The organism is Bradyrhizobium sp. SZCCHNRI3052 (assembly GCF_032484895.1).
In the GTDB taxonomy this organism is placed as follows: domain Bacteria; phylum Pseudomonadota; class Alphaproteobacteria; order Rhizobiales; family Xanthobacteraceae; genus Bradyrhizobium.
In genome coordinates, this window is record NZ_JAUETW010000005.1 from 171,079 (window position 1) to 227,200 (window position 56,122).

A 56,122-nucleotide genomic window follows, 5' to 3' on the forward strand; every position below is an offset into this window, starting at 1 on the left:
CGGCTGCAGTCGCGTCGCCAGGAGCTCGACGCGCGCGCTCGCGAGATCGACATCCGCGAGAGCCTGTTGCGCGCCGCCGAGCAGCGCATCCAGTCCAAGACCGAGGAGATGAAGGCGATCGAGGGCCGCATTTCCGGCGCGCAGGCCGCCAAGACCGAGGCCGACAACGCCCGCTTCAAGAGCATCGTCACGATGTACGAGGGCATGAAGCCGAAGGATGCCGCCAAGGTGTTCGACCGGCTCGAGATGTCGGTGCTGATCGAGATCGCCTCGCAGATCGCCCCGCGCAAGATGTCGGACATTCTCGGTCTGATGACGCCGGAGGCCGCCGAGCGGCTCACCGTCGAGCTCGCGCGCCGGGCCGGCGCCGACAGGCCCGAGACCAGCGCCGAGCTGCCGAAGATCGAGGGCAAGATCGTGCCTGTGAAGAGCAATTGAGCCGCATGTTTAATGCGCCCTTAAACGCCGGCACCTAGATTTCCGGCGTGGCGGGGCAGGCGTATCCGTCAAGTTGCGGATGTCGAACCGGAAGCTTGTGACCATGGCGCGCACGACTCCCATTGGATTGCGGTCGAAGGCCCGCGCACGGGCGCGCGCCGGCCTTGCCCTGCTGTCGGCCATCGTCATCGGTCTGGTGCTGTCCACGGTCGCGGCAGGCGCTGCGCCGGTGCCGGGCGAGGCGAGCCTGTCGGCTCAGGACGGCTATGCGCGGCTGGTGCTGAAATTCGCCGAGGACGTCAGCGCCGACGTCACCACCGCCGGCTCGATTCTGCTGATCAGGTTCGATCGCGCCGCCACCGTTCCGATCGACCGCTGGGTGGATGCTGCGCCCGACTATATCTCATCGGCCCGCGGCGACCCCGACGGCTCGGCGCTGCGGTTGTCGCTGTCGCGCAAGGTCCGCGTCAACACCATGACCGCGGGCGAACGCGTCTTCATCGACCTGTTGCCCGACAGCTGGACCGGCCCGCCGCCGCCGCTGCCGGCCGAGGTCGTGCGCGAGCTCGCCGAGCGCGCGCGCGCCGCCGAGAAGGCGCTGCGGCTGCAGCGCGCCGAGGCGGAATCGAAGAAGCGGCCGCCGATCCGCGTGCGCGCGCTGGTGCAGCCGACCTTCGTGCGCTTCGTGTTCGAGATCCCCGACGGCGTCGGTATCTCCTCGGTGCTCAACGACCAGAAGCTGTCGCTGTTCTTCACCGCGCCGCTGTCCTTCGATCTCGCCGACGCCAAGCTCGTCGCGCCGCCGAACGTCGCCGCGATCAACCAGCGCATCGACGGCAGCAGGACCGTCGTCGAGCTCGGCCTGGTCGGCGAGGTCGACGTTCGCGCCTTCCGCGAGGAGAAGAACTACAACATCGACGTCGCCTATCAGCAGCCGGACAAGAAGGTCTCCGCAGTCTCCTCGGACACGCTGCCGGGCGCCAAGGCGGCCGCGGCCGAGAAACCCAACGGCAGCAAGCCCAATGGCGACAAGCCGAAGCAGGCTGCGCAGCCCGAGATCGTGCCGCCGACCTCCGACACCATCGCCAAGGAGATGAAGGCGGAGACCAAGCCGGCGCCTGCGGTCGCGGCGCCGGCCACCGAGCCCGCAGCCCAGCCGACGCCGTCGGCCGCTGCTGCGAAGACCGAAGCCGCGCCCGAGGCCGCCAAGCCTGAAGCTGCTGCGCCCGAAGCCGCCAGATCCGAAGCTGCCAAGCCCGAGGCGATGAAGCCGGAGGCCGGCAAAGCCGAAGCCGCCAAGCCCGTCGAGAGCAAGTCGGTCGAAGCCAAGCCTACAGAGGCCAAGCCTGTAGAGGCCAAGCCTGCCGAAACCAAGCCGGCCGAGAAGGCAGCCAATGGAGCCGCCACCCTGGAGGCCCTGCGCGACAGTGAGGGCCTGCGGCTCACCTTCGGCTTCGGCCAGGTCACGCCGGCGGCGCTGTTCCGCCGCGGCGATACGGTATGGATGGTGTTCGATTCGACCAAGCCCGTCGACGTCGAACCCATCCGCGCCAAGGGCGGCGCCATCATCGGCGAGGTCAACAGGATGTCGCTCGAGAACGGGCAGGCCATCCGGATCCGGCTCAACCGCCCGCAGATGCATTCGCTCGGCAGCGATGACGGCGGGCGCAGCTGGATGCTGTCGTTCGCCGACAAGGGCCAGGCCAATCAGCAGCCGCTGATGGTGATGCGCAACGTCACCGATCCCGCGCTTGCCAATGTGATGGTGCCGCTCGCCAATCCCGGAGCCGGCATGCTGCACCGGGTGACCGACCCGGATGCCGGCGACACGCTGCTGGTCGTGACGGCGCCGCCGCCGATCCGCGGCTTCATCAAGCGCCAGGATTTCGTCGATCTGTCGCTGCTCGATTCCATCCACGGCATCGCGGTTCGTCCGAATTCGGATGACGTCGCCGTCGAGATCGCGCCCGACAAGGTGATCCTGGGCCGGCCGGGCGGGCTGACGCTGTCGTCGATCGGCTTCTCGCCGGAGCGGGCGCCGACCGCTGTCAGGCCGATGTTCGACATCGACGAATGGCAGCAGAACCAGACCCAGCCGTTCGTGCCGCGCGAGGATCTCCTGATCAAGGCCGCGGCCAACGCCGAGCCGGAGCGGCGGGCGCAGGCGCGGCTGGCGCTGGCGCGCTTCTACATGGCGCGAGCGATGTATCCGGAAGCGCGCGGTGTCACCAATCTGATGATCTCCGACGCCGACCCGCGCACCGACGAGACCGCCATGCTGATGATCCACGCGGTGGCGAGCATCCTGATGGGCCGGCCGGACCAGGGGCTCAAGGATCTCGCCACGCCGTCGATCGGGAACAATTTCGACTCCCAGATGTGGAAGGGCCTCGCCTTCGCCCGGCAAGGCAAGTTCGCGGACGCGCGCGAGAAGCTGAAGAACGTCGAGTTCGCCATCGCCTCGCTGCCGCTCGACCTGCAGCGCGTCGTGATCGCTGACGCGATGAAGTCGGCGCTCGAGATCAAGGATTTCGCCGGCGCCGCGAAGCGGCGCGCCGAACTCGACGTGATCGGCGTGCCCGCGGACATGAAGCCCGACATCGCCGTGCTGCGCGGCCGGCTCGCCGAGGCGATGGCGCAGGAGAAGGATGCGCTCGACGACTATCGCTTCGCCGTCAATTCCGACGACCGCATGGCGGCCGCGGAGGCCAAGCTGCTCGAGATCAAGCTTCTGCAGAAGCGCGGCGAGATCAAGCCGCCCGACGCGTTGAAGGAGCTGGAGACCTTGCAGGCGATCTGGCGCGGCGACGCCATCGAGGTGCAGACGTTGCAGATGATGGCGCAGCTCTACGAGGAGGCCGGGCGCTACGCGGACTCGCTCGAGGCCGCGCGCCAGGCCACCCGCCTGATGCCCAACTCCGACTTGGCGCGGCAGGCCCAGGATGCAGCCTCCCGCCTGTTCTCGCAGTTGTTCCTGAGCGGCAAGGCCGACGAGCTTCCGCCGGTCGATGCGCTCAGCATCTTCTACGGGTTTCGCGAGCTGACTCCGATCGGCCGCCGCGGCGACGAGATGATCCGCAAGCTCGCCGACCGCCTGGTCGGCATCGATCTGCTCGACCAGGCCGCCGAACTTCTGCAATACCAGGTCGACCACCGCCTCGAAGGTGCGGCGCGCGCCCAGGTCGCCGCGCGTCTCGCCATGGTCTACCTCACCAACCGCAAGCCGGACCGCGCCATCGAGGCGCTGCGCACCACCCGCATCGCCGATCTCGCGGGCGAGCTGCGCCAGCAGCGGCTGCTCTTGGAGGCGCGCGCCAACAGTGACATCGGTCGTTACGACCTCGGGCTGGACATCATCAGCAACATCGGCGGCCGCGAGGCGATCCGGCTGCGCTCCGACATCTACTGGGCGTCGCGGCGCTGGCGCGAGGCGTCCGAGCAGATCGAGCTCTACTACGGCGATCGCTGGCGCGATTTCCGCCCGCTCAATCCGGCGGAGCGCGGCGACATCCTGCGCGCCGTGGTCGGCTATGCGCTCGCCGACGACGCCATCGGCCTCGCCCGCTTCCGCGAGAAATATGCGCCGCTGATGACCGGCGAGGCGGACAAGATCGCGTTCGACGTCGCCAGCAAGCCGGCGAGCGGCTCCAGCGCCGAATTCGCGCAGATCGCGAAGATGGCCGCGAGCGTCGACACGCTCGACGGCTTCCTCCGCGACATGCGCGCGCGTTTCCCGGATGCCACCGGCAAAGGACCGGACGGCGGCAAGGACGCCGCGAAGGCCCCGTCGGAAGCGACCGGCGCCTTGCCGCGCATCCAGGGCGTCAAGCAGGCGATCGCCGGCCGTTGATTTCGGCGCCACACGCAGAGCCGGAGAGCCACCAGATGAGCCGACCAGGCCGAAGCCGAGCTCATCGCGATGCTGTCCGCAATCCGCCCGACGCGCGTCCAGACGAAAGGTCGAGACTGCCTTGCGACGCCATTGTCTCGTTCGCTCAGTCAGAGCGATGCGGCGCAAGCGCTTCGATGATGCGGCAGTCGGCAACGGTGCCGTGCTTGCAGCGCCCGATGACATCGGCAAGCTCGTCGCGCAGCGCCACGAGGTCCGCGATCTTGCGTTCGATCTCTGCCAGGTGTTGGCCGGCGATGACGTCGACCGCGTCGCACGAGCGGTCTCGCTGATCGGCGAGGTCCAGCAGGTCACGGACCTGGTCGATGGAGAAGCCCAAGTCGCGGGCACGCCGGATGAAGCTCAGTCGCCCCAGTTGGTCGTTGTCATAGGCTCGGTAATTGCCCTCGGTTCTCGCCGGAAGAGGTAGCAGACCGATCCGCTCATAATAGCGGATCGTTTCGACTTTGGTGCCGGTCCGCTTCGCGAGGTCGCCGATGGTCAGTCGTGACATGGCTTGACCCTATAGTGGCTACAGGGTCCATATAGGACGTCGCATCATCTTGTAAGAGGCGACGATATGCCTGGTTGTCATGACGACTGCTGTTCCTCTTCCCCTCCGAGGGAACTGGACAGCCCCCGCTGGCGTCGTGCGCTCTGGATTGCGTTGGCTATCAACGGAGCCATGTTTTTGACGGAGATCGCAGCAGGCGTGGCGGCCGGGTCGGCCTCGCTGCAGGCGGACGCGATCGACTTCCTCGGTGATACGGCCAACTATGCGATCAGCCTCGGAGTGGCGGGACTGGCGCTGAGCTGGCGAGCGCGCGCCGCCCTTCTGAAGGGCTGGTCGCTCGTCCTGCTTGGCGTCCTTGTCCTTGCCTCCACTGTCTGGCACGCAGTGACCGGCACCCTCCCGGAGGCGAAGGCGATGGGGATCGTCGGCATGCTCGCCCTTGTCGCCAATGCGGGCGTGGCCCTCATGCTCTACCGCTTCCGGATCGGCGACGCGAATATGAGGTCGGTCTGGATCTGCTCCCGGAACGATGCGATCGGCAACGTCGCCGTACTCGCGGCCGCAGCCGGTGTGTTCGGCACCGGCACGGCATGGCCGGATCTCATTGTGGCGGCGATCATGGCCGCGCTTGGTTCGAGCGGTGGCTGGCACATCATACAGCGAGCTCGCATCGAGTTGCGCGGCTCCCCCACATCGCGCCCCGTCGCAAGCCCAATCCGGGCGAACTGATCGAGGGCACGTGTCAATGGAAAGTCACGACCGACTGGCTTTCGCTCACACCGAGAGGTGAAACCTACCCGCCGTAGCTCTGCACCAGGCTGCCGGCCACCAGCGACCAGCCGTCGACCAGCACGAAGAAGATCAGCTTGAACGGCAGCGACACCACGACCGGCGGCAGCATCATCATGCCCATCGACATCAAGACCGACGCGACCACGAGGTCGATGATCAGGAAGGGCAGGAACAGCAGGAAACCGATCTCGAAGGCGCGCTTGAGCTCGGAGATCATGAAAGCCGGCACCAGGATGCGCAGCGACAGGTCGTCGGGCGTCGCCGGCGGCGGCTCGCCGGAGAGGTCCATGAACAGCTTCAGGTCCTTCTCGCGCACGTTCTTCTGCATGAAGCCGCGCAGCGGCACCGAGGCGCGCTGCAGCGCGTCCTCGACGCCGATCTGGTTCTCCACCAGGGGCCGGATGCCGTCATCATAGGATTTCTGCAGCACCGGGCCCATCACGAACGCCGTGAGGAACATCGCGAGCGCGATGATGACCGAGTTGGGCGGCGCGGTCGCTGTGCCCATCGCCGTGCGCAGCAGCGACAGCACGACGACGATGCGCGTGAACGACGTCATCATGATCAGGATCGACGGCGCGATCGACAACACCGTGAGCAGCGCGATCAGTTGGACCGCGCGTTCGGTGACGCCGCCACCGCCGGCGCCGAGATTGATGCTGATGTCCTGCGCAGCAGCACGTCCCGCCAGTAAACCGGCGGCAGTCAGAACAGCGGTGAAGACAACTCTACGCGGGGGAAGCAGCGATCTCACTGAGACGACTTCGGACGTCCGAGCAGCGAGGCCATCTCGTCCTCCAGATTCTCGAAGCTGGTCTTGACCGGCGCGGCCTGCGCCGCAGGCGGCTCGTTGCGCGCGGCCGCCCGGAGCGCCGGGGGACCCGAGGCCGGAGCAGCCGACGGATCGGCTGATGGACGCCGCAGCGCGGCCTCGAGCCGTTGCGCCATCTCGGCCAGATTGGCTTCGGCGCTCGAATCGGCCGCTGCGGGCGGCGGGGCAGCCGGGGGCGGGGGCGGCGGCATCTGGGCCACCGGCGGCAGCGGCGGCGCCGCCGCGCGCTCGACGCGCTCGGCTGCGCGCTCAGCGCTCCGCACCGGCGGCAGCCGTGGCCCCTCGGAAGGGCGCTGCGCCTCGGCCTGACGCTGCGGCTCGGCGGGGCGCAACGGGCGCGACATCACTGGTTCACCGCGGGCCACCCGCTCGGGGCGCGGCTCCAGGCGGGCTTCGTCTCCGCCGCGCGGTTCTCCACGGACGTCCGCCCGGAGGTCCTGGCGGGGGTCGGGACGGCGCGGAGGAAGCGGTGGTTCCGGCGGAAATGCCGGTGCTGGCTCACGCCGCTCTGCGGCAGTCGGCGCCGTGCGGCGAACCTCATCGATGAACGACGGCCGCATCGGGCGCTGCGGCGACTCCGGCATCTGCAACTCGGCATGCTCGGCGGCCTCGGTCTTCGGCTCGTTGTCGGCCCAGGATGGCGCATCCGGCAGCGGCGCGATGCGAGCCGCCGGCGGCTCGGCACTGATGCCCGGCCGCTGTGGCAATTGCTCGCGCGCCGGCATGGCCCGCACGATATTGGATTCGACCACGATGTCGGTCGGCCCGCCGATCATCAGAAGATGCTCTATGTTATCACGGCGCACGAGCACGAGACGGCGGCGGCCATCGACGGCGGCGGCATCGATCACGGCAAGCCGGGGCATGCGGCCGCGATTCGGGTTGGTCCCGAGACGATTGCCCGCGAATCGACGGACCAGCCAAGCGGCGAGGCCGATCAGCGCCAGCACCGCCACGAATGCAAAAAAGAACGTCAGTGCCTGCATCTCTGTCCCCGGCAAATACCGCGTCCTTTCGAAGTCTTTCGTCTGTCCAACGCATCGCCGGCAGCGAACGGAGCTTCAGAACCGGAACCAACCTGTTAACGCATGACGGCAGGAACTGCCGCTCCGCCTCTTAATAACCCATGAATCGGCCGGGCCAAAACGACTTCTTGGCGAGCCGCGCCGTCCCGGAATGATGCATCGGTCGGCTGGGACCCCGGCAGTTTCCTAAGAATTCGTCAAGACACCGGGATAGTCCCGGTGGGCATCGCACCCTTTCTTAACTCCCTGTTAACCATATGCACGGCAATTTCTACCTACCCAAACCGTCCGGTAGTCGGACACAACCGAGCAGCGCCATGTCCATCAACGATCTCCCCGTGTTGTCGGCGTTGCGGACCAAGATGCAATGGCATCAGGAGCGCCAGCGCGTGCTGTCCGAGAACGTGTCCAATTCGGATACGCCAAACTTCAAGCCGAAGGATCTGGTTGAGCCGAAGTTCGATTCAACCGGCCAGGCGGTCGGCGGCTTTGCGCCGCTGTCGCTGACCCGGACCAGCACCGCGCACATCGCCCCGTCGTCGGGCGAGAGCGCGAGCTTCGACCAGAACCGCAAGGTCGGATTTCAGACGAGGCCCGCCGGCAACGCGGTGAGCCTCGAAGAGGAGATGCTGAAGGTCTCCGCCAACCAGATGGACTACGCCGCGGCGACCTCGTTGTACGGCAAGAGCCTGCATCTGTTGAAGACAGCGATCGGCAAGGGCTGAGCTCGGGTTAAGGACAGAGACCGACAAGCATGGCAAACGACTCCAGCGATTTCCTCCGCTCGATGAGCATCGCGACCTCCGGCCTGCGTGCGCAGGCGGGACGTATGCGCGTCATTTCCGAGAACATCGCCAATGCCGATTCGACCGCTGCCAAGGCGGGCGGCGATCCGTATCGCCGCAAGGTCCCGACATTCACCTCGGCACTCGATCGTGCGCTCGACGCCAAGGTGGTGGCACTCGGCAAGGTGGTGCCCGATCAATCGTCGTTCCGCGTCAAATACGACCCCAGTAACCCGGCCGCGGACGCGTCCGGCAATGTCAAGTACCCCAACGTCAATCCGCTCATCGAGATGACCGACATGCGTGATGCGCAGCGGTCCTACGAGGCGAATTTGAACATCATCGGCGCCACGCGCCGCATGATCCAGCGCACGCTCGACATTCTGAAGACCTAGGACAGGAACGAAAGTCATGGCCTCCCCAATCTCCGCAGCGAATGCCTACGCGAATTCCGCGCGCGTGCTCGACACCGGCGGCTCGAGCGGTGCCTTCGGCAGCCTTGGGCGCGTGCGCGACGTGCTCGGTAGCGGCAACGGCGCCGACAAGGGTGGTCCGTCATTCAGCGCGGTGCTGAAGGACGCGATCGGCAGCGTGATGGAGGCCGGACGCAAGTCCGACAGTCAGGCGGTCGCGATGGCCGCGGGCAAGGCAAACGTCATGGATGTCGTCACGGCGGTCGCCGAAACCGACGTCGCGGTGTCGACGCTGGTGTCGGTGCGCGACCGCGTGATCCAGGCCTATGAAGACGTGATGAAGATGACGATCTAGGCGCAGCTCGTAACGCTTCAGGCCGCCACGTGCCTGATGCGCCCAGGGGATTTGCCGTCTGCCGCGACCGCGCGCGATGAGGCGGGTGCCGGACCGGAGCCGATCGACAGTGAGGAACGACAGGACATGACGGGAGCTGAAACGCTCGATGTGGCGCGCGATGCGATCTGGACCATCGTGCTGGTGTCGTCGCCGCTGATGGTGGTCGGCCTCGTGGTTGGCGTGGTCGTCTCGCTGTTCCAGGCGCTGACGCAGATCCAGGAGCAGACGCTGGTGTTCGTGCCGAAGATCATCGCGATCTTCGTGACGCTGCTGCTGGCGCTGCCGTTCATGGCCGATGCGCTGCATTCGCACATGATGCGGATCTCGTCGCGAATCATCGGCGGATGAGGCAATGTCCGGGGCGGCAGGGCAGGCCTGCGTGAGGGCGCTGCGAGCGGTCGTAAGGAGCAGTGCGGGGGGCGCTGCTGCTTTCAGGCGCGCGCGGGCAGCCTTTCGGGCAAGCTCTTCGCAGGCTGCCTCTTCGCAGGTTGCCTCGTCGGAGGCTGTCTCTTCGGAGGCTGTCTCTTCAAAGACCGTCGTGCCGCACCAGCATGCGGTCGAAAGGGCCGTGACGGCGGACGATGCGCATCGATATATCCTTCCTTCCGGCGCTGGCCGCCGTGTTCATGCTGGCCTTCGCGCGCGTCGGCGCCATGGTGATGCTGTTGCCGGGCCTCGGCGAGGTCAACATCCCCGTCCGCATCAAGCTCGCGACCGCGCTGCTGCTCACGATGATCGTGCTGCCGCTGCATCGTCAGGCCTATCAGGTCGACCTGCAGGCGTTGTCGCCGCTCTTGGTGATGATGGTGCACGAGATCGTGATCGGCATCGTGCTCGGCGCGACGGCGCGGGTGACGCTGTCGGCGCTGCAGGTCGCGGGCTCCGTGATCGCGCAGCAGATGGGACTCGGCTTCGTCACCGCGGTGGATCCGACGCAGGGACAGCAGGGCGTCCTGATCGGCAACTTCCTCACCATGCTCGGCGTGACCCTGCTGTTCTCGACCGACAGCCATCACCTGGTGATCGCCGCACTCAGCGACAGCTACAAGATCTTCGCGCCGGGCGAATTGATCCCGAGCGGCGACGTCGCCTCGCTGGCGACCAAGGCGTTTGCCGCGGCGTTCAAGATCGGCCTGCAATTGTCGGCGCCGTTCCTGGTGTTCGGCCTGGTCTTCAACATCGGGCTCGGCGTCTTGGCGCGGCTGATGCCGCAGATGCAGGTCTATTTCGTCGGCGCGCCGCTCTCGATCCTGATCGGCTTCCTGATCTTCGCGCTGGTCCTGACCGCGATGATGGGAACGTTTCTCGGCTATTTCGAAGGCGTCATGCACGAGATGATGCCGCGGTGAGGGGGCCGATCGATGTCCGATGAGGCCGATTCCGAAGACAAAACAGAAGACCCGACGCAAAAACGGCTGGACCAGGCGCTCGAACGCGGCGACGTCGTCAAGAGCCAGGAGCTCAACACCTGGTTCGTGATCGCCTCCGCGACCTTGGTGATGTCGACCTTCTCGGGCTCGATCGGCACCGCGGTGCTGGTGCCGATGCGCAACCTGATCGCCAATTCCTGGATGATCCACACCGACGGCGCCGGCCTGCTGGCGCTGGCGCGCAGCCTGTCGTTCGCCGTGATCGCGGCGATCGGCGTGCCGATCCTGATGGTGATGCTGGCGGCGATCGCCGGCAACATGATGCAGCATCGCCTGGTCTGGTCCGGCGAGCCGATGAAGCCGAGCCTGAGCAAGATCTCGCCCTTGGCCGGCGCCAAGCGCCTGTTCGGCAAGCAGGCCGCGGCCAATTTCGCCAAGGGCCTCTTCAAGCTCGTGCTGCTCGGCACGGTCATGGTCATGATCCTGTGGCCGGAGCGGCTGCGCCTCGAATCGCTGCTGCATATGGACGTCAGCGAGCTGCTCGGCGTCACGATCTCGCTGACGACGCATCTGATGGGCTCGGTGGTCGCGCTGCTCGCCCTGGTCGCGATCGGCGACTACCTGTTCCAGTATCGGCAATGGTACGAGCGCCAGAAGATGTCGGTGCAGGAGATGAAGGAGGAGTTCAAGCAGTCGGAAGGCGACCCGCACGTCAAGGGACGCATCCGGCAGATCCGCCAGCAGCGCATGAAGAAGCGCATGATGGCCGCGGTTCCCAAGGCCTCCGTGATCATCACCAACCCGACCCACTACTCGGTCGCGCTGTCCTACGAGCGCGGCATGTCGGCGCCGGTCTGCGTCGCCAAGGGCGTCGACAACATCGCCTTCAAGATCCGGGAGGTCGCCAAGGCGCACGACATCCCGATCGTCGAGAACGTGCCGCTGGCGCGCGCGCTCTATGCCACCGTCGAGATCGACGAGGAGATCCCGGTGGAACATTATCATGCCGTCGCTGAGATCATCGGCTACGTGATGGGGCTGCGGCGCAACCTCTCGGGGCGCCCGCGATGACAACCGATTCGGTCCATGGACGGACCGCAAAATACGGATAAATCATGGAATATCGGCTTGACGGGCTTGCGCTTGACCCGTCGATTCAGGCAGGTGGAAGGGGGAGCCGCGCGAACGGGCTGGGGCTCCCAGCCGACAGGTCGCGTCCCCGAGCCATGAGCGCCGATTCCGACAACGATGGGTTACAGGATCAGGTGGGCCTGCCGGAGCGGCCGCGCCGCAGCGGCAGCATTCTGCTGATCCTGCTGGTGGCGTTCGGTCTCGTCGCGGTCGCGATCGCGTTGATGACGATCGGCCGCGCCCAGGCGCAGCCCTATATTCTCGGCCTGCTGTCGCTGCTCGCCACCGTCGGCCTGTTCAATCTGTTCGCGTTCGCCGCCGGCATCGTCCGCTTCGCCGACAAGGCGACCGACGATCCGGTGTTGGGCGCGATCGCCGATCACGCCTTCGATGGCCTCGCAGTGACCGATCCGCGCGGCCATGTCGTCTACGCCAACGCCGCCTATCTCAACATGACGGGAGCGGCGACCGCGCAGGAGGCGCGTCCCGTCGAGCGTGTCTTCATCGGCAATCCCGATGTCTCCGAAGCGGTGTTCCGCCTGCTCAAGGCGGCGCGCGAGGGCAAGCGGCAGCAGGAGGAGGTGCGCATCACCGCGGCCGAAGGCGCGCAGGGGCGCTGGCTGCGGATGCGCGTGCGCCCGCTCGGCCAGACCAAGCGCCACGCCCGCTACGCGGTGTGGTCGATCGCCGACATCACGCGGGATCGCGAGCGCCAGGAGGACGTGTTCCAGGAGCTGCAGCATGCGATCGAATATCTCGACCATGCGCCGTGCGGCTTCTTCTCGGTCAATCCGGAAGGCAGCCTCGTCTACGTCAATGCCACGCTCGCCAACTGGCTCGACTACGATCTCGCCGAGATCGGCTCGGGCGGCCTGAAGCTCGCCGACGTCGTCTCCGGCGACGGCGCGTCGCTGCTGACCTCGATCGTGGCGGTGCCCGGCGAGGTCCGCACCGAGGTGTTCGACATCGACCTGAAGATGCGCGGCGGCAAGACCATGCCGGCGCGGCTCTACCACAAGCTCGCCTTCGGCGCCGACGGCAAGCCGGGCGCCTCGCGCACCCTGGTCATCAGCCGCGCCCGCGACGAGCGCTCCGATCCGGAGCGCGCCGCCGAGGTGCGCTTCATGCGCTTCTTCGACCATACGCCGATGGCAATCGCCACCGTCGACCGCGGCGGCGCCGTGGTCAGGGCCAATGCGCGCTACGCCAAGCTGGCGCAGAGCGTCAGCGGCGACGTGGCCGCGGCGAAATCGATCTTCCGCACCGTCAGCCAGCGCGACCGGCACCTCCTGATCGCCGCGATCAACCAGGCCTCGGAAGGGCAGGCGGACATTCCGCCGGTCGAGGTGATGCTGGAGGGCGCGAAGGAGCGCTTCGGCCAGTTCTTCGTCACCGCCGTCGACGAGGACGAGCGCGAGACCGAGGCCGCGATCGTCTATCTGCTCGAGACCACCGAGCGCCGCGCGCTGGAGAACCAGATCAACCAGTCGCAGAAGATGGAGATGGTCGGCCAGCTCGCCGGCGGCATCGCCCACGACTTCAACAACGTGCTCTCGGCCATCATGATGGCCAACGACTTCCTGCTGAACGCGCACAAGCCGACCGACCCGTCGTTCCAGGACATCATGCAGATCAAGCAGAACGCGACCCGCGCCGCGACGCTGGTGCGGCAGCTGCTCGCGTTCTCGCGCCGCCAGACCCTGCGGCCCCAGGTGCTCGATCTCGGCGACGCACTGTCCGACCTGACGATGCTGTTGCGTCGGCTGATCGGCGAGAAGGTCAAGCTCGACCTGGTTCACGGCCGCGACCTGTGGCCGGTCAAGGTCGACGTCTCGCAGTTCGAGCAGGTGGTCGTGAATCTCGCGGTCAACGCCCGCGATGCGATGCCCGATGGCGGCAAGCTGTCGGTGCGCACCGCCAACGTCTCGGCCGACGAGGTCGCGCAGGCCGCCTACAAGGGCATGCCGGTGGCCGACTACGTCCGCATCGAGATCAGTGACACCGGAACCGGCATTCCGGCCGAGATCCGCGAGAAGATCTTCGAGCCGTTCTTCTCGACCAAGGAGGTCGGCAAGGGCACCGGTCTGGGACTGTCGACCGTCTACGGCATCATCAAGCAGACCGGCGGCTTCATCTACGTCGACAGCGAGGTCGGCAAGGGGACTTCGTTCCAGATCTTCCTGCCGCGGCACATCGTCGTGCCGGAGGTCCAGGCCGAGCCGCACGCGGCCAACGGCGCCGTCAAGGAGCCGGCCGTCGCGGAAGCGTCGAAGCCGCGCGCCGACCTGACCGGGCAGGGCACCATCCTGCTGGTCGAGGACGAGGAGGGCCTGCGGGCGCTGAACGCGCGCGGCCTGCGCTCGCGCGGCTACAGCGTCATCGAGGCGTCGAACGGCGTCGAGGCGATGGAGGCGCTGGACGAGTGCGACGGCGTGCTCGATCTCGTGGTGTCCGACGTCGTGATGCCGGAGATGGACGGGCCGACGCTGCTGAAGGTGATGCGCGAGAAGAATCCGGACATCAAGATCATCTTCGTCTCGGGCTATGCCGAGGATGCGTTCGAGAAGAGCCTGCCCGAGAACCAGCAGTTCGCGTTCCTGCCCAAGCCCTTCACGCTCAGCCAGCTCGTGGCGGCGGTCAAGGAAACCATGGCGCCGCAATAGGTTACCGGAGTTCCTTGGCAAATTGCTGGCAAGCCGGCCGTGCGCGTTTCATCCCGCGACCCCGCGCCGCAGCTGCGCGGCCTCGTGCCGCCTTCCCTTTTCGCGGGTTGTGCCCATCTTACAGGCATCCCCATTCCGGGGAGTTATGGGAAACACAGATGAGCTTCATGCAGCGCAAAAGCGGCCTCCTCAAGGCGATGGCCGTGGCCCTTTCACTGGCGCTGCCGACGGTGCTCGCCGTCTCGGCGGCCGACGCCCGGATCGGCGGCGGCTCCAGCTCGGGCTCCCGCGGCACGCGCACCTTCTCCGCGCCGCCTCCGACCACGACCGCGCCGGGATCGGCGTCGCAGTTCAACCGCACCATCACCCAGCCGGGCCAGCCCGGCGGCTTCAACACGGCTGCGCCCGCCCGTGGCGGGCTGTTCGGCGGCCGCGCGGGTGGCCTTCTGGGCGGCCTCGCTGCCGGCTTCCTCGGCGCCGGCCTGTTCGGCATGCTGTTCGGCGGCGGGCTGTTCTCGGGGCTCGGCGGCTTCGCGTCGATCATCGGCCTGATCCTCCAGGTCCTGCTGGTGGTGTTCCTGGTGCGCATGGGGATGGCCTGGTGGCAGCGCCGCAACCAGCCGGCCTATGCCGCCGGCCCGGCGCCATCGCCCACCGACGGCCAGCCGAGCTCGCGCTCGGGCCTGAGCGGCCTTGGTGGTTTCGGTGGCTTCGGCGGTGGTGGCAGCAACACGCCGCCGCTGCAGATCCTGCCGGCCGACTACGAGGCGTTCGAGCGGCTGCTCGGCGAGATCCAGTCCGCCTGGTCGAACGAGGATGTCGGCCGCCTGCGGCTGCTGTCGACGCCCGAGATGGCCTCGTATTTCGAGCGCGATCTCGAGCAGAACCAGGCCCGCGGTGTGGTCAACAAGGTCAGCGCCGTGAAGCTGCTGCAGGGCGACCTCGCCGAAGCCTGGCGCGAGAATGGCGCCGACTACGCCACGGTCGCGATGCGCTTCACCTTGGCCGACAAGACCATCGAGCGCGCCTCGGGCCGCGTTGTCGACGGCTCCGACCAGCCGCAGGAGGTCACGGAGATATGGACCTTCCTGCGCCACGCCGGCGCCGATTGGCAGCTGTCGGGAATCCAGCAGGTCGGCTGACGCCATAGGTCGAACGATCATCGGGCGCCGCGGAGCAATCCGCGGCGCTTTTGTTTTGCGCGTGGTTATAGTGGCGTGCCGCGATGAACAGGCAACGAGGATGGGCCCATGCGTTACGAGCTGTATTACTGGCCGATGATCCAGGGCAGGGGCGAATATGTGCGGCTCGCGCTGGAGGAGGCGGGCGCCGCCTATCGCGATGTCGCGCGCGAGGACGGCATCGGTGCGATGACGGCGATGATGGACGCCGAAAGCGATACGCCGCCGTTCGCGCCGCCATTCCTGAAAGCGGGCCGCCGCATCATCGGCCAGACCGCCAACATCCTGCTGTTCCTCGGCCCCCGCCATGGCCTCGCCCCGAAGGCCGAGGCGGGGCAATCCTGGCTGCATCAGCTGCAACTGACGATCTCCGACTTCGTCGTCGAGATCCACGACACCCACCATCCGCTCGGGCCGACGCTGTACTACGAGGACCAGCGCGCGCCGGCCAGGAAGCGCGCCGCCGAGTTCTGGAACGAGCGGGTACCGAAATTCCTCGGCTATTTCGAACGGCTCCTGGCGAACAGCGGCGGCACCTATGTCACGGGGCGCCGGCTCACTTACGTCGACCTGTCGCTGTTCCAGATCGTCGCCGGACTGCGCTACGCGTTTCCCCACCGCATGACGGCATTCGAGCGCAACATTCCCGGCCTCGTCGCGCTGCACGACCGCGTCGCCGCCAGGCCGAACATCTCGGCCTATCTGGCCAGCGACCGCCGCATCCCCTTCAATGAAGACGGCATCTTCCGCCACTACAAGGCGCTGGATGCGTGAGGGCTGAGGGCGTGCAGTCGTGCTGGAGTGAGCGTGCTCATCTGAGAGCCTCGCCGGCGCCTCGTCGGCGCTGCGCTCCCTCTCCCCGTTCTTCACGGGGGGAGGGGCGGCCGCACGGGAAGTGGGTGTCGAGAGACCTGTAACGCCTCGCCCGAACGAGCCGCGCGTGAGCTGAAACCACGTGGATCGCCGCGCCGCCACGGCCCAGCTCACACGTATAGCGGCAGGCGCCTGAGGCGCCGCCGCTATACGAAGTTGGCCTGAGGGTGTGGGATCGTCAGGCGAGAATGTCGACGCGGGTGCCCTGGCCGGGCGGCAGCGGCGGACGCGAGGCCTGCTTCTCCGCGGCCGCCTCGTCGCCGGTCTTGGCGGGATTCACGGCCTGGCTCTGCTGCGTCTGGTTGCGCGCCTGCGTGTCTTGGGTCTGCGGCTTGGTCGTCTCGGTCGAGATCGGCGGCGGTGAGGGCGGCGGCGATGACGACGAAACGCTCGAAACGGACATGGTCCAGCTCCTCGCTTGGTGTTGCGACAAGCGTGGCCATCGCTCACGAAAACTTCGTCAAGCAGATCGTTCGAATTGTCTGCAACTGTCGGTGGCGCGGCGAATAGTGAACGGGTCGCTGCCGCCGGCGCAGAAACCGCAAGGCTGTCGCGTCACCCCCGGCCTATTGGTCCTTGCTGCGGCTGATCGTGATCGAGGACTCGGTCTTGGTTCGGGCGCAGCGCATGTCGAGCCGGCGGTAGCGGCTGGCGACGTCGTCGCCGCGGAAGATTCCGAGCCGGCGGTAACAGCGTGTGACGCCGCGCTGCATGTCGTCCTTCGGCAACGTGAAAACGATCGCCGCTGCGCTCGCCATCAGCTCGATGAAGGCCGGCGTCGGCTTGCGCTCGGATTTTCCGAACAATTGATTGCTGACATTCTTCGATGAGCAGCCGAGCGTGATCTCGCGCGCCTTGGGATGAGCGAGATAGACCGTGCCCGCCGCGGTCTGTCCGATCTTGATGCCGTCGATGCCGTTCTTCAGTTCCTTGGCAACGTCGTCGCAACGATCCGCCCGGGCCGCGTGCGGCAGCAGCGTGCTGCTCGACGCAACGAGAAAAACAAAACCGGCCAAGCGGCCAAATGAGCAAAGCGATGACTGCATTCCAAATACCCCCGCGCCATTGAAGCCTGCGCGCGGAGGTCATGCAAGCGCGATGCGCCGCGGCCGCACAAGATCGTCGGCCGACGTGACCGCGTGTTGACGGGCCGCGGTCATATGCCGGCGGCAGCGGCGCGATCGCTTCGTCAGAACCAGCAGCGGCCCGGATGCGACAGCGATACGCCCGCGGCGCGACGCTCGCAGTCGTTGCTGTAGGTCTGGAAGTTGCAGCCGCACACCGGCATGTAGATCCGCGGGCAGAGCGTCGGCTTTCGGCGGCAGACACCCATCATGTCGAACCGGCCGCACTGGCCGGCCGGGAACTCGCAATAAAGACCGGCATTGCAGGGGATGCCGGCAAATCCGCCGCACGCACGGCCGGGACCGACTGCGCCGGCGCTGCCGGGGAGCATGGTGATCAGGGCAAGAGCAAATGTGATGGCAACGAAGAGACCTCGTGTCATGACGCCTCCAGGAGGAAAATGAATATGTCAACAATCTAAGGTTACATAATTCGGCGACCGATCGCAATCGATCTCGCCGTACGACATTGCGCTGGTCGCGGCGTCATGTTGCGGCGACCTCGCGGGCCGTCTCGATCAGCAGGTCGAACGTCTCGTCGGGTGCGTGCTGCACGACATCGTGCCCGCACGCAAATGCGTGCACGCGCCACGCGGGATCGCTGCGCAGCCGCTCATATTGCGCGGTGAATGGCGTCGCGCTCCATCCGCTGGCGTAGACGAAGGTGCGCTGCAGAGCCGCCGGCGCCGGACCGTGGAGGTTCAGGGCCTGGATGAAGGTCCCGAGCGGATGCGGCCGGCGGCGCGGATCGGAGCCTTCGCGCGGCAGCGCCGTCAGCCCGTCATGCCCGGCGCGTTCGATCACGAACCGGCGATACGCGTCACCGGCGAGATCCCACCATGACTGACCGTTCTCGGGTGCGAAGGCATCGAGATAGACCAGTGCGGCGAGCCTTTCCGGCACGCGGTCGGCGACGCCGGTCGCGACCATGCCGCCATAGCTGTGCGCGCACAGGATGACCTCGGACAGGTCCTCTATCGCCAGGAGCTCGACGACGTCGGTGATATGGGTGTCGAGATTGATGGCATGGGCGCGGGCGGGCGTCTCCTCCAATCCGCTCAGGGTGGGGGCATAGGCCGCATGGCCGGCTTGCCGGAGCCTGGCGCAGAGCGAGTCGTACATCCAGCCACCGTGCCAACCTCCTGGAATCAGAACGAAAGTCGCCATGGTCCTCCTCCTCGACGGATGCACCGAGACATGTCTTGCAAGGCTTCAGACGGGTAGCGTATCAGACCTGTCAAGACCGCTTTGGGCGGCCATTTCTAGAACCCCACGAGCTCGCCATGAACGCGCCCACCGCCTTTCCCGACCAGTCCAAGCCCGTCCCGCCCTACAAGCACACGCCGCTGTTTCCGCTCGGGCCGGACACCACGCCCTACAGGAAGATCACCACCGACGGCGTGCGGGTCGAGAAGGTCTTGGGCCGCGACATGCTGGTGGTGTCGCGGGAGGCGCTGCGGACCTTGTCGGAAGCCGCGTTCGGCGAGATCAACCACTTTCTGCGTCCCGGCCATCTGAAGCAGCTGCGCAGCATCCTGGAGGATCCGGAGGCCAGCCCGAACGACAAGTTCGTCGCGCTCGACTTCCTGAAGAACGCCAACATCTCCGCCGGCGGCGTGCTGCCGATGTGCCAGGATACCGGCACCGCGATCATCATGGGCAAGAAGGGCTGCAACGTCATCACCGATGGCGACGACGAGGCGGCGCTGTCGCAAGGCGCGCGCGACGCCTACTTGCGCCGGAACCTGCGCTACTCACAAGTCGCTCCGCTGTCGATGTACGAGGAGAAGAACACCGCCAACAACATGCCGGCGCAGACCGAGATCTATGCCGAGGGCGAGGACGCCTACAAGTTCATGTTCATGGCCAAGGGCGGCGGCTCGGCCAACAAGAGTTTTCTGTTCCAGGCGACGCCCTCGGTGCTCACCAAGGACCGGCTGCTGGCGTTCCTGAAGGAGAAGATCCTGACGCTGGGCACCGCGGCGTGCCCGCCTTATCACCTCGCCATCGTGATCGGCGGCACCTCGGCCGAGCTGTGCATGAAGACGGTGAAGCTGGCGTCTGCGCGTTATCTCGACGCGCTGCCGACCCAGGGCTCCCCGGATGGCAATGCCTTCCGCGACGTGGAGATGGAGCAGGAAATCCACAAGATGACGCAGTCGCTCGGCGTCGGCGCGCAGTTCGGCGGCAAGTATTTCTGCCATGACGTCCGCGTCATCCGCATGCCGCGCCACGGCGCGTCGTTGCCGATCGGCCTCGGCGTGTCGTGCTCGGCCGACCGCCAGGTGCTCGGCAAGATCACCAGGGACGGCGTCTATCTCGAGGAGCTCGAGCATCATCCGGCGCAGTATCTGCCGGAGGTCGAGCAGGCGCTTGGCGGCGAGGTCGTGAAGATCGACTTGAACCAGCCGATGAAGGACATCCTCGCCACTCTGTCGAAGAATCCGATCAAGACCAGGCTATCGCTGACCGGCACCATGATCGTCGCGCGCGACGCGGCGCATGCCAAGCTGCGCGAGCGCCTCGATCGCGGCGAGCCCCTGCCGGACTACTTCAAGAACCATCCGGTGTACTACGCCGGCCCCGCCAAGACCCCCGAAGGCTACGCCTCCGGCGCGTTCGGCCCGACCACCGCGGGCCGCATGGATTCCTTCGTCGACCAGTTCCAGGCGGCCGGCGGCTCGATGGTGATGGTCGCCAAGGGCAACCGCGCGCCGGCGGTGCGCGAGGCTTGCAAGAAGCACGGCGGCTTCTATCTCGGCTCGATCGGCGGCGCCGCGGCCAACCTCGCCGAGCACTGCATCAAGAAGGTCGAGGTCGTCGAATATCCCGAGCTCGGCATGGAAGCCATCTGGCGCATCGAGGTAGTGGACTTCCCGGCCTTCATCATCATCGACGACAAGGGCAACGACTTCTTCAAGGAGCTGAACCTCGGCTGAGGTGAGCCGGGCGTGATGTTTGTTGCGGCGGCCGGGAGCGATCCCGGCCGTTGGCGTATGGGGGAGGCCCATCTCGCCTGAGCGCGTAGCGTGGCAACCGAATTCGCACGCCGACGGTGCGCTCCCCTCCCCCTTGCGGGGAGGGGAGCTCACTGCTGTTGTGGGGCCAGCTCGGCTCCGACTACCGTGGGGCTCAGCGTGCGTTCGTGGCAAGAGGAGCACGATGCTGAACGAAGCAACTGGTAGTCGGATGTAATGCCCGCCAACCGCATCATCGGTCTCGACGGCTTCTCCCGCGGCTGGGTCGCGGTGTCGATTGCAGGCGACCGGCGCGACATCGCCTTTCCCGCCGACGTTTCGACGGCACTATCGGCTCCTTTTACCCGCGCCGCGATCGACATCCCGATCGGCATGACCGACGACGGCGAGCGCACCTGTGACCGGCTCGCGCGCGACAAGCTCGCGCCGCATCGCTCCCGCGTCTTCACCGGCGCGCGACGCTGGCTGTGGCAGGACTACACCGATCCAGACGAGGCGAACATCGAGGCGTCGCGGCGCGGGCAGACGCGCGCCTCGCGTCAGCTCTGGCATCTCGGCCGCAAGATCATGGAGGTCGACGCCTTCGTCCGTGCGCATCGCGACCGCGACATCCGCGAGGCCCATCCCGAACTGGTGTTCCTGCGCCTCCACGGCGCGCCGTTGCCGTCGAAGAAGACGGAACATGGCGCCAGGCTGCGGCGCGACTTGTTAGTTTCTGCAGGCTTCGCCGCCATCGACGACTGGATGACCCGCGCCCGCATCGGTACCGGTGCCAAGCCCGACGACGTCCTCGACGCCTGCGCGGTCGCGCTGGCCGCTCGCGACTGCGCGGGCTGCGTACCGGAAGAAGCTGCGCCGCGCGACGCGCATGGCGTGCCGATGCAGGTCTGGTTTTGAGTGGCGGCCCGGCCAAGTTTTTCCCACATCTGCTTCAGCGCGGAGGGCTGGCGTACATGGGGTAAGCGATCAACGGACGGGTTTCCGCTTATCCCTGCATAGGGCTAGGCCGTCGAGTTTCGAGATGCTGCTAGCGGAAATCGCGTGCGTTGAGCGGGTGCTTGTGGTTGGGCACCGGGCCGAATTCGCTGCGTGGTGCAAGAGGGAGCGTCTTTGTTGAGCACTGAACCATGTTCGTGCTGAGATTCAGGTCGCAGTCGTCATAATCCAACGTCACCCGCCGCTTGCAGCTGTTCTTCAGGCTGTACCAGTTGACCCCAGGAGCTTTCGGCCACGCCTTCTCTACCACGCACTGGCTTGGATCTGATTGTGGGGCCGAACTGACGGTCCGCGGCGGTCGAACTACGCTTGATGGTGGCTCGGCAACGGGCTTGGTAATGGGAGTTGCTGCCGGATTCGGCTGCGTTCTATCCACGCCGAGAATGTCAGCGGTCACATTCTTCGCTGCAGAGCCAATATCCCGGGAACGAGCGTTTGCCGGTACCGCTCCGATGCGGACAGCGGTAGCGGCCCCGCCATTCGTGGACATGGACTTTCCGTCCGGCTCGAGCGTGTAGTTCCATGTCCCCGCGCTATTCGTATAGGTCAATACGTTTCCCGAGCAGGTCCACGTACCCTGGACACAAGCCGGGTGTTCGCTGCACAATGCTCTGCCGTCAGGGAGTAGCGTACCTCTGTTGCCACTGCCTGAGTGTCGCCAGTCACCGATAAACTTGGCTGCGCAACTCGATTGCGGAGCGGCCTCTGCCGCGGCGGTACCGGAAAGTAGTACCGAAAGAAGTAAGAGATATCTCATTGTAGTTCCAATTAAGCAGGTTGGACTATGATTACCCAATTCCTAGCTCGAATGTGAGTTAGGTGATCCAATCAGATTCCGATCGCGCCCGCAACGATGACCGCTTGAGCCATTGCGGCAGCCGTAGCGATGGATATAGGAAGTCCCCGCCTCACGGTTGATGGCTTCGATGCCTGCCAGGGGTCGAAATACAAACAAGTGCGCACCGTTCCGCTGGTCGGACCTCAATGAGGGGGGCGCGGCTTCCCTGACGGGCCATAGGCCAATGTTCGATCCGATTTCCAGGGGGAAGGTTCTAAAAAAAATAAATCACTTGTGATTTTTCCGAAATCGTGATTTTATCTCGCCATCCCGCCTCACTGCGGAGGGGCGTTGCGCGCGATCGTCACGACACGCGAGGCGGGGAGGCGATGGCCGCGATGGAGCCGCAGCGTGTCTTCGGATACGCGGACGAACGGCTTGGCGCGGACGCGAAGTCGCAGCGTCCTGACACCCCGAAGCTGGTGTCACGTTCGTGCGGTGCTGAGCGCATCGCGCGGATCATGGTGGCCAACAAGCCGGCGCACCAGGGAGACTGCGTATAAGCGTGAAGCCATTGCGCAGGGAAGGCCGGGCGTTTCCGGCTGCACCTGTGGTACCTGCCGCCTGCATTTCTTTCGCAGGCGGGCCGCAGGCGTCAGCCGACGCCTGGCCTTCCCTGCGCCCTCTGCATTTGGAGAGGGACATGCCGATGCCATCCCTCGGGCGTTATCAGCCGCGGGGCTGCGTCCGCTTGTCCGGGCTGTTTGAGATGTGAAGCGGGACTGCTGCGATTGAAAATCGGTGTCGTCCCGGGCAAGCCATGAGCGCGCAACAGCGCGATCGTGGCGCCGACCCGGGACCCATGCGCCGCGACTGTCGTGACGGGCGAAAAGCCAATTGCCAGCGTGCCTCGAACCACTCCCTACGGGTATGGGTCCCCGCTTTCGCGGGGACGACAGCGGAGAGTGTCGATGCGACGCGCCCACGCAAAAGAATAGCGCTCAGCCCCGCGCGCCGGTGAACGGGAAGCTGCCCATGAAGCCGATGCCCATCTCGCCGGAGATGGTGTCGCCGGCGACCTTGCCCTTGAAATCCAGCGTCAGCGGCATCGGGCTGGTGATCGAGACCTTCCAGGCGACGTCGTCGCCGTTGACGGTGCCGTCGAAGATCTCGGCGGAATCGCCTTCCGCGGCCTGGGTCCCCGTCAGCGTCGCGCCCGAGCTCTTCAGGCTCAGGGTCGCGCTGCGCTCGCCCATGGGCGTGTTCAAGGTCAGATTCCAGTTGCCGTCCACAGCCATCGATCGTTCTCCTGGCATTGCGATTTTGCGGACCTCGAGGCAACGACCTCGAGGATGCGTTCGGCCGCCCCTATAGCGCATCTTTGCGCGTAAGCCCATTGCGGCGATCGGATGCAGCGATCAGGCTCGCGCTGCCCTGAGGCGGTTGGCGACCACGAAGCGGAAGGCCATGAACTGCAGCGCGAAGGCCGCGACCTTGGCGCCGCCCGCGACCACGGTGATGTAGAGCACCCACAGCTTGATGTCGCCGGTCATGGCGACCGCGATCGTGCCGAGACCGAGCGCGAACATCAGCGCCGCCCAGGCATAGCCGGCGATGGTGACGTATTCCGGGATGGTCTCCGACACGATCGGCGGCACGTAGCGCAGCATCCAGCCGCGCTTGAGCATGATCAGCCCGATGGCGAAATGGCCGATCGCGGGCTTGGCGAACATGAAGCGCGGGTCATTGGTCAGCAGCGTCACGCCGCCGAGCACGATGACGAGGCCGACGCTGGCATAGGCCATGAAGCTGAGGTTCACGCCCCTGATGCGCGCCCAGACCACCTGCACCACGGCGACGGCGACCGCGGCGGCGGTGGCCAGCACGACATCATCGGTTGCGATGTACAGGATGAAGAACACCGCGGCCGACAGGAAGTCGGCAATCAGCTTGGCAAACACGATTTTCACGCACGTCTCCTGCAGCAGACCCCGGTCACGAATCTTGGCCGGACATTGCGGCGGCAGTCTGCGCTGCCACGTCCTTTGTTCGGCGGTAGTCAGGATACCAGCGCGTGAAATAAAGTGCACTATTGCGGGCGGCAAAGGCGATGGCGAGGCCGGTCCAATAGGGCAGGCCCGGCACGTAGAGCGTCATCAGGTTGCCGACGATCATCAGCAGCGCCGACACGGTCCAGGCGCCGGTGATGACGTAATTGGCGCGCAGGAAGCCCGGAATCGCCGCGGTTTCCGGCGGTACGGCCTCGAGCGCATATTGCAGCGTGAACGGCGCGCGCAGCAGCATCGAGCCGAGCGACAGCGCGAAAATGCCGCAGTCGACCGCAAGACGCACCGCGGATGCGCTGAGGGTCGGATCGATGAGGCCGAGGTAGGCGGCTACGCTTGCGAACACGATCGCCGAGCCCAGGCCGAGAATCTTGATCGAGCGTCCCTTGACGACGTCGACCGCGACAACGACCAGGCACATCGCCGTGGCCACGGCCAGGCTGAGCGTGGCCGAGACCACCGTCATCAGCGCAGCGTAGACGCCGTAGGGCGCGAGGATAAGGAAGATCGTCATGGGGTTTGCAGGCCAATCTTTACACTGCCAAGATTACTAGGGCCTGGACGTTGCCAGGTCAAGCAAATCTTGACAGTGTCAAAATTTCGTGAGACCGCAGGTTAGCTCAGCTTTATCAATGGTTTGTATTTTCGGCGCCGACCCAATTGCCATGGAAGCCATCGGGCACGCGGTGGCCCAGATGCACCAGGGCCACCGGACCGTCGCCGATGTCAGTGGCGTTGAAGACGGCGAGGTCGCTGGTGTTGGAGCCGGCGCGCCAGACCACGGTCAGCAGCCAGCCGTCGCCCTCGGCGGCATCAGGGCTGCGCGGCACGAATACCGGCTCGGACAGGGTGTCGCCGGCGGGCAGCAGATGCGTCGCCTGGCGCGTTCCGGCGCCGTCGACATGGGCAAGGCCGGACAGCGCCCCGAACAGCGGGCCGTCCGGATTGGCGCAGGCGTACCAGCCATGGCCGCTCTTGAGCCCGGCGCGGCGGTCGTCGATGCGGGGGAATTCACCGGTGAGGTCGTCGAGATAGCTCTGCGTGAAACGGTCGGTGTTGCCGGCGAGATCGAAGCTCCAGCGGCACAGCCGCGCGACCGACTTGGCCGGATCGGTCGGACGTCCGTCGGGATGCGGAAACAGCGGCGCTTCCTCGAACTGCATGACGTCGGCAATGATCCGGCTGCCGTCCTCCCAGGCATTCATGATGTGGAAGACGTAGCAGGCGTCACCGCGAAACCAGACGATGTCCTTGATGTCGCCGCTGCGCTTCATCACACCGACATAGGCGCCCTTGTCGGGCTCCCAGGCATAAGGCGGCTTGCCGGACATTGCGCGCTCGATGCTGCCGGTGAGCGGCAGGATTGGAAACAGCACGTGGTTGGCCGTGACGATGAAGTCGTGCACCATGCTGGCATAGGGCGCCTCGAAACGATCGAGACGCGTCAGTTTGCCGGCCGCATCGACCGTGCCGTAGGACAGCGCCGGCGTCAGCGGACCGGCGGCGTTGTAGCCGAAGAACAGCAATTCGCCGGTGACCGGATCGGTCTTCGGATGCGCGGTGAAGGCGCCGCGCAGGCGGCCGCCGAAATCGTGATAGCCGCGGGTGGCGAGCGTGCCGGGCTCGATCTCGGTCGGCAGATGCGCCTCTTCGAGCGCGAGCAGGCGGCCGGCATGGGCGATGATGTTGGTGTTGGCAACGCCGCCATCGGTGACCTCGGCTGGCGCGTCCGGCAGCCTGCGGCCGAAGCCGCCGAACAGCGCGCGCCCCGCGCGGCGCTCGGCCTCGAATTTCGGGGTGCGGATCCAGCGGTTGCGATAGGACGCGCGGCCGTTCTCCAGATGGAACGCGTGCAGCATGCCGTCGCCGACGAACCAGTGCGAACCCGGCGAGTCGAATTGCGGATTGGGGCCGTTGCGATAGAGCGTGCCGTTCAGCTCACGTGGCAGTTCGCCGGTGACTTTCAGGAACGGTGCGTCGCATTCGAACGGGATCGGCGCGATGTTGTCGCGCGGTGTGGGGCGCTGGCGGGCTGTGTCGTGCAACGGTCCGTTCATCGACTGTCCATTCATGGCGCTTCCTTCCCCTTGGATCCGGCTTTATCTTTACGATGTAAAGATAAGGCTACCGGCCGAGCGCCTGCAGGTCAAGGCTAATCTTTACGCTGTCAAAATTGCTTGTATAAGGAGAGGCATGACGAAGATCGAACAGGCAAGACTGAGCAGGCACCGGACGGCTATGGCGGTGGCCCGGACGCGGTCGCGCCGCGCGGTGAGCGCGGGCGAGCCGGCGGCGCCCTATCATCACGGCGCGCTGCGCGATGCGCTGCTCGAAGCGGCCGAGCGCGTGCTGGAGCGCGACGGGCTGGCCGGACTCACTTTGCGCGCGGTGGCGCGTGAGGCCGGCGTGTCGCATGCGGCGCCGACGCATCATTTCGGCGATCTCACCGGGCTGGTCAGCGAGCTCGCGGCAATCGGCTTCACGCGGTTCAATGCGGCGATGAAAGCGGCCGGCGAGCAGCCCGGCACGCCGATCGAGCGGGCGATGGCGCGGGCCCGCGCGTATGTCGCCTACGCGCAGGCCAATCCCGGCATGTACGGACTGATGTTCCGCACCGAGCGTCTGGATTATTCGCGCCCTTCGCTGCACGAGGCCGCGGAAGCCTCGTTTGCCGGACTCGCGGGATCGGTCGCCGCGCGCAGCGAAGGCCCGGTCGGCGACGAGGAGTTGTCGCTCGATCAGTCGGCGGCAATCGCCCGCGCCTGGTCGCTGGTGCATGGCTACACGATGCTGCTGCTCGACGGCCGCCTTGCCGACATTCTGCGCCGTTCGCCACCGGGCACCACGGCCGAATCGCTGCTGGAGGCGATGCTCCGGGCCACCGTGCCGAAGCTGCCGCCGGGCGCGTAGTTCGACGCACCGGAAACCGGGTGGGGGATCATGCGTTGGCAACGCATGGCACGAACCCCACGCGCTCCCTGGAGCAAGGCCAATCCGCGCAAGCGCGCCAGCAAGGTCTCACCCCGGCCGAAAAGGCGGCGGCCAAGGCGCGCGCCCGTCGGGCCGGGCGGCGCTATCCCAACCTGGTCGACAATATGCGCGTCGCGGCCAGGAAGGCGGCAAAGACCAAGACCAGCGGCCGCAAGCGGGCGGCGAAATCGAAGGCCGGGAAGGGCGCATCGAAGACGGCGAGCAGGCGCACATCCGCCGTGCGCAAGACCGCAAAGTCCGGACGGAAGTCGGCGCGCTAATTGGGCGGCAACGCCAGATCGACGGCCCGGCCGCGCATGCCGACGATCTTCGCCCTGTCCTTGCCGCAGGCAAAGCCTCGCGCCGTCTGGTCAGCCGCCTGCCGCGCCAGCTCGTTGGCATTGGAGTTGGCGGCAGCGTCGACATAGGCGACATGACACACTGGTCCGGGCGGCAGCCGGGTCACCACCAGCATCGGCTTGTCCTTCGGCCCCTTGCTGCCTTGATCGTCGTTGTCGGCGATCTGCCAGCGCTGGATGATCGCGAACGGCTTGCCGTCAGCCAGCCTCCATTCGACAGCGTTGCCGGCGGAGTTGAACGGTCCGAACCAGGTCTGAGCAGCCGGCTCCTTGGCGGCCGCGCGGACATTGCGCCCCACAGACACGGTCTGGCGAAGATCGCCTTCGCTGACGAGCAGAATCAGGCCGTCCTTGCCAGGGCAGGTCTCAGTCGAGCTGTCATCCTCCTGCTTGCCGCCGATGGTGCGGCAGTCCTTGGCGGCGGCCGATGTATAGGCGCTGGCGATGGTCTCTGCAGCCGCCTGTCCGATCCACGCCGTGCAGAGCATCAATGCGACACCGATTCGTCGCGCCACGACGCGATGTGGGAGGAATTCGGACATGCGAGGGCCCCTGATGACCGGAATTCGTCCCTGCGCAGGACGCTTCAAACTGGGGACGGCGCGAAACGGCGGCGGGAAACACCTGACATCGTCGCGAATTTATCCTAGAACGGCGGCCTCGCGAGGTCCATGTCTTCTCATCACTCATGCCTGTCATTCCGCAATCCAAACCCTATCGCATCGGCCGCTCCAAGACGGGGCTTGGTCTGTTCGCCACCCAGCCGATCAAGAAGGGCACCAAGATCATCCGCTATTTCGGTCCGCTTTTGGATTCGAAGAAGGCGGACGAGGACGCGATCGAGAACAAATATCTGTTCGAGCTCGACAAGCGCTGGACCATCGACGGCTCGATCCGAGAGAACGTCGCCCGCTACATCAATCATTCCTGCAAGCCGAACGCCGAGTCCGACGTCAAGCCGCGCAAGAAGAAGATCTTCATCCGGGCGATCAAGAACATCGAGCCCGGCGAGGAGATCAACTACGACTACGGCACGGACTACTTCAAAGCCTATCTGAAGCCGATCGGCTGCAAATGCGACGCCTGCGAGAAGAAGCGGGCCAAGAAGAAGGCCGAGGCGCGCGCCGAGCGGGCGCAGGTGAAGGCGAAGGACGTGCGCAAGGCCGAGAAGAAGGCGAAGAAAAAGGCCGAGAAGCTCGTCAAGGACAAGGCCAAGCAGCGGCCCAAGGCCAGAGCCCAATCGGGCGAGGCGGCTCGCGGCAAAGCCAAGACCCGGCGGCCGGCTGCCGGCAATCGTGGCAGGACCAAATCCACCCCGGCGAAGACGCAGACCAGCCGCGCCAAGGCGGCCTGATCCGATCGGCTCGTGTCCGGATCTCTCAGGACGGCTTCCCGAAGGCCAGCGTCGTCCAGGTGACGCCGGCCGCCCGGTTCTCCGCGCCGAGCGACTCGCCATGCCGGTTGAGCTGGAGCGTCAGCCCGAGCTGCCGCGCGGGCTCGACGATCGTCTCGGCCGCGATCTCGAACATCCGGCGGCCCGGCGGCACCGGACCATGCCGCAACGTCATGATCAGCAGTCCGCCGGGAGCAATCCGCGCCGCGATGTTGGGAAGCGCGCGTCGCCGCTGTGCCTCATCGAGATGCATCAGGACGGCGGTCAGCATGACGAGGTCGAACTGCTCGCCACGAGCGGCCAGTGCGGCGAGCTCCGGAAGGCTGTCGTCGATCCAGGTGATCGCCGGCGAGGCATGCAGTTGCATGGCGCCGACGCGCAGTGCTTCGGTCGGCTCGACGGCCACCACCTGATGTCCAAGGCCCGCGAACCAGGCGGCGTCGCGGCCCGTGCCCGCGCCGATGTCGAGCACGCGCGCGGGCGCGTTGGGCAGCAGATGAAGCACGGCGGCATGGACCTGTTCCGACGGGATGCTCTCGTAGCGCAGGAAGAGATCCTCGGCCTCGGTGGCGTAGCCTTCCGTTCCGATCACCTGAGGCTGCATCGCTACGATCTCCCGTCGATCTCCGATTATGCAGAAGATGCGTTCGCCGCGCATGTCCAAATATCGGATTGGCCGTGAGCGCCGGGCCGCTCGATCATGAAGCCCGGCGCTCACCACCGGTCAGGCCGTGACCGCGGCGGTGCTCCGGCGCAAGCCCATATACTGCAATTCGGCGAATAGGCCGGTGCCCAGCGCCTGCACTGCGACGAAGATCTCGCCGAGCACGTTCGGTGCGACCAGGCCCGAAAACAGCAGTGCGATGCTGCCGACCGTCCACGCCGCATTGCCGGCGATGACCAGGACGATCAGCGGCCTCGGCGCCACCGGCCGCGAGCCCAGCCAGCCGACGAAGCTCGCGTAGACGACCAGGAACAGGCCGGTCTCGCGCAGCAGCGCGTCGGGCAGTTGCAGCAGCGCCGCCAGCGGCGAGGCGCCGAAGGTGAGCGCGAGCCCGGCAACGCCGCTGAAGGCGGCATCGGCGAGCAGAGCGCGGCGGAGCAGGGCGGACGAGGTGATCATGTCGGGTCTCCTTCGGTTGGGGGCGGTTCAACGGAACCAGGCCAGGAGCTGACGGCGCAGGCGCGCCGGGCGCAGCGAGCGCGCTGCTCTCGTCTCGATCGCGTACACCTGTGCAAAGACGAGGCTGCCCGTGACGTACAGCAGCGGCTCCGGCATATTGAGCGAGCGCGCCAACAGCGATGTCGCGAGACCCGCCAGCCATTGGCTGGCGGCGGTGAAGGGAAGGGTCTCGAGATTGCGCTGCCTGCTCATCGTCATCTCCTGTGGTGAGGACGATGACCTGCGCCGGGAGGCATTTCGATTACCTGGCAGGTCATGGAGGTGCTGACGTCAGCGTGTTAGGTCTTGGCTCATGAATGCACAGCTTGCTTCGGCGCGCGCCGACCGCGCCAGACCCGTTCATGTCGGCGAGCACCTGCGGCAATGGCGGCAGCGGCGGCATCTGTCCCAGCTCGATCTCGCGCTCGATGCCGAGATCTCGGCGCGCCATCTGAGCTTCGTGGAAACCGGCCGCGCCGCGCCGTCGCGCGACATGGTCCTCAAACTGGCGGAGCGACTGGACGTGCCCCTGCGCGAACGCAACGTTCTGCTGGTGGCGGCTGGCTACGCGCCCGCCTTCCAGCAGCGCCCGCTGGATGATCCGGCGCTCAAGCAAGCGCGCGAGGCGATGAACCTCGTGCTCAAGGCCCACGAGCCCAACCCTGCGCTCGCGATCGACCGGCACTGGAACCTGGTCGCGGCGAACCGGATGATCGCGCCGCTGCTGTCAGGTGTCTCCGAGCGGCTGCTTGCGCCGCCCCTGAATGTGCTGCGCGTGGCGCTGCATCCGGAGGGGTTGGCGGCGCGGACGGTGAACCTTGCCGAATGGGCCGGCCATCTGCTGGAGAGACTGCACCGGCAATGCGAGGCAACCGCCGATGCCGGCTTGCTCAAGCTTTATGAGGAGCTGAAGTCCTATCCGATCCCCGCGCGATCGGCGCCGCTCGCGGCCGACAGCGTCGCGATCCCGTTGCGGCTTCGGGTCGGCGATGATGTGCTGAGCTTCTTCTCGACGACGATGGTGTTCGGCACGCCGGTCGATATCACGCTGTCGGAGCTGGCGTTGGAGACCTTCTTTCCGGCCGATGAGCTCACCGCGCTCAGACTGAAGGAGATGGTTACCTCGCCGTGACCCCGCTTGTGTTGGCCGTGCGCGGGTTTATCTTGGGCGCAGCCATGGGAACCTGGAGGCACGCGCATGAGCACCTTGAAGCCGCTGATCATCGATGTCGTCTCCGATGTCGTCTGTCCCTGGTGCTACATCGGCAAGAAGCGCATCGAGGAGGCGCTGAAGCTCGTGCCTGACGTGCCGGTCGAGGTGAACTTTCGGCCGTTCTTCCTCAATCCCTGGGTGCCGCGCGAGGGCATCAGCCGCGAGCAGTACCTCACGACCAAGTTCGGATCGGTTGAAGCCTACAAGGGCATCGCAGGCCGCGTGGTCGCGGCCGCGGAGCAGGAGGGGCTGAGCTATCATCCCGATCGTGTCGCCCGTCAGCCCAACACGATCGATTGTCATCGCCTGATCCGCTGGGCCGGCGAGATCGGCAAGGCGCCCGAGATGAAGCAGCGGCTGATGGAGTTGTATTTCCGCGACGGCGGCGATCTGACCGATGTCGAGGTGCTGGTACAGGCCGCAGCGGAGTGCGGGCTCGATGCCGAGGTGGTCCGCAAGATGCTGGCGACCGACGAGGATGTGGCGCTGGTCTCGGCCCAGGCGCAGGAGGCCGCAGAGAAGGGCATCTCCGGAGTGCCGACCTACGTCTTCGCGCAGAAATACGCCGTCTCCGGCGCGCAGGATCCGCAGATGCTGGCGCGCGCCATCCGGCAGGTGTCGGCGGAGGTCAACGCCGAGGCGGCTGAGTAGTCGGCCGGCGCTTTCGGACGGCGCGGACCGCGTGCACGGCGCGGCGTGCCACGGCGAGGCCTTCGCGTCGCGCAGTCAATGCGCCGTGAATAAGCTCGACGACCAGATCGCGCGTATAGAGCGGGATAATCACGTCGCCGATGGCAAGGCGTTCGCGCCAGATCGGGTTGATCATGGGATGGTCGGGACCGGCGGTGGAGTCGGCGGCGTTGATCTTCGGATCCGCGCAAAGGTGCCGCGTCAGGTCGAGCGTCAGCTGGACACCGGGCGAGTATTTCGCGAAGCGCTCGTCGACGCCGAGCTTGAAGAAAAAGGCGCGATCCTGATGCCGCAATACGACGCCTGCGGCGACGGTGGTGTCGCCCGCGATGAGGCTGATGATCTCGCAGGCCTCGTGCTGTGCCAGCGCCGGTGCAGCGCGTCGGATGAACGCCGCGTCGCCGTCGTGCTGGATCAGCGCAGTGCCGCGACGCCCCTTCCAACCGCTCGCCTCCAACACCAGAAAAGTCTCCAGCGCAGTGGAAACGTCGCCGGGAGAGCGCGCGACCTCGAAGCGGACGTCGCCATGCTCGGCCAGCCGATGACGCAGGCGGCGCAACTCCTTCAGCTTTTTGGCGCCGAGCGCATCATGCAGCACCGTGTCGGCGTCCCCGCTCGCATCGAGCAGGGCCCGGTCATAGGATTGCAGCACGCGCGGGCGCAGATCCACGCGACGAAGCGCCGCCTCGAACGCCTGCATCACGGAGCCTGCCAGCGACATGTCTCGCAGCAGCAGGGCGCGCGCGCCTGTTCGTCGCGCAGCGTCGAGCAGTTGCGCCGCAGCCCGCTCCGCGCTCCTTCTGTCGAGCAGCGGCGTGCACAGCGTGCCGTAGGGATGGCCGCTGGCGAGCGCGGGCAGGGGAAGCCTGCAGGCATGCCATAGAGAGGTCGTGGGCATCAGGCCGATGAGACGCGAGGGCTGATCGTCATCCCATGCGCAGAGCGCCGATGTTCCGGTGCGGCCGCGTGCCGTGGCGTTCACCGCGCGTTCCCAGCCGGGCAGGTAATAGCCGTTCGGCTCCCGCGCATGCTCCGCCAGATCCTGCCACGCCTGCGGTGAAACGGTATCGAGCGGCACCAGGTCAGCGGCGCGCACGCGTTCGAGCGGACCGGCCTGCTGGTTCCTTGCCGTCGATGAAGCAGTCGCAATCGCGCGATCGATGATCTCGGCCACGTCCCGATGGTCCCCTCGCGGCGCGGACAACCCACACCGCGGGCGACACTAGCGCAAAGCTGACAAGAGACACTTGCCGTTGGCAGACAATTCGAATCGATGCGTTAACGGCCGGTTCAGCACGTCGCCTGATGCGATCAGCGGATCAGCGCCACCTCGCGGAAGGCGCCGATCAGCGGCTTCTCGAGCTTGCCCTCCATCCCCCGGAGGATCTCGTAGGCCTTCTCGCGCGTCATCATCGGCTTGTAGCTGCGGTATTCGATCAGCGCCGAGAAGATGTCGGAGATGGTGAGGATGCGCGTCAGGTCCGGGATGCTGTCGGCCATCAGCCCATCGGGATAGCCGCTGCCGTCGAGAAATTCGTGATGGTTGCGCACCGCCTTCAGCACTTCGTCGGTGATCGCTGCGTTGTCCTTCAGTGCATCGTAACCGGCCACCGGATGGGTTTCCACCAGCGTACGTTCCTTGACGTCGAGCCGGCCCGGCTTGTCGAGAATGGTGAGCGGGATCTTGGCCTTGCCGATGTCGTGGAACATCGCGGCCATGTAGAGACGCTCCAGATCCGAACTGTGGACGCCGAGGCTCAAGCCGAAATCCACGGTGATGCCGGTCACGAGCAGGCAGTGTTGATAGGTGCCTTCGTGATGGCGGCGAACGGTGGCAAGCCAATCGGACAGACCGTTTTCCGCTATACAGTCGGCGATCCGCTTGCCCGCCCGCCGGGTCTCCTCGACGTCGATCGCTGCACCGCCCAGCACGGCTGCAAACATCGAGGCGATGCAGGACGCGCCGGCAAATGCGGCCTGTCGGTCGTCGACCGCGATGCTCTTGGCCGCAGAACCGGGACGCACATCGAGCAGCTTTCCGAGCAACTGATTGCGGCTCGGCGTGCTCGACAATACACTTGTCGCACCGAGCGCATAGGCCTGGACCGTTGACAGACGGGATTTGTTGTTGGTCAGGAAGATCCGCCGCGGAATACGCGAGAGCCGCTCCGAGATCTCCTTCAATGCGGTGATGTTGTCGACGTGGCGCAGATCGGCGGCCACGACGATCGCGTCGATGTCGCCGCCTTTGAAGTCGGCATCACCGATCAGTTCAGATGTGAGCGAGCAGCGTTCGGCCAGCATGCCGCGAAGCATAGCGAGCTTGGCCGTGTCATCGCCGACGAGGTGAACGTTCATGGAAAACCAGGTCCAGGGTCATTCCGCGTTTAGGCCCCGATGTTCCGCAGGAATTGTTAAATTTGAGCCATTCGTTCGCTGTGCGGTTGCGGATTTGCGTTAGCTAAGAACTAACAATCTGCGACCGGTGCGGTAGCCCGTTCCTGTACGCCCACCGACAGGGCGAGTTCCAGCCGACGTGGCCGATCCAGCTTGTCTTCGGAGGGAATTACTTCGTCGGCAGGACGGCTTTGTAATCTTCAGAAACACAGTCGTCGCCGGTCGCCGCGCGCCGCCGGTCGATGATCTCGTTGTGCCTGATCAAGAGCCGATAGGTCTGGCGCCGGAGCGCGGTCCCACTGGCGGATATGATCTGAGCCCGCACGCAGGCGGTCCATGTATCGCCGGCATCGGCATGTCGGGCGGATGTGGCCTCGACATCACGTGGCAGCGTCGTTGCGACGAAGATCATGTCGAGATTCTTGCGCACGAGAAGCGCGACATCTGGCGCGGCTTCGGGCTGCGGCGGCTCGGGCGCCTTGGCCCGCATGAAGGCCGGCAGGCGCGCATTGCTGTCGGCGGCGCAGCCGATCAGGAGCAGGGCCGAGAGCAGCCCCGAGAGCAGCCCCACGCGTGACGCAATCCGCCGCATGCCGCATCGTCCCCCATTGCGGCGCGCACGCTAGCGAGAGATCGCGGCATTGCTGCGGGAGACTCGTGCCGCAACGATGTCCGGTCGCGGCCGGCGGCGGTCATGCGCGCGCGAACGGCGCCGGCCGTCCGGCATCGTGCTCACCGGATTGTGCTCGTCGGGATGAACCGGGCCGCGAACCGGCTCGACCAACAGGCACGCCATGAGCAGATTGGAGATCCCATGTTTCGGCACGCTCTCAGGGCTGCATTGCTCGCCGGCGGCCTGTTTGCCGGCCTTGCTCCCGCATTGGCTGAAAGCAGCAGGCTGGCGCTGGTGATCGGGCAGTCGGCCTATCGTTCGGTGACGCCGCTGCCGAATCCCGCCAGCGATGCCAAGGCAATGGCGAAGATGCTGGGTGAAGCGGGGTTCGACGTGACGACCGCCGCCGATCTGTCGCAGCGGGACCTCAACAGGGAGGTCGGCGACTTCGCCGCCAAGATCGCGGCCAAGGGACCCGACACGGTGGCGCTGGTGTTCTATGCCGGCCACGGACTGCAGATCGATGGCGAGAACTATCTCGTACCCGTGGACGTCGATCCGCGACGTGAAGCCGACATTCCGCTGCAGGCCGTGCGTCTCAACGATCTCCTGAACACGCTCAATTCGGTGCCGAGCCGGATGCGAATCCTGCTGCTCGACGCCTGCCGCAACAATCCGTTTCCCGCCATCAGCCAGAACGCGGGCCGTGGCCTCGCGCTGGTCGACACAAAGACGGGAGCGCCGGGCACCTTCCTGTCCTACTCGACCTCGCCCGGCGCGGAAGCCGAGGATGGCACCGGCGCCAACAGCCCCTATACCACCGCACTGCTGCAGGCGGCGCGGGAGCCGGACCTTCCCATCGAGCAGGCGTTCAAGCGCGTGCGCGTTGCGGTGAACAAGGTCACCGAGGGCCGGCAGACGCCGTGGGATTCGTCGTCCTTGACGGAGGATTTTCGCTTCGTCGGGTCGGCGGATGGGGGCGCTGCCAATGCCGGCCCGCGGCCGGTCGTCGCCAAGCGCAGCGTCGACGAATGGAAGCGCAGCCTGGAGGGCAAGCCGATCGAGGCCGCCAACGAAATCATCGTCGGCGACGGCAGCGTCGAGGCGTATGAGGCCTTCGTGACGCTCTACACCGCGCCGCCCTATGGCCCGCAGGCGCGCGAATGGCTCGACCTCCACAACAGGATGGCAGCCTGGAACGAGGCGGTGCTGATCAATACGGTGGCGTCCTATCAGGGCTTTCTCGACCGCTATCCGAACAGCGACCTGACCCCGACCGCGCGCAAGCTGATCGAGCGCCTGCGCAACCGGCCCGTGGTGACGCCGGTGGTGGCGGCCGCCAATGCAGCGATCCCGGCCGCCACTTCGGCAACCCTGCCGGTCGTGCCGGCCGTTGCCGCGGCAGGCCCGACCTGCCCATGCTCGCAGACGCCTCCGCCGGCTCGGAAGTCTGAGACGCCGAAGCGGGTCGAAGAGAAGCCGGCGAGGAAGCGCGACGAGGACCCTCCCAAGCGCGCCGGCCGCACGCCCCGACGCGACCCTGACGACGATGTCGTCGTCTACGCGCCACCGCCTCCGCCGCGCGCGTATTATGGACCGCCGGTGCGCGTGGCGCCGCCGGTCAGTATCGGGATCGGCATCGGCGGCGGCTATGGCGGTGGCTATGGGCGGGCACCTCAGAACTATCCGACACGGCGCGGCTATGGCTACTGAAGCTGGCTGACGTCTGCGCATCGCTGTGGCCGCCCGCAAGGGCGGCCACTGATGTTTGGCGGGGGACGTTCGTTCGGGTCATCCTCTCGGTTCTGCCATTCGTCATCGCTCCTCACCACTCGTCCCGCGGATGCCGCCGCCCGTCCCATCCTGCTCGATCCGCCCGCGAAGGCTGCTTTCATCGTCCCGGTGCGTCGCTTCGGATGCAGTCTGCGGGAGGGAAGGGTCATGTCATTGCGTCGAGCAGGTGTTTGCGCGGTCCTCGTCGGGAGCCAGTTGACGGTCGTGCCGGCCCTTGGCTGGCAGCACTGGGGCGGCGATGCCGGTGGAACGCGGTTCTCGCCGCTGGCGCAGATCACGCCTTCCAATGTCGATCGGCTGGTGCCTGCCTGGGACTATCACACCGGGGATCTGCAGAGCCGGCCGCCCGCGGCAGCCTTGCGGACCAAGTTCGAGGCGACGCCGATCCTGGTCGAGGACAGCCTGGTGTTCTGCACGCCGTTCAATGAGGTGGTCGCGCTCGATCCCGGCACCGGCGTGCAGCGCTGGCGTTTCGATCCCAAGGTCGGTGACGGGCGGCGCCCGGCCAATCGCTATGCCTGCCGCGGCGTTGCCCATTGGGTGGACGAGCGGGCGCCGGCCGGCGCGGCATGCCGCAGCAGGCTGTTCATGGGCACGGTCGATGCTCGCCTGATCGCCCTCGACGCGCAAACGGGACAGCCCTGCGCCGGCTTTGGATCGGACGGCGAAGCGCGGATCGACATTTCCAAGGATCTGCTATGGCCGGGCGAGTTCCAGATCACCTCGGCGCCGGTGGTGGGCGGGGGTGTCGTGGTGGTCGGCTCATCGATCGGCGACAATGTGCGGGTCGATGCGCCCAAAGGCACGGTCCGCGGTTTCGATGCGCGCACCGGCGCGCTGCGTTGGAGTTTCGATCCGTTGATCCATGACGGCATCGCGGCGGGACATGCGAACGTCTGGGCGCCGATGTCGGTCGACGAGACGCGCGGCCTCGTCTTCCTTCCGACCTCGTCGCCCAGTCCGGATTTCTTCGGCGGTGCGCGTCCGGGTGACAACCGGCATGCCGATTCCGTGGTCGCTTTGCGGATTGAAAGCGGCGAACTGGCCTGGTCGTTTCAGACCACGCACCACGACGTCTGGGATTACGATCTGCCGGCGCAGCCGACGTTGGCCCGAATCGATGCCGGGCAGGGGGCGCGTGACGTCGTCATACAGCCGACCAAGCAGGGCTTCGTGTTCGTGCTCGACCGCGACACCGGCGCGCCGGTCTGGCCGGTGGAGGAGCGCGCAGTGCCGCAAGGCGCCGCCGAGGGTGAGGTTCTATCACCGACGCAGCCATTCCCGACCCATGTGCCGCCGCTGCTCGATCAGCGCTTCGCAGCGGATGATATTTTCAGGGCCGTGCCGCGCGTCCTGGATTCCTCCTGCGACGATCAGCTCGCGCCATTGCGCAATGAGGGTTTGTACACGCCGCCCACGATCCAGGGCACGTTGCTGTTTCCGATGACCGGCGGCGGCGTGAACTGGGGCGGGGCGGCGTTCGATCCCGTCCATCAGATCCTCTACGCCAATGTCAGCCGTGCCATCCACATCGTCCGGCTGATCCCGCGCGCGGAAGCTGATGGGATGACGCCGCCGCGTGGTGCCGATGTCGGGCTGCAGCGCGGGTCGCCGTTCGCGGTGACGCGGGTGGTCGCCATGTCCAAGCTCGGCCTGTTGTGCAACCGGCCGCCATGGGGCGAAATGGTCGCGGTCGATCTCAAGGCCGGCAAGATCCTGTGGCGCTCGACCGTCGGCACCACCGAGGATCGCGCACCGCTCGGGCTGGCGTTCAAATGGGGTACGCCGCTCGTCAACGGCGTCGTGGTCACAGCCGGCGGCCTCGTCTTCACCGGCGCAATGGACGCCTATCTGCGCGCCTTTGATGCTGTCTCAGGTCAGGAGCTCTGGCAGGGCCGGTTGCCCGCGCCGGGCGTCGCCAATCCGATGACCTATGAATGGAAGGGCGAGCAATTCGTGGTGATCGCAGCTGGCGGCCATTCGGAGGCGGGAACGTCGCTCGGCGACAGCGTCGTGGCGTTTCGGCTGGCGCGCGATGGCGAAGGTCCCTCGCTATGGTCACGGACGATTGATCGTCCGGGCGGACGGTTCGCCGCCGGCGCCCTGCTCGCGACCGGGGTGCTGGTCGGCCTGTTGGTGACGTTGTGGCGATGGCGCCTGCGGCGGGTCTAGCCCGCCGGACCGCTATCAGTCGAATGCCACGCCGATCCGCTTGTCGTGGCTCCAGACTGCGTGGCAGCGCCGCGTGAATTTGTCGGCTGGGATCACCAGCGTGAAGGCTTCGGGCAGACCGACCGGACTGACCACCTCGACCCTGGCGCCGGTGTCGGACATGTTGCGGACCATGCAATCGACCGCGCCGCCGCCGTCGAATGCCAGCCTGCCCTGCTTCAGCACCCGATGCCTCGGTGCAATGCGCTTGTCACTCGTCTCGCTCATGGCCTGTATTCCGGTGCCGGACGGCGTCACCTTTCGCGTCAAAAGCACCTAAAATAAATCAGGCTCGCGTTTCGATCAGATGAATCCGGCGTGCGAAGCCAGGGCTGTCGCCTTCACGTTTCGTTAACCCGGCAGGCCGCGGATCAGAGCATCGCGAAGGCGCTCGACACCATGGCCACCGGCTTGCCATCGCCGGCGCTGGTCAGTGTGACCCGGCCGAAGCTCATGGTGCGGCCCATCCGCACCACGCGTGCATCGGCCATCACGTCGGCGGAAGCAATGGCGCGCATGAAATGCGTAGTCTGGTCGACAGTGGTCATCGGCCGGTAGCCGCCGCTGGCGGTGACCATCCCGATCACCATCGCGGTATCGGCAAAAGCCATCAGCGCCTGGCCGCAGACGACGCCATTGTCGCGGCAGAGCCGCGGCGAGAACGGCATGCGCAGGATGGCGCCGGCTTCGCCCTGCGGAGACGGCGCGATGTCCTCGACAATCAAGCCAAGATCCTTGATCCAGGGCGCGAACACGTCATCAAGGATGCGCCTCGCGTCGTCGGTGGTGAAGTTCAGGGTCTCGTTCGGCACGCGCGGAGGTCCTTCCATGATCGTGTCATCGACGTGTCTCGGCATCGACTTGCCTCGCCGCGATCGGCGGAGCTGCCGGAATGTTGCCGCAGAGCGGCGGCTTGAAAAGGCCGGAGTTGGAAAACTATGATGATGGCCTGCCGTGGAACAGACGGGAGGTGCGCGCAGACGATGCGGCCGTGAACATCCCGACCTGCGCTCCACCGTTCCGGCACAGTGCCGCGGGCTTGGCGCATGGCGAAGCGATGGTATAAGGCGCCTATACCGGGGAGTAACCAATGAAGAAGCTGATCGTGACGATGGCGGTCGCCGTGCTGGCCGGCTGGGCGGTTCCCGCAATGGCGCAGATGCCCAACATCAACCTTCTCGCCGACGGTCCCTCCAAGTCGCCCGAGGAGAAAGAGGCCGAAGCGGCGCGGGAGCAGGCCTACAGGGACACCATGCGCAAGATTCCGGACGCCAAGACGAGCACCGATCCCTGGGGCAACGTCCGGGCGGCCGAGCAGCCCAAGGCGGCGCCTGCCATGAAGACCACCGCGGCCAAGAAGCCGAAGGCTGCCGGCAGCACCAACTGAGATTTATCACGCTCGGGTCGGGCGGGCTCTGACCCTTCCGGGCCCGCTTGCCGATTGCGGACTCGGATTCCTCGCGGCCCCGTCTATATTGACGGTGTGGCAGCGCGTTGGAGTTCGTCGATGGGGATGCGCCCCCGGGACATTGCCAGCCGGATGGCGGCCCGGCGCCAGAAGGGCGCCGTGGGGGCTCGCGACGGCTACGTTCGCGACACGTTCACGCTGCCGCGCGAGCAAGCGCGCGCCAAGGCCCGCGACTATCTGACCCGCTATCCCAAGGCCGGCTACATGAGCGCCGTCGAAAGCTGGCGCGAGCTTCCCGATGGGGCCATCGAGTTCACGATGCGGCGGCTTCCCAGCGCCGATTGAACGATTGCCGCGAGCGCCTCATTCCTTTTCGCCGAGAAGCTTGCGTGTATCGCGATTGATGAAATGAAGCCGCGTGCAGGCCTTGCAGACCACGGTTTCATAGGAGCACGTGGGATCGCCCGGCTTCGGCTCTTCCAGCCAATGCTGCACGTTCATCCCCGTTCGCGGACATTTGAAGATCAGATTACCCATACAAATTTAAATGTCTGCCAAGATGCAGACAGGCATTTTGATCTCGATCAAGTTCGGCTGCCGAAATGACGCGCAGTCAACCTCGTTGACTACAATCTTGGGTTGCGTCTTTCGCCTGCGACGATCCACAAGAGGTGTGGCGAGCCGTCAGGCCTGATCCAGCGACTCGGCGACGATCCGGATGCGGAAGACCGGCTGCCTTGCCTCGTCGAGCAACTCCATCTGCCATTCGGAGTTTTCGGCGAGCTTGCGCGAGATGCTGCTGGCCATGTCGGCGCAGACGGTGGTCATCTCTTTCCAGGCTGCGTTGCGGTCGGCGCACTCGGTCCCATACTCGGACGCGCCTGAGAAGTGGCCGTTGCGGATACGAAAGAAATAGAGCGGCATTGCCAAAACCGGTGAGCCCTGACCGCCCCAGGCCGCTGGGTTTGATGTACGCACCACAAATGGAAGCGCAAAACCCACTCGGATCAATTCCGGTAAAATACGGTCGGTCGCGCTGTTCGCTTCCGTTAGGCTGATTGCCGTTGGTGATGTGCGGCGCAACCGGACGAATCGCGGGCCAACGAATGAGCCTCGGACCGCTGCGGTCCGAGGCTCGGCGTCAACGTCGTAGCTTCCCAGCGAGGGCAGTTCGGCAGTGACACAATTAAACTAGTGCGAAATCCGTAGGCGTGCCTTGCGTCAGATCAAGGTTGCAATCTCGATCAACCGCCGTGGGACGCGCGCCTGGCTATGGTCGAAGATCCGTTCCGGCACGACTGTCAGTCGGTAGGCGATCTGCGTCGCGCCGTCGACCATCTCCAAGAGTTCATCGCAGGCCGGACAACGCCTCTCTCCCGCGGCGTCTTGCTGCGAGTGAAGCTCGATCCTTTGAAGGCCGGCCCTGCAGGACGGGCACGTCACGTCATTTGTTGTCATCGCCAATATGAAGCGCAACGCACGCGATCCGTTCCCCGACATCACGACAATGACGGAGGGAGATGCATCCCGAGCGGAGCTATCAACGTCGAAAGCCCCGGACGTCGTCCGGGGCTTTCTTTCGGCGCGGATGGTTTCAGGGCCGTGCGCCTACGTGTGACGGAGCCTGCAAGTGCGGGAGCTGGCAGGCTGCAAGGGATCGGTCGACGGCACACCAAAGGCGATACACTAGACGATGTGCGGCGACCATCATCGCAACGAACAAACAAATCCGGGGCTGATCAAAAATCTGCTCAGACGTACGACAACCACGATTCTATAACGCAACCCAAAGTTTATGACAATGGTTTGTGGCTTGAAGATGTCGTGAGCGCCGGCGCGCGTGATGCGGATCACGCGGGTCTTGTCCGGGCCGTTCCTCGGGCCATCCTTGGGCAGGGTCCGACACGGGGGCGTCCGAGGTTCGTCGCTTCATCTGTCGTCCGTCATATGGTGGCCGTCGAGTGCTTGCACGCCACGTGATGCGGAACCTGATGGCCGGCCGCCGCTTGCGCGCGGCTGCGCGTCATCGAAATCGTGCGCCTGCACGCACGACGAGCCGAACAAAAGCAGAAGAGGCGATGGAACTTCGTTCCTCTCAGGAGAACCACGGAATGTGCGATCTACGCACGCGTGTAGGAGTTGGTAGTTTCAAGGAAAAGACCTGACGAGCACGATCGGTCCAACGATTGCGGCGTTGAAGTCGACGAGGTCTTCGCTGGGAATCCAGTACTCGCGATGCTTGCGGCCGCCGGCCTCGCGCACCTCGTAGGTGTCGATGAAGCCTCGCAGGATCGCAAAGCGCAGCACGTGGCCGGCTCCGCTCGCCGGCACGTTCCAGTCCCGTGCGATCTTCACGGCATAGTCCTCGGTCAGCACCGGGTAGAAGATCGGCTGCTCCGGAAGGCGCGGCGGAAACGCACGCATGCCCGACGCCTCGATCAAGGCAAGCTCCTTTGGGCCGACAGGGCGCCACAGCGTGAGGGTCTGTTCGTTGTTGGATCCGGTCATGCTGGTTCCGAAAATTGGAAGCAGTCTGCGAGGCTCACAGAGAAGGACCAGCAGGATGATGGGACACGGCCGAGACGACAATAACAATTTATAGTTGGGTCGGCGTCTGCCGCTGGTGCGGGAGATGAGGTTGGAGCGCTCGGACAGTTTGGTTTTAATCCGCGTGATCGCCGGTCGGCGGCTGCGCCGCTCGCGCGCATGGCTTCCGCCTCCAGCTGGAATCGGGATCCCTTCGCAGTCGCCGTCATCCAGCATCCAGCATGCCGTACTTCGCTTCTGGGCGCGCTGATCGGGCAGCGCTCCCTCGCTGGTGCTCGGTGCACTGCGCGCCGGCCCTCGGCCTTCGAGCGGCAGGCGTGTCTCCCGCGGGTTGTCAGGGGTTTGTGAAAGAGAGGTGTGAATGTCGAGAAGAACATATTGCGAACAAAGAACGGATGGAGTACATTCGCCTCAAGATTGCTGGCCGACCTCGTTAACCGTTTGTCCATCCCGCGAATCCCCGCCATAAGGAGCGCCAATGTCCGCCACCGCCCTGCGTATCGTCGAAGGTTCCTCCATGGATAAGAGTAAGGCGCTCTCCGCTGCGCTGTCCCAGATCGAGCGTCAGTTCGGCAAGGGCTCGGTGATGAAGCTGGGCAAGAACGACCGTTCGATGGATGTCGATACGGTGTCCAGCGGCTCGCTCGGGCTCGACATCGCGCTCGGCATCGGCGGTCTGCCGAAGGGCCGCATCGTCGAGATCTACGGGCCGGAATCCTCGGGCAAGACCACGCTGGCGCTGCACACGGTGGCGGAAGCGCAGAAGAAGGGCGGCATCTGCGCCTTCATCGATGCCGAGCATGCGCTCGATCCGGTGTATGCGCGCAAGCTCGGCGTGAACATCGACGAGCTTCTGATCTCGCAGCCGGATACGGGTGAGCAGGCGCTGGAGATCTGCGACACCCTGGTGCGTTCCGGTGCGGTCGACGTGCTGGTGGTCGACTCCGTGGCGGCGCTGGTGCCGAAGGCCGAACTCGAAGGCGAGATGGGCGAGTCGCTGCCGGGCCTGCAGGCCCGCCTGATGAGCCAGGCTCTGCGCAAGCTGACGGCCTCGATCAACAAGTCCAACACGATGGTGATCTTCATCAACCAGATCCGCATGAAGATCGGTGTGATGTACGGCTCGCCGGAGACCACCACCGGCGGCAATGCGCTGAAGTTCTATGCCTCGGTCCGCCTCGACATCCGCCGCATCGGCGCGATCAAGGAGCGCGACGAGGTGATCGGCAATTCCACCCGTGTGAAGGTGGTGAAGAACAAGCTGGCGCCGCCGTTCAAGCAGGTCGAGTTCGACATCATGTATGGCGAGGGCGTCTCCAAGATGGGCGAGATCCTCGATCTCGGCGTCAAGGCCGGCATCGTCGAGAAGTCCGGCGCCTGGTTCTCCTACGATAGCCAGCGTCTCGGGCAGGGACGTGAGAATTCGAAATCGTTCCTCAAGGCCAATCCGGACATGACCGCCAAGATCGAAGCCGCGATCCGCCAGAACTCCGGCCTGATCGCCGAGCAGATCCTGGCCGGCAACGCCGAGCGCGACGCCGACGCCGACGGCGAGGAGCCGGCGGAGGAGTAGAGGTAAGACGGCAGCGGGTGCCGTGGACGTTGCGTTGCCGACGTTCCGGCGCCCGTTTGCAGATGTGTGGTGTTCTTCCGAAATCTGCGGTTGCTGCATGATCGAATGCAGTGAGCCTGAGGTTCCGAACGCCGGATACGATCTTCAGCGCGAATAGTCGAAAGCGCGTGCGCGGGCGAGCGGACCGGATCCGCGCGGCGGCACCGACATTTCCGACGCCAGCCCTGGGCGCCGGGAGCCGATCGCGAGCGTGTTGATAGCGTCTTGAGCCAATCAGGTCGTGCCGGAGCCAACAGCATGACGCGTTTGATTCTAGCGGCCGATGATCCCAGCGCCGGAGCGCTTCGGAGAGGCGGCTTTGCCGACCTGGTGGTGCCAATTCTCCATCGTTTCGTATGGGGACCGTTGCCATCAGATGCCGAGTTATCGGCTTATCTCGTCCAGCGCACCGCGCGACCGAAGCGCGGGCATTGGTTGGATTTCGCCTCGCGTGGCGACTTCATGGCGGTCGGCGGGCGGAGTCAGAGTTTTCTCGAACTTGTCGACCGTTGCGATAGCGTCGAGCTGTGGATGGGGACCCGTCCGAACGACCAGTTGGTGCTGATCTGGCTCTTGGACTATCTGCGCCATCACGCGGAGATCGCGACGAAGATCGTATTGCGGCATGTCGATGTCCCGCTATCCGATGCCCCGGCCGGGCGACTCGCCGGTCGGGCCATTGCCGGCGTAGAGCTTGCGCGTGAGCATCTCGATTTGGGCCATCTGGCATGGCAGGCGTTTCGGGCGCCCACGCCGCAAGCCTGGTTCGATCTGTTGAAGCAGGATCTCAGTGCACTGCCGCAGCTTCGCCGCTGCGTGCAGGAGATGCTCGATGAGCTTCCTGGTGTTGCGACGGGCCTGGGAGCATCGGAGCTGAGAATCCTCGAATTGCTGTCAGCCGGCTATCAGCACCCATTCGACCTGTTGCCGCATCATCGGGATCGCTTTCAACGCCGCGTCTATGACTATTGGGAGGGAGGCGCGTTGCTCGACGGTCTGGCACTGGCGCCGGCGCCGGCAATTTCGGGCCTCGCCGAACGGCCGTTCTCGGTCGAGATGCACGACAGCCGTGAACGCCTCGAGCGCTACAAGGCGAGCACGCTGTCGCTGACGCCGCTCGGCAAGGCGATCCTGGCCGGCGAGGAGGATTTCAGCAGCCATAATCCGATCCGGCGCTGGTGGGGCGGCACCGAATTGATCAACGCCAATCTCTGGCGTTGGCATGCGGTGCTCATCGCTCCGGATCCCGGCACGCCTCACGTCATTGATTGTCGCGAGCCGTGGCGCCCGATCCACTGGAACATGCGTGAGGAGGCTTACTCCGCCGCCTGGGCGTAGTCCGCCACCGGCGGGCATGAGCACACCAGATTGCGGTCGCCGTAGACGTTGTCGACGCGGCCGACCGGACACCAGTACTTGTCGGTGCGCGAGGTGCCCGCGGGGAAGCAGCCCTCGCTGCGCCGGTAGGCCCTGTTCCAATCGTCGTCGGCGATGTCGTGCACCGTGTGCGGCGCGTGGCGCAGCGGCGAGGCCTCGATTCCGAAGCGGCCCTGTTCGACCTCGGCGATCTCCTTCCGGATCGCGATCATGGCGTCGCAGAAGCGGTCGAGCTCCGCCTTGGACTCCGATTCCGTCGGCTCGATCATCAAGGTGCCCGCCACCGGGAAGCTCATGGTCGGCGCGTGGAAGCCGTAGTCGATCAGCCGCTTGGCGATGTCGTCGACGGTGACGCCGCTGCTCTGCTTGAGCGGCCGCGGGTCGATGATGCATTCATGCGCGACGCGGCCGCGCTCGTTGCGGTAGAGCACCGGAAAATGCGCATCGAGCCGCGCCGCGACGTAGTTGGCGTTGAGGATCGCAATCTCGGTGGCGCGGGTCAGGCCGTCGCCGCCCATCAGCAGCATGTAGATGTAGGAGATGGTCAGGATCGAGGCCGAGCCGTAGGGGGCGGCCGAGACCGGCCCGATCGGATGCGCGCTCGCGCCGTCGGTCGCGGGGTGACCGGGCAGGAAGGGCGCCAGATGCGCCTTCACGCCGATCGGGCCCATGCCCGGGCCGCCGCCGCCATGCGGAATGCAGAAGGTCTTGTGCAGGTTGAAATGGCTGACATCGGCGCCGTAATCGCCGGGTCTGGAGAGGCCGACCTGCGCATTGAGGTTGGCGCCGTCGAGATAGACCTGTCCGCCGTGGGCATGGACGATGTCGCAGATGTCGCGGATGTGCTCCTCGAACACGCCATGCGTCGAGGGATAGGTGATCATGATGGCGGCGAGCTTGGCGCTATGCGCTTCCGCCTTGGCCTTGAGATCGGCCAGATCGACATTGCCGCCTGCATCGCAGCCGACCACGACCACCTCCATGCCGGCCATGTGCGCGGAGGCCGGGTTGGTGCCGTGGGCGGAGGAAGGAATCAGGCAGATGGTGCGATGGCCCTCGCCGCGGGCGGCGTAGTAGCCGCGGATCGCCAGGAGGCCGGCATATTCGCCCTGCGCGCCCGAGTTCGGCTGCAGCGACACCGCGTCATAGCCGGAGATCCGGCACAACCAGTCGGTCAGATCGGCGAACATCGTATGATAGCCGGCGGCCTGCGCGCGCGGCACGAACGGGTGCAGGCTGGCGAATTCCGGCCACGTCAGTGGAATCATCTCGGTCGTCGCGTTCAGCTTCATCGTGCAGGAGCCGAGCGGAATCATCGCGCGATCGAGCGCGAGGTCGCGGTCCGCGAGCTTGCGCAGATAGCGCAGCATCTCGGTCTCGGAGCGATGCGCGTGGAACACCGGATGGGTCAGGAACGGCCGCTGCCGCTTGAGCTCGGCCGGCAGAGCCTCGCGCGCTTCCGCCTCGATCGTCGTGTAGGAGAGCTCGCCGCCGAAAGCGCGCCAGACGGCTTCGACGACATCGGCCGTCGTGGTCTCATCGAGCGCCATCCGCAGCCTGCTGCCGTCGCGCCCGAGATTGATCCGCTCGCCTTCCGCGCGGGCGATGATCGACTCGGACTTGGCGCCGGCCTCGACGGTGACCGTGTCGAAGAAGGTCTCGCTTTCCGGCGCAAAGCCGAGCTTGCGCAGCCCTGCAGCCAGCACCGCGGTCCGCCGATGCGCGGTGCGGGCGATCGCCTTCAGCCCGTCCGGGCCATGATAGACCGCGTACATCGCGGCAATCACCGCCAGCAGCACCTGCGCCGTGCAGATGTTCGAGGTCGCCTTCTCGCGGCGGATGTGCTGCTCGCGGGTCTGCAGCGCCAGCCGATAGGCGGGAGCCCCGCGTGAATCGACGGACAGGCCGACGATGCGGCCGGGCAGCGACCGCTTCAGCGCATCGCGCACCGCCATGTAGGCCGCATGCGGTCCGCCATAGCCCATCGGCACGCCGAAGCGCTGCGCCGAGCCGATCGCGATGTCGGCGCCGAGTTCCCCCGGCGAGGCAATCACGGTCACCGCCAGCAGGTCGGCGGCGAGGATGGCGAGCGCGCCCTTGTCATGCAGCTTGGCAATCGCGGCGCGCGGATCGCGCAGCGCGCCCGTCGTATCCGGATATTGCAGCAGGCCGCCGAACACCTCGGTGCCGTCCAGATCCTCGGCGGGGTCGCCGACGATCAGCTGCCAGCCGAGCGGCTCCGCGCGGGTGCGCAGCACCGCCAGCGTCTGCGGATGCACGTTCCGATCGACGAAGAATGCCTTGGTCTTCGCCCGCGCCGAACGCTCGGCCAGAGCCATCGCTTCCGCCGCCGCCGTGGCCTCGTCGAGCAGCGAGGCGTTGGCGACGTCGAGCCCGGTGAGATCGCAGATCATGGTCTGGAAGTTGAATAGCGCCTCCAGCCGGCCCTGGCTGATCTCCGGCTGATAGGGTGTGTAGGCCGTGTACCAAGCCGGGTTCTCCAGGATGTTGCGCTGGATCACCGCCGGCATGAGCGTGCCGGAATAGCCTTGGCCGATCAGCGAGGTGAAGACCTGATTCCGCGCGGCGAGTGCGCGCATGTGTGACAACGCTTCGGGCTCGCTCAGCGCCGGCTCCAGGGTGAGCGGCGCCGTCTGCCGGATCGTGCCGGGCAGCGTCTGCGCCATCAGTTCCGACACGCTCTTGGCGCCCACGGTCTCCAGCATCGCCGCGACGTCGCGCGGCGAGGGGCCGATATGGCGGCGGGCGAAGCTGGTGGCGGCATCATCGAGCGGCTTGAGCGGCGTGGTCATGAGGGCCTCGCTGGAAGATCCAAAGTTGGTGTCATCGTCCGCGAAAGCGGACGATCCAGTACGCCGAGGCGTCTCTGTTCGACCGCTGCCGCTGGTGATTACTGGATGCCCCGCCTGCGCGGGGCATGACGCAGGTTGTGGTGGCCCGGCGGGCCATCACGCCGTATGCGCCTTGTAGGCGGCCTCATCCATCAGGCCGCCGAGCTCGGCCCGGTCGGCGATCTTGAGCTTGAAGAACCAGGCCTTGCCGCCGGCGTCGGTGTTGACGAGCGCAGGCTCGTCGACGATCGCCTGGTTGACCTCGACCACCTCGCCGGTGATCGGCGCGTAGACGTCGGAAGCGGCCTTGACCGATTCGACCACCGCGGCGGCTTCCGACTTCTTCAGCGCGCGGCCGACCTGCGGCAGCTCCACGAACACGACGTCGCCGAGCTGGGCCTGCGCATAGTCGGTGATGCCAATGGTGGCTGTGTCGCCATCGATGCTGAGCCATTCATGGTCGGAGGTGTAGAGCGTGGTCATGGACGTCCTTCAGCGCTTGTAGGTGTTGGGAACGAAGGGCATGGCGGCGACGCGCAGCGGCAGGCGTTGGCCGCGCACATCGGCGAACAACAGGGTGTCGAGCGCGGAGAGAGTGGTCGGCACGTAACCCATCGCGACCGGAGCATTCAGCGTCGGGCCGAAGCCACCAGAGGTGACCTGGCCGACCGGCTCGGCTGAATCGGCCGACGCGAACAGCGCAGCTCCCTCGCGCACCGGCGCGCGGCCCTCGGGCCTCAGGCCGACGCGGCGGCGTGTCGCACCGCCATCGAACTGGGCAAGGATCTTGTCAGCGCCCGGGAAGCCGCCGGCGCGCGCGCCGCCGCTGCGGCGGACCTTCTGCACCGACCACTCCAGAGCGGCCTCGACCGGGGTCGTCGCCGTGTCGATGTCGTGGCCATAGAGACAGAGCCCAGCCTCGAGCCGCAGGCTGTCGCGGGCGCCCAGCCCGATCGGCAGCACGTCCTTGTCCGACAGCAGCGCTTCGGCGAGCTGCTCGGCCTTGTCGGCGGGAACGGAGATCTCGTAGCCGTCCTCGCCGGTGTAGCCGGAGCGCGAGACGTAGCAGGCGAGCCCGTCGACCGTGCGCGGGCCGGAATCCATGAAACGCATGCCCTCGGCATCAGCGCAGAATTTCGCCAGCACGCTCGCGGCCTTCGGCCCCTGCAACGCCAGGAGTGCCCGGTCGGTCAGCGGCTGCACCTCGCAGACGTCGGACAGCCCGTCGCGCAGCAGCTCGATGTCGGCGTCCTTGCAGGCGGCGTTGACCACCAGCACCAGGTGCTCGCCGAAATTCGCCACCATCAGGTCATCGAGAATGCCGCCCTCGGCATTGGTGAACTGGGCATAGCGCTGCCGGCCTGCCGGGATGCCGATGACGTCCTGCGGCACCAGCCGCTCCAGCGCCGCTGCGGCGTCGGCGACTTTGCCGGATTTCGGCACCAGCGCGACCTGGCCCATGTGGGAGACGTCGAACAGGCCAGCCGCGCTGCGGGTATGGAGGTGTTCCTTGAGCACGCCGGGCGCGTACTGCACCGGCATCTCATAGCCCGCGAAGGGCACCATCTTGCCGCCAAGGCTGACATGCAGCGCATGGAGCGGCGTTCGCTTCAAAAAAGGGGGGGCAGCCGGTTCAGCCATCGATCAGGGGTCCTCGCGCGGTTCCTCGGGACCAGTCCCGAAAAACGCCACCGAAGCCCCATCTGTCGCTGTGCCTGAGAGTATTATCCCGTCGGCGGACGCGTCCCGGTCAAAACCGGACAAGCGTCTCTTTCCAGATGCAGTATCAGTCGCGAGGGTCCTTTTGCCTGAGAGTTTCCGGGGCGGTTGCTCCTTCGGCGCCGACCCTTGACGTTCAACCAGAACCTCAAAGGCCAGTCTCTCCCGACGCGACTGTCGTCTATGTCCGGGACCAAACACCAGCCCGCGCAAGCTGTCAACGCGTCACGGCGGCTTTCAACCAGCTTTAGGAGCCGTGCAGCAAGCCCATGATGTTTCTGCACAGTTTCTGGACACGCGAAGTCGCCTTGTCTAAAAGCATTGCCGCCGAATTCCCGGACTTCTTCGATTGGATTGCTATGAGCGGCGTCAACGAGATCAGGTCGACCTTCCTCAATTTCTTCGCTGCGAACGGCCATGAGATCGTGCCGTCCTCGCCGCTCGTGCCGCGCAACGACCCGACCCTGATGTTCACGAACGCCGGCATGGTGCAGTTCAAGAACGTCTTCACCGGCGTCGAGAAGCGGCCCTACAACCGCGCCACCACGTCGCAGAAATGCGTGCGCGCCGGCGGCAAGCACAACGATCTCGACAATGTCGGCTACACCGCCCGGCACCACACCTTCTTCGAGATGCTCGGCAACTTCTCCTTCGGTGACTATTTCAAGGAGAACGCCATCGAGCTCGCCTGGAAGCTCGTCACCAAGGAGTTCGGCCTCCCGAAGGACAAGCTGACCGCCACGGTCTACATCGACGACGACGAGGCGTTCGGGCTCTGGAAGAAGATCGCCGGCCTGCCGGAATCGCGCATCATCCGCATCGCCGGCTCGGACAATTTCTGGCAGATGGGCGACACCGGCCCGTGCGGCCCGTGCTCGGAGATCTTCTACGACCACGGCGACAAGATCTGGGGCGGCCCGCCCGGCTCGCCGGAGGCCGATGGCGATCGTTTCATCGAGATCTGGAACCTCGTCTTCATGCAGTACGAGCAGCTCGAGGGCGGGGTCCGCAACCCCCTGCCGAAGCCGTCGATCGATACCGGCGCGGGCCTGGAGCGCGTCGCCGCCGTGCTGCAGGGCAAGCACGACAATTACGACATCGACCTGTTCGTCGCGCTGATCCGCGCCATCGCCGATCTCACCAATGCCGATCCGCAGGGACCGCAGAAGGCGTCGCTCCGCGTCATCGCCGACCATTTGCGCGCCTCGTCGTTCCTGATCTCGGACGGCGTGCTGCCGTCCAACGAAGGCCGCGGCTACGTGCTGCGCCGGATCATGCGTCGCGCGATGCGCCACGCCCAGCTGCTCGGCGCCCGTGAGCCGCTGATGCACAAGCTCGTCGGCACGCTCTCGCGCGAGATGGGCCAGGCCTATCCGGAGCTGATCCGCGCCGAGGCGCTGATCAAGGAGACGCTGCGGCTCGAAGAGACCCGCTTCCGCAAGACGCTGGAGCGCGGGCTGGCCATCCTCGACGAAAAGTCGGCCTCGCTCTCGAAGGGCGACATGTTCGACGGCGACGTCGCCTTCACCCTGTACGACACCTACGGCTTTCCGCTCGATCTCACCCAGGACGCGCTGAAGTCGCGCGGCATCAGCGTCGACCAGGCCTCCTTCACCGATGCCATGGACCGCCAGCGGGCCAAGGCGCGCGCGGCGTGGGCCGGAAGCGGCGAGGCGGCGACCGAGACCGTCTGGTTCCCGCTGCGCGAGAAGCTCGGGGCCACTGAGTTCCTCGGCTATGAGACCGAGACCGCCGAAGGCGCGGTCACCGCGCTGGTCAAGAACGGTGCCGAGGTCGACAGCCTCAAGGCCGGCGAGAGCGGCGTCATCGTCCTGAACCAGACCCCGTTCTACGGCGAGTCCGGCGGCCAGGTCGGCGACACCGGCCTCATGACCGGCGACGGCGTCCGCGTGCGCATCACCGACACCCAGAAGAAGGCTGGCGACCTGTTCGCGCACATCGGCACCGTGGAGCAGGGCACGCTCAAGCTCGGCGCGGCGCTGCAGCTCGACGTCGACCACACCAGGCGCTCGGCGATCCGCGCCAACCACTCGGCGACCCACATCCTGCACGAGGCGCTGCGCCAGGTGCTCGGCGACCACATCGCCCAGCGCGGCTCGCTGGTCTCTCCGGACCGCCTGCGCTTCGACTTCGTCCATCCGAAGCCGATCACCCCGGATGAGCTCGCCCGCGTCGAGGACATCGCCAACGACGTCGTGCTCGAGAATGCCGAGGTCACGACCCGCCTGATGGGGCTCGACGATGCCCGCGAGGCCGGCGCCCGCGCGCTGTTCGGCGAGAAATATGGCGACGAGGTCCGCGTCGTCTCGATGGGCAACGCCGCGCGTGATCACGGCAATAACGCCATGGGCTGGTCGGTCGAGCTGTGCGGCGGCACCCATGTCAGGCGCACCGGCGACATCGGCCTGATCGCGGTCACCTCGGAGAGTGCGGTGGCGTCCGGTGTCCGCCGCATCGAGGCGCTGACGGCGCGCGGCGCCCGTGCGCATGCCAACCACAACCTCTCGCTCGCCAAGGCGGCGGCGGCCGAGCTGCGCACCACGGTCGAGGACGTGCCGGCGCGCATCACCGCGCTGATGGAGGAGCGCAAGAAGCTCGAGCGCGAGCTGTCGGACGCGCGCAAGAAGCTCGCGATGGGTGGCGGGGTCAGCGGTGTCATGTCAGCAGGGGAAGCTGCCGATAGCATGGAGGGGCGAGGCCGCACAGGTCCGACTCTGATCGGAGACATCAAGTTTTTCCGGCGCGTGGTCACCGGCATCGAGATGAAGGATCTGAAATCGCTGGCCGACGACGCCAAGAAGCAGCTCGGCTCCGGCGTGGTCGCGCTTGTCGCGACCTCGGAGGACGGCAAGGCCGGGGTCGTGGTCGGCGTCACCGCCGATCTCACTTCGCGTTTCAATGCGGTCGACCTCGTGCGGGCTGCGTCCGAGGCGCTCGGCGGCAAGGGCGGCGGCGGCCGTCCCGACATGGCCCAGGCCGGCGGTCCCGACGGCTCCAAGGCGGAGGCTGCGCTGGCCGCGATCGAGAGCGCGATCAGCAAGGCAGGCTGACCGTGCCGACGCTCGGGCCGGGCGAGAGCGTTCGCGATCCCGATCTGCGCGACCGGCTGTACGAGCTGCTCGAGCACGACCATCTGCCGAGCACGCACGGCTCGCGCGTCGTCCAGTTCATCGTGCTCGTCATCACGCTCGACGTGCTGGCGGTGGTGCTGGCCTCCGACCCGGACATCGCGGCCGCCATTGGCGGATTGCTGCGAGCGATCAAGGTCTGTTCGCTGATCGTGTTTGCCGCGGAGTATGTCGCTCGGCTCTGGAGCGTGGCGGGGCACATGCCGCGGCGCCAGTCGCCGCACCGGGAGCGGCTCGCCTACGCCTTGTCAGCGCTCGGCCTGATCGATCTCCTGTCCTTCGTGCCGGCGGCGATTGCGCTCGTGCTCGGCGACCGCAGCCTGGAAGCGGTGTGCATCGTGCTGCCGTTCCTCAAGCTGGTGCGCTATTCGCCGGCGCTGCGCTCGCTGCTGTCGGCGGTGCAGGCCGAGCGGCGCATCCTGATCGGCTGCCTCGTCATCCTGGCCGGCGCGGTGCTGCTGTTCGCCTCGCTGCTCTATGCGGTCGAGCGCGACGTCCAGCCCGACAAGTTCGGCACCATCCCGCATGCGATGTGGTGGGCGATCGTGACGCTCGGCACGGTCGGCTATGGCGACGTCGTGCCGGTGACGCCGCTCGGCCGCATCATCACGGTGTTCGCGATCATCTGGGGCTTCGCCATGATCGCGCTGCCGGTCGCGATCATCTCCACCGCGTTCGCCGAGGAGATCAAGCGGCGCGACTTCGTTGTCACCTGGGGCATGCTGGCGCGGGTGCCGCTGTTCTCGCATCTTTCGGCGTCCGAAATCGCCGACATCATGCGGCTGCTGCGCGCGCGCACGATCGAATCCGGCGAGGTGCTGGTGCGGCGCGGCGATGCCGCCTCCTCGATGTATTTCATCACTGCCGGCGAGGTCGAGATCGAGCTGCCGACGCAATGCGTCAAGCTCGCCGACGGCACGTTCTTCGGCGAGATCGCGCTGCTGCACCGGACCAAGCGCTCGGGCACCGTGACGGCGACGCGCAAGACCCGGCTGCTGGTGCTCGACGCGCAGGATTTCCACGCGCTCATCGCGCGCATGCCGGCGCTGGCCGCGCATGTCCGGACCATCGCCAAGGCGCGCATGGCCGATTCCGGCGACCTCGCCCTCGCCGAGCTGTCGCAGGCCGAGCACGACGACCAGACGGACGGGTAGGGGCGGCGCGCGGATTCCGTACGTCGTTGGCGAAGGCAGGCGCAGAGCAGGCGCGCGTCTCATTCCATCTTCCAACGAGTCAAACAGCCGGGCGCGCGCACCATCCCGCGGCGCGATTGCACCCAGGAGATGCGGAAGACGTCCGCCCTCGATAGTGATGAGGGCGCAGGGAATGCCGGGTGAGGGCCTCACCCATGGCCCGCCTGCTGAAAAAATGCAGGCGGCAGGTACCACAGGCAAAGCCGGTTCATCCGGCATTCCCTGCGCGGCGGTTTTAACGCTTATACGCGATCTCCTCGGTGCACCGGGCTTGTTGGCCACCGTGCGCGACGACGCGCGTCTCGCTCGCCGCCGCGGGGACACCAGCTTCGGGGTGTCAGGACCACGCGACTTCACGTCCGCGAGCGCATCGTTCGTCCGCGCATGAAGCGCGCTGATGCCCTCACGTCCACCGCATTGCCGGCCCAACGTTTCGTGACGACGCGTACGCCCCTCATCCGGACCGGAACAAGGGGAGAATAGGCATGACTTGCTGATTTTCGGAAGTTATTTATTTTTGCGCGAAGCTCTTGAAACGGGCGATGGCGTTGAGGCTGCTGATGAAATGCGCCGTTCCGGCGAAGGCCGATTTGGGGTGGCCGAGACCAATTTCGTTGCATGAACGGCCGGGACGCTGCTCGTCGGGCAAATCAACGACGACAGGTCACGACCGAATTTGGCCCGATCGCTCCGACTCGCCCGGCGCAGCAAGTCGGCGGCCGTCTGCGGCACAATGGCCCTGGCGCTCAAACGTTCGAGACGGCGGCTTGTGACCGTTGCGGACGTTGCAAACGCAAGCGTTACAGGTAAATCGCGCAACCTCGCTCCTTGAGCTCAGCGAACCAGTCCGGGTGGGAAATCGTCGTCACCCAGCGCAGATCGAGCTTTTCGAGGCGTGGAAGCTTGAGCAGCGCTTCCGGCAATGCGGCGACAGGGTTCCCTCTCAAGTCGATCTGCCGCAGCTCCACCATTGAACCGATCTCTTCCGGCAAATGGGTCAAGCTGTTGTTCCTGAGATGCAGCTCACGCAGCCGCGTCAGCTTGGAAATGGTCGTCGGCAGAGTCGTCAGGCGGTTGTCGGTCACGCGAAGTTCGAGAAGTCCCGACATCTCGGTAACCGCGTCGGGCAGCCTCTCGAATTCGTTTGCACGGATGTTGAGGTAGCGCAGCCGGGTAAGTCGCCCCAACGACGGCGGAAGCTCTTTCAGCGCGTTGTCA

Annotated in this window: 55 protein-coding genes and 1 riboswitch (2 of these 56 running past the window's edge); of the genes, 28 read left to right on the forward strand and 27 right to left on the reverse strand. The window is 66.1% G+C overall.

The features are described 5' to 3' along the window. Both QW887_RS16585 and QW887_RS16590 read left to right on the forward strand, forming a co-directional pair. A protein-coding gene (locus QW887_RS16585; RefSeq protein WP_315716017.1) for a flagellar protein FlbB crosses the window boundary here: on the forward strand, window positions 1-438 show its 3' portion. The gene continues 333 nt to the left of window position 1, outside the view; the window shows 438 of its 771 coding nt (coding positions 334-771); the start codon falls outside the window, past its left edge; the stop codon is at window positions 436-438. 103 nt (window positions 439-541) lie between these two features. After that, window positions 542-4,288 carry a tetratricopeptide repeat protein gene (locus tag QW887_RS16590; protein WP_316194701.1) on the forward strand — a complete coding sequence of 1,249 codons (3,747 nt, stop codon included), beginning with the start codon at window positions 542-544 and terminating at the stop codon, window positions 4,286-4,288. Between the two features lie 145 nt (window positions 4,289-4,433). On the opposite strand, the gene QW887_RS16595 is transcribed toward QW887_RS16590, so the two are convergent. Then, a complete protein-coding gene (locus QW887_RS16595; protein ID WP_315716019.1) occupies window positions 4,434-4,841 on the reverse strand; it encodes a helix-turn-helix domain-containing protein in 408 nt (135 codons plus the stop codon). Between the two features lie 66 nt (window positions 4,842-4,907). Here QW887_RS16595 and QW887_RS16600 point away from each other — a divergent pair, with 66 nt between their 5' ends. Then, window positions 4,908-5,570, forward strand: coding sequence for a cation transporter (locus QW887_RS16600; protein WP_315828142.1), 663 nt, complete (start codon window positions 4,908-4,910; stop codon window positions 5,568-5,570). Between the two features lie 64 nt (window positions 5,571-5,634). On the opposite strand, the gene fliP is transcribed toward QW887_RS16600, so the two are convergent. Further along, window positions 5,635-6,387, reverse strand: coding sequence for a flagellar type III secretion system pore protein FliP (fliP, locus tag QW887_RS16605; protein WP_315716020.1), 753 nt, complete (start codon window positions 6,385-6,387; stop codon window positions 5,635-5,637). Next, window positions 6,384-7,451, reverse strand: a complete 1,068-nt coding sequence (locus tag QW887_RS16610) for a flagellar biosynthetic protein FliO (protein ID WP_316194702.1) — start codon at window positions 7,449-7,451, stop codon at window positions 6,384-6,386. The genes fliP and QW887_RS16610 overlap by 4 nt, the downstream gene beginning before the upstream one ends. 356 nt (window positions 7,452-7,807) lie before the next feature. On the opposite strand from QW887_RS16610, the gene flgB reads away from it, so the two are divergent. The 9 genes from flgB (at window position 7,808) to QW887_RS16655 (ending at window position 16,204) form a co-directional block, all read left to right on the forward strand. After that, window positions 7,808-8,215: a flagellar basal body rod protein FlgB gene (gene flgB / locus QW887_RS16615; RefSeq protein WP_315716022.1), complete on the forward strand. Its 408-nt coding sequence runs from the start codon at window positions 7,808-7,810 to the stop codon at window positions 8,213-8,215. Window positions 8,216-8,244: 29 nt separating this feature from the next. Continuing rightward, window positions 8,245-8,670 (forward strand): flagellar basal body rod protein FlgC, encoded by a 426-nt coding sequence (flgC, locus tag QW887_RS16620; RefSeq protein ID WP_315716023.1) that lies wholly within the window; start codon window positions 8,245-8,247, stop codon window positions 8,668-8,670. Between the two features lie 16 nt (window positions 8,671-8,686). After that, a complete protein-coding gene (fliE, locus tag QW887_RS16625) occupies window positions 8,687-9,043 on the forward strand; it encodes a flagellar hook-basal body complex protein FliE (protein ID WP_315716024.1) in 357 nt (118 codons plus the stop codon). Between the two features lie 126 nt (window positions 9,044-9,169). After that, window positions 9,170-9,433: a flagellar biosynthesis protein FliQ gene (gene fliQ, locus QW887_RS16630; protein ID WP_008965881.1), complete on the forward strand. Its 264-nt coding sequence runs from the start codon at window positions 9,170-9,172 to the stop codon at window positions 9,431-9,433. A 233-nt stretch (window positions 9,434-9,666) separates the two neighbouring features. Continuing rightward, entirely contained in the window at window positions 9,667-10,434 is a 768-nt protein-coding gene (gene fliR / locus QW887_RS16635) for a flagellar biosynthetic protein FliR (RefSeq protein WP_315716025.1), read from the forward strand. A gap of 12 nt (window positions 10,435-10,446) precedes the next feature. Further along, window positions 10,447-11,526 (forward strand): flagellar biosynthesis protein FlhB, encoded by a 1,080-nt coding sequence (flhB, locus tag QW887_RS16640; RefSeq protein WP_315753133.1) that lies wholly within the window; start codon window positions 10,447-10,449, stop codon window positions 11,524-11,526. Between the two features lie 155 nt (window positions 11,527-11,681). Next, on the forward strand, window positions 11,682-14,249 hold the full coding sequence (gene cckA / locus QW887_RS16645) for a cell cycle histidine kinase CckA (protein WP_315768201.1): 2,568 nt from the start codon (window positions 11,682-11,684) through the stop codon (window positions 14,247-14,249). Window positions 14,250-14,416: 167 nt separating this feature from the next. Further along, window positions 14,417-15,391 carry a Tim44 domain-containing protein gene (locus QW887_RS16650; protein WP_316194760.1) on the forward strand — a complete coding sequence of 325 codons (975 nt, stop codon included), beginning with the start codon at window positions 14,417-14,419 and terminating at the stop codon, window positions 15,389-15,391. Between the two features lie 108 nt (window positions 15,392-15,499). Further along, window positions 15,500-16,204, forward strand: a complete 705-nt coding sequence (locus QW887_RS16655) for a glutathione S-transferase (protein WP_315768199.1) — start codon at window positions 15,500-15,502, stop codon at window positions 16,202-16,204. A gap of 277 nt (window positions 16,205-16,481) precedes the next feature. On the opposite strand, the gene QW887_RS16660 is transcribed toward QW887_RS16655, so the two are convergent. The 4 genes from QW887_RS16660 to QW887_RS16675 form a co-directional block, all read right to left on the reverse strand. Beyond that, window positions 16,482-16,706: a hypothetical protein gene (locus tag QW887_RS16660; protein ID WP_315716033.1), complete on the reverse strand. Its 225-nt coding sequence runs from the start codon at window positions 16,704-16,706 to the stop codon at window positions 16,482-16,484. A gap of 163 nt (window positions 16,707-16,869) precedes the next feature. Beyond that, window positions 16,870-17,349: a hypothetical protein gene (locus QW887_RS16665; RefSeq protein ID WP_315768197.1), complete on the reverse strand. Its 480-nt coding sequence runs from the start codon at window positions 17,347-17,349 to the stop codon at window positions 16,870-16,872. A 143-nt stretch (window positions 17,350-17,492) separates the two neighbouring features. Further along, the gene (locus QW887_RS16670) at window positions 17,493-17,810 is read right to left on the reverse strand and encodes a hypothetical protein (protein WP_315768195.1); all 318 of its coding nucleotides are present in this window, start codon (window positions 17,808-17,810) and stop codon (window positions 17,493-17,495) included. 103 nt (window positions 17,811-17,913) lie between these two features. Next, entirely contained in the window at window positions 17,914-18,594 is a 681-nt protein-coding gene (locus QW887_RS16675; protein WP_315768193.1) for an alpha/beta hydrolase, read from the reverse strand. Between the two features lie 116 nt (window positions 18,595-18,710). On the opposite strand from QW887_RS16675, the gene QW887_RS16680 reads away from it, so the two are divergent. Then, window positions 18,711-20,366, forward strand: a complete 1,656-nt coding sequence (locus QW887_RS16680) for a fumarate hydratase (RefSeq protein WP_316187517.1) — start codon at window positions 18,711-18,713, stop codon at window positions 20,364-20,366. 255 nt (window positions 20,367-20,621) lie between these two features. Further along, window positions 20,622-21,302, forward strand: a complete 681-nt coding sequence (locus tag QW887_RS16685) for a DUF429 domain-containing protein (RefSeq protein WP_316187515.1) — start codon at window positions 20,622-20,624, stop codon at window positions 21,300-21,302. A 1,878-nt stretch (window positions 21,303-23,180) separates the two neighbouring features. Here QW887_RS16685 and QW887_RS16690 read toward each other — a convergent pair. The 4 genes from QW887_RS16690 to QW887_RS16705 form a co-directional block, all read right to left on the reverse strand. Continuing rightward, a complete protein-coding gene (locus QW887_RS16690) occupies window positions 23,181-23,477 on the reverse strand; it encodes a hypothetical protein (protein WP_315753123.1) in 297 nt (98 codons plus the stop codon). Window positions 23,478-23,597: 120 nt separating this feature from the next. Continuing rightward, the gene (locus QW887_RS16695; RefSeq protein WP_315753122.1) at window positions 23,598-24,149 is read right to left on the reverse strand and encodes a septation protein IspZ; all 552 of its coding nucleotides are present in this window, start codon (window positions 24,147-24,149) and stop codon (window positions 23,598-23,600) included. A gap of 25 nt (window positions 24,150-24,174) precedes the next feature. Continuing rightward, complete coding sequence (locus QW887_RS16700; RefSeq protein WP_316187513.1) at window positions 24,175-24,759, reverse strand: hypothetical protein; 585 nt, start codon at window positions 24,757-24,759, stop codon at window positions 24,175-24,177. A 115-nt stretch (window positions 24,760-24,874) separates the two neighbouring features. Then, entirely contained in the window at window positions 24,875-26,302 is a 1,428-nt protein-coding gene (locus QW887_RS16705) for a carotenoid oxygenase family protein (protein ID WP_316187511.1), read from the reverse strand. Between the two features lie 136 nt (window positions 26,303-26,438). Here QW887_RS16705 and QW887_RS16710 point away from each other — a divergent pair, with 136 nt between their 5' ends. Both QW887_RS16710 and QW887_RS16715 read left to right on the forward strand, forming a co-directional pair. Continuing rightward, entirely contained in the window at window positions 26,439-27,155 is a 717-nt protein-coding gene (locus tag QW887_RS16710; RefSeq protein WP_410052608.1) for a TetR/AcrR family transcriptional regulator, read from the forward strand. 35 nt (window positions 27,156-27,190) lie between these two features. Next, complete coding sequence (locus QW887_RS16715; protein WP_316175768.1) at window positions 27,191-27,496, forward strand: hypothetical protein; 306 nt, start codon at window positions 27,191-27,193, stop codon at window positions 27,494-27,496. Here QW887_RS16715 and QW887_RS16720 read toward each other — a convergent pair. Further along, on the reverse strand, window positions 27,493-28,116 hold the full coding sequence (locus QW887_RS16720) for a hypothetical protein (protein ID WP_316187509.1): 624 nt from the start codon (window positions 28,114-28,116) through the stop codon (window positions 27,493-27,495). The genes QW887_RS16715 and QW887_RS16720 overlap by 4 nt on opposite strands. Before the next feature lie 146 nt (window positions 28,117-28,262). Here QW887_RS16720 and QW887_RS16725 point away from each other — a divergent pair, with 146 nt between their 5' ends. Then, entirely contained in the window at window positions 28,263-28,928 is a 666-nt protein-coding gene (locus QW887_RS16725; protein WP_315753117.1) for an SET domain-containing protein, read from the forward strand. Between the two features lie 25 nt (window positions 28,929-28,953). On the opposite strand, the gene QW887_RS16730 is transcribed toward QW887_RS16725, so the two are convergent. The 3 genes from QW887_RS16730 to QW887_RS16740 all read right to left on the reverse strand — a co-directional run bounded on the left by QW887_RS16730 (window position 28,954) and on the right by QW887_RS16740 (window position 30,342). Continuing rightward, complete coding sequence (locus QW887_RS16730; protein WP_316194703.1) at window positions 28,954-29,571, reverse strand: class I SAM-dependent methyltransferase; 618 nt, start codon at window positions 29,569-29,571, stop codon at window positions 28,954-28,956. A gap of 120 nt (window positions 29,572-29,691) precedes the next feature. Continuing rightward, entirely contained in the window at window positions 29,692-30,090 is a 399-nt protein-coding gene (locus QW887_RS16735; RefSeq protein WP_316194704.1) for a hypothetical protein, read from the reverse strand. Between the two features lie 27 nt (window positions 30,091-30,117). After that, window positions 30,118-30,342, reverse strand: coding sequence for a hypothetical protein (locus tag QW887_RS16740; RefSeq protein WP_315716053.1), 225 nt, complete (start codon window positions 30,340-30,342; stop codon window positions 30,118-30,120). A gap of 100 nt (window positions 30,343-30,442) precedes the next feature. On the opposite strand from QW887_RS16740, the gene QW887_RS16745 reads away from it, so the two are divergent. Both QW887_RS16745 and QW887_RS16750 read left to right on the forward strand, forming a co-directional pair. Further along, window positions 30,443-31,261: a helix-turn-helix transcriptional regulator gene (locus QW887_RS16745; RefSeq protein WP_315716054.1), complete on the forward strand. Its 819-nt coding sequence runs from the start codon at window positions 30,443-30,445 to the stop codon at window positions 31,259-31,261. Between the two features lie 66 nt (window positions 31,262-31,327). After that, window positions 31,328-31,993, forward strand: coding sequence for a DsbA family oxidoreductase (locus tag QW887_RS16750; protein WP_315716055.1), 666 nt, complete (start codon window positions 31,328-31,330; stop codon window positions 31,991-31,993). Here the strand turns inward: QW887_RS16750 and QW887_RS16755 are convergent. The 3 genes from QW887_RS16755 to QW887_RS16765 all read right to left on the reverse strand — a co-directional run bounded on the left by QW887_RS16755 (window position 31,971) and on the right by QW887_RS16765 (window position 35,021). After that, the gene (locus tag QW887_RS16755) at window positions 31,971-33,206 is read right to left on the reverse strand and encodes a GNAT family N-acetyltransferase (RefSeq protein ID WP_316194705.1); all 1,236 of its coding nucleotides are present in this window, start codon (window positions 33,204-33,206) and stop codon (window positions 31,971-31,973) included. The genes QW887_RS16750 and QW887_RS16755 overlap by 23 nt on opposite strands. A 137-nt stretch (window positions 33,207-33,343) precedes the next feature. Then, on the reverse strand, window positions 33,344-34,390 hold the full coding sequence (locus QW887_RS16760) for an HD-GYP domain-containing protein (protein WP_315716057.1): 1,047 nt from the start codon (window positions 34,388-34,390) through the stop codon (window positions 33,344-33,346). A gap of 208 nt (window positions 34,391-34,598) precedes the next feature. Continuing rightward, the gene (locus tag QW887_RS16765; RefSeq protein WP_315828226.1) at window positions 34,599-35,021 is read right to left on the reverse strand and encodes a hypothetical protein; all 423 of its coding nucleotides are present in this window, start codon (window positions 35,019-35,021) and stop codon (window positions 34,599-34,601) included. A 222-nt stretch (window positions 35,022-35,243) separates the two neighbouring features. Here QW887_RS16765 and QW887_RS16770 point away from each other — a divergent pair, with 222 nt between their 5' ends. Continuing rightward, window positions 35,244-36,755 (forward strand): caspase family protein, encoded by a 1,512-nt coding sequence (locus tag QW887_RS16770; RefSeq protein WP_316194706.1) that lies wholly within the window; start codon window positions 35,244-35,246, stop codon window positions 36,753-36,755. 228 nt (window positions 36,756-36,983) lie between these two features. Next, window positions 36,984-39,008 carry a pyrroloquinoline quinone-dependent dehydrogenase gene (locus tag QW887_RS16775; protein ID WP_316194707.1) on the forward strand — a complete coding sequence of 675 codons (2,025 nt, stop codon included), beginning with the start codon at window positions 36,984-36,986 and terminating at the stop codon, window positions 39,006-39,008. A gap of 15 nt (window positions 39,009-39,023) precedes the next feature. Here QW887_RS16775 and QW887_RS16780 read toward each other — a convergent pair whose 3' ends face one another. Beyond that, window positions 39,024-39,275, reverse strand: a complete 252-nt coding sequence (locus QW887_RS16780; RefSeq protein WP_315716061.1) for a PilZ domain-containing protein — start codon at window positions 39,273-39,275, stop codon at window positions 39,024-39,026. 143 nt (window positions 39,276-39,418) lie between these two features. Continuing rightward, window positions 39,419-39,877 carry a PaaI family thioesterase gene (locus QW887_RS16785; protein WP_409977944.1) on the reverse strand — a complete coding sequence of 153 codons (459 nt, stop codon included), beginning with the start codon at window positions 39,875-39,877 and terminating at the stop codon, window positions 39,419-39,421. Window positions 39,878-40,137: 260 nt separating this feature from the next. Between QW887_RS16785 and QW887_RS16790 the strand changes: the two genes are divergently transcribed. Both QW887_RS16790 and QW887_RS16795 read left to right on the forward strand, forming a co-directional pair. Then, window positions 40,138-40,434, forward strand: coding sequence for a hypothetical protein (locus tag QW887_RS16790; protein ID WP_316167077.1), 297 nt, complete (start codon window positions 40,138-40,140; stop codon window positions 40,432-40,434). A gap of 120 nt (window positions 40,435-40,554) precedes the next feature. Continuing rightward, window positions 40,555-40,800: a hypothetical protein gene (locus tag QW887_RS16795; protein ID WP_315828229.1), complete on the forward strand. Its 246-nt coding sequence runs from the start codon at window positions 40,555-40,557 to the stop codon at window positions 40,798-40,800. A gap of 339 nt (window positions 40,801-41,139) precedes the next feature. Here the strand turns inward: QW887_RS16795 and QW887_RS16800 are convergent, their stop codons facing one another. From QW887_RS16800 to QW887_RS16810, 3 genes are all read right to left on the reverse strand, one after another. Further along, window positions 41,140-41,379, reverse strand: a complete 240-nt coding sequence (locus QW887_RS16800) for a DUF6894 family protein (RefSeq protein WP_012045383.1) — start codon at window positions 41,377-41,379, stop codon at window positions 41,140-41,142. Window positions 41,380-41,676: 297 nt separating this feature from the next. Further along, a complete protein-coding gene (locus QW887_RS16805) occupies window positions 41,677-41,799 on the reverse strand; it encodes a hypothetical protein (protein ID WP_316175761.1) in 123 nt (40 codons plus the stop codon). 804 nt (window positions 41,800-42,603) lie between these two features. After that, window positions 42,604-42,897 carry a hypothetical protein gene (locus tag QW887_RS16810; RefSeq protein ID WP_315753150.1) on the reverse strand — a complete coding sequence of 98 codons (294 nt, stop codon included), beginning with the start codon at window positions 42,895-42,897 and terminating at the stop codon, window positions 42,604-42,606. A gap of 583 nt (window positions 42,898-43,480) precedes the next feature. Here QW887_RS16810 and recA point away from each other — a divergent pair. Next, complete coding sequence (recA, locus tag QW887_RS16815) at window positions 43,481-44,575, forward strand: recombinase RecA (protein ID WP_315828231.1); 1,095 nt, start codon at window positions 43,481-43,483, stop codon at window positions 44,573-44,575. A 264-nt stretch (window positions 44,576-44,839) separates the two neighbouring features. After that, entirely contained in the window at window positions 44,840-45,952 is a 1,113-nt protein-coding gene (locus QW887_RS16820) for a DUF1835 domain-containing protein (protein WP_316194708.1), read from the forward strand. Here the strand turns inward: QW887_RS16820 and gcvP are convergent. The 3 genes from gcvP to gcvT form a co-directional block, all read right to left on the reverse strand. Further along, window positions 45,931-48,804 carry an aminomethyl-transferring glycine dehydrogenase gene (gene gcvP, locus QW887_RS16825; RefSeq protein WP_316194709.1) on the reverse strand — a complete coding sequence of 958 codons (2,874 nt, stop codon included), beginning with the start codon at window positions 48,802-48,804 and terminating at the stop codon, window positions 45,931-45,933. The two genes, QW887_RS16820 and gcvP, sit on opposite strands and share 22 nt — an antisense overlap. Before the next feature lie 156 nt (window positions 48,805-48,960). Continuing rightward, entirely contained in the window at window positions 48,961-49,326 is a 366-nt protein-coding gene (gcvH, locus tag QW887_RS16830) for a glycine cleavage system protein GcvH (protein ID WP_315804256.1), read from the reverse strand. Window positions 49,327-49,335: 9 nt separating this feature from the next. Further along, window positions 49,336-50,484, reverse strand: coding sequence for a glycine cleavage system aminomethyltransferase GcvT (gcvT, locus tag QW887_RS16835; RefSeq protein WP_316194710.1), 1,149 nt, complete (start codon window positions 50,482-50,484; stop codon window positions 49,336-49,338). Between the two features lie 145 nt (window positions 50,485-50,629). Beyond that, window positions 50,630-50,740, reverse strand: a riboswitch (glycine riboswitch). Window positions 50,741-50,921: 181 nt separating this feature from the next. Here gcvT and alaS point away from each other — a divergent pair. The 3 genes from alaS (at window position 50,922) to QW887_RS16850 (ending at window position 55,526) form a co-directional block, all read left to right on the forward strand. Beyond that, window positions 50,922-53,633 (forward strand): alanine--tRNA ligase, encoded by a 2,712-nt coding sequence (gene alaS / locus QW887_RS16840; protein ID WP_316175802.1) that lies wholly within the window; start codon window positions 50,922-50,924, stop codon window positions 53,631-53,633. A gap of 2 nt (window positions 53,634-53,635) precedes the next feature. Next, window positions 53,636-54,865 carry a cyclic nucleotide-gated ion channel gene (locus tag QW887_RS16845; protein ID WP_315753106.1) on the forward strand — a complete coding sequence of 410 codons (1,230 nt, stop codon included), beginning with the start codon at window positions 53,636-53,638 and terminating at the stop codon, window positions 54,863-54,865. Between the two features lie 529 nt (window positions 54,866-55,394). Further along, complete coding sequence (locus tag QW887_RS16850) at window positions 55,395-55,526, forward strand: hypothetical protein (protein ID WP_316175757.1); 132 nt, start codon at window positions 55,395-55,397, stop codon at window positions 55,524-55,526. A gap of 178 nt (window positions 55,527-55,704) precedes the next feature. On the opposite strand, the gene QW887_RS16855 is transcribed toward QW887_RS16850, so the two are convergent. Then, window positions 55,705-56,122, reverse strand: the 3' portion of a protein-coding gene (locus QW887_RS16855) for a leucine-rich repeat domain-containing protein (RefSeq protein ID WP_316175756.1). It continues 221 nt past the right edge of the window; 418 of the gene's 639 nt are visible here — the last part of the coding sequence; the start codon falls outside the window, past its right edge; its stop codon occupies window positions 55,705-55,707.

Excerpts from the sequence above, each read along its gene's own strand:
- QW887_RS16590 (WP_316194701.1), top strand. The coding sequence starts at position 542 with ATGGCGCGCACGACTCCCATTGGATTGCGGTCGAAGGCCCGCGCACGG.
- QW887_RS16595 (WP_315716019.1), bottom strand. The coding sequence starts at position 4,841 with ATGTCACGACTGACCATCGGCGACCTCGCGAAGCGGACCGGCACCAAA.
- QW887_RS16600 (WP_315828142.1), top strand. The coding sequence starts at position 4,908 with ATGCCTGGTTGTCATGACGACTGCTGTTCCTCTTCCCCTCCGAGGGAA.
- QW887_RS16610 (WP_316194702.1), bottom strand. The coding sequence starts at position 7,451 with ATGCAGGCACTGACGTTCTTTTTTGCATTCGTGGCGGTGCTGGCGCTG.
- flgB (WP_315716022.1), top strand. The coding sequence starts at position 7,808 with ATGTCCATCAACGATCTCCCCGTGTTGTCGGCGTTGCGGACCAAGATG.
- flgC (WP_315716023.1), top strand. The coding sequence starts at position 8,245 with ATGGCAAACGACTCCAGCGATTTCCTCCGCTCGATGAGCATCGCGACC.
- fliE (WP_315716024.1), top strand. The coding sequence starts at position 8,687 with ATGGCCTCCCCAATCTCCGCAGCGAATGCCTACGCGAATTCCGCGCGC.
- fliQ (WP_008965881.1), top strand. The coding sequence starts at position 9,170 with ATGACGGGAGCTGAAACGCTCGATGTGGCGCGCGATGCGATCTGGACC.
- fliR (WP_315716025.1), top strand. The coding sequence starts at position 9,667 with ATGCGCATCGATATATCCTTCCTTCCGGCGCTGGCCGCCGTGTTCATG.
- flhB (WP_315753133.1), top strand. The coding sequence starts at position 10,447 with ATGTCCGATGAGGCCGATTCCGAAGACAAAACAGAAGACCCGACGCAA.
- cckA (WP_315768201.1), top strand. The coding sequence starts at position 11,682 with ATGAGCGCCGATTCCGACAACGATGGGTTACAGGATCAGGTGGGCCTG.
- QW887_RS16650 (WP_316194760.1), top strand. The coding sequence starts at position 14,417 with ATGCAGCGCAAAAGCGGCCTCCTCAAGGCGATGGCCGTGGCCCTTTCA.
- QW887_RS16655 (WP_315768199.1), top strand. The coding sequence starts at position 15,500 with ATGCGTTACGAGCTGTATTACTGGCCGATGATCCAGGGCAGGGGCGAA.
- QW887_RS16660 (WP_315716033.1), bottom strand. The coding sequence starts at position 16,706 with ATGTCCGTTTCGAGCGTTTCGTCGTCATCGCCGCCGCCCTCACCGCCG.
- QW887_RS16665 (WP_315768197.1), bottom strand. The coding sequence starts at position 17,349 with ATGCAGTCATCGCTTTGCTCATTTGGCCGCTTGGCCGGTTTTGTTTTT.
- QW887_RS16670 (WP_315768195.1), bottom strand. The coding sequence starts at position 17,810 with ATGACACGAGGTCTCTTCGTTGCCATCACATTTGCTCTTGCCCTGATC.
- QW887_RS16675 (WP_315768193.1), bottom strand. The coding sequence starts at position 18,594 with ATGGCGACTTTCGTTCTGATTCCAGGAGGTTGGCACGGTGGCTGGATG.
- QW887_RS16680 (WP_316187517.1), top strand. The coding sequence starts at position 18,711 with ATGAACGCGCCCACCGCCTTTCCCGACCAGTCCAAGCCCGTCCCGCCC.
- QW887_RS16685 (WP_316187515.1), top strand. The coding sequence starts at position 20,622 with ATGCCCGCCAACCGCATCATCGGTCTCGACGGCTTCTCCCGCGGCTGG.
- QW887_RS16690 (WP_315753123.1), bottom strand. The coding sequence starts at position 23,477 with ATGGCTGTGGACGGCAACTGGAATCTGACCTTGAACACGCCCATGGGC.
- QW887_RS16700 (WP_316187513.1), bottom strand. The coding sequence starts at position 24,759 with ATGACGATCTTCCTTATCCTCGCGCCCTACGGCGTCTACGCTGCGCTG.
- QW887_RS16705 (WP_316187511.1), bottom strand. The coding sequence starts at position 26,302 with ATGAACGGACCGTTGCACGACACAGCCCGCCAGCGCCCCACACCGCGC.
- QW887_RS16710 (WP_410052608.1), top strand. The coding sequence starts at position 26,439 with ATGACGAAGATCGAACAGGCAAGACTGAGCAGGCACCGGACGGCTATG.
- QW887_RS16720 (WP_316187509.1), bottom strand. The coding sequence starts at position 28,116 with ATGTCCGAATTCCTCCCACATCGCGTCGTGGCGCGACGAATCGGTGTC.
- QW887_RS16725 (WP_315753117.1), top strand. The coding sequence starts at position 28,263 with ATGCCTGTCATTCCGCAATCCAAACCCTATCGCATCGGCCGCTCCAAG.
- QW887_RS16730 (WP_316194703.1), bottom strand. The coding sequence starts at position 29,571 with ATGCAGCCTCAGGTGATCGGAACGGAAGGCTACGCCACCGAGGCCGAG.
- QW887_RS16735 (WP_316194704.1), bottom strand. The coding sequence starts at position 30,090 with ATGATCACCTCGTCCGCCCTGCTCCGCCGCGCTCTGCTCGCCGATGCC.
- QW887_RS16740 (WP_315716053.1), bottom strand. The coding sequence starts at position 30,342 with ATGAGCAGGCAGCGCAATCTCGAGACCCTTCCCTTCACCGCCGCCAGC.
- QW887_RS16745 (WP_315716054.1), top strand. The coding sequence starts at position 30,443 with ATGAATGCACAGCTTGCTTCGGCGCGCGCCGACCGCGCCAGACCCGTT.
- QW887_RS16750 (WP_315716055.1), top strand. The coding sequence starts at position 31,328 with ATGAGCACCTTGAAGCCGCTGATCATCGATGTCGTCTCCGATGTCGTC.
- QW887_RS16760 (WP_315716057.1), bottom strand. The coding sequence starts at position 34,390 with ATGAACGTTCACCTCGTCGGCGATGACACGGCCAAGCTCGCTATGCTT.
- QW887_RS16765 (WP_315828226.1), bottom strand. The coding sequence starts at position 35,021 with ATGCGGCGGATTGCGTCACGCGTGGGGCTGCTCTCGGGGCTGCTCTCG.
- QW887_RS16770 (WP_316194706.1), top strand. The coding sequence starts at position 35,244 with ATGTTTCGGCACGCTCTCAGGGCTGCATTGCTCGCCGGCGGCCTGTTT.
- QW887_RS16775 (WP_316194707.1), top strand. The coding sequence starts at position 36,984 with ATGTCATTGCGTCGAGCAGGTGTTTGCGCGGTCCTCGTCGGGAGCCAG.
- QW887_RS16780 (WP_315716061.1), bottom strand. The coding sequence starts at position 39,275 with ATGAGCGAGACGAGTGACAAGCGCATTGCACCGAGGCATCGGGTGCTG.
- QW887_RS16785 (WP_409977944.1), bottom strand. The coding sequence starts at position 39,877 with ATGGAAGGACCTCCGCGCGTGCCGAACGAGACCCTGAACTTCACCACC.
- QW887_RS16790 (WP_316167077.1), top strand. The coding sequence starts at position 40,138 with ATGAAGAAGCTGATCGTGACGATGGCGGTCGCCGTGCTGGCCGGCTGG.
- QW887_RS16795 (WP_315828229.1), top strand. The coding sequence starts at position 40,555 with ATGGGGATGCGCCCCCGGGACATTGCCAGCCGGATGGCGGCCCGGCGC.
- QW887_RS16800 (WP_012045383.1), bottom strand. The coding sequence starts at position 41,379 with ATGCCGCTCTATTTCTTTCGTATCCGCAACGGCCACTTCTCAGGCGCG.
- recA (WP_315828231.1), top strand. The coding sequence starts at position 43,481 with ATGTCCGCCACCGCCCTGCGTATCGTCGAAGGTTCCTCCATGGATAAG.
- gcvP (WP_316194709.1), bottom strand. The coding sequence starts at position 48,804 with ATGACCACGCCGCTCAAGCCGCTCGATGATGCCGCCACCAGCTTCGCC.
- gcvH (WP_315804256.1), bottom strand. The coding sequence starts at position 49,326 with ATGACCACGCTCTACACCTCCGACCATGAATGGCTCAGCATCGATGGC.
- gcvT (WP_316194710.1), bottom strand. The coding sequence starts at position 50,484 with ATGGCTGAACCGGCTGCCCCCCCTTTTTTGAAGCGAACGCCGCTCCAT.
- alaS (WP_316175802.1), top strand. The coding sequence starts at position 50,922 with ATGAGCGGCGTCAACGAGATCAGGTCGACCTTCCTCAATTTCTTCGCT.